The sequence below is a fragment of the Aeromonas sp. R6-2 genome (assembly GCF_040908155.1).
Taxonomy (GTDB): domain Bacteria; phylum Pseudomonadota; class Gammaproteobacteria; order Enterobacterales; family Aeromonadaceae; genus Aeromonas; species Aeromonas schubertii.
Genome location: NZ_JBFODE010000071.1, coordinates 1 through 56,949 on the forward strand (window position 1 = coordinate 1; position 56,949 = coordinate 56,949).

Consider the following 56,949-nt stretch of genomic DNA (forward strand, 5'->3'; position numbering starts at 1 on the left):
CCCGCCTTTTGGCGGGCCTGACTGTTTATGGGGATTGCCGAACGATTATCGTTGGGAGAGGTGGAGCATGGCCTCGAGCACGGCGCCGGCGATGGCGCGGGCCTTGTCCGAGACGGTGGTAAAATCGGCGCGCTCGCCGCGCGGGTCTATGTCGCCAATCTTGAAGCCGGGGGTGACGCTTATGCCGTCAGAGAGCAGCCCGCGCACCATGCCGGAGAGCGGCGCGATGACGGGGGTCTCGCCTACCCGGGCGACCGGGTCACCCTCCTTGACCAGATCCCCGAGCCGGCAGAGCCCCTCCATCACCCCCTCGACCGGGGCCCGGAGCACCCGGCGTTCCGAGTGACCGTCGATGACGCCGGGAATGCCGGTGTTGGGTTGGGCATAGCCCTGGTAGATGACCCGTCCCAGATGATGACCCCGGTTGGTCTCGATCACCGCGTCGCAATCGCGGCCCGCCTCGAAGCCCGGGCCGAGGGCCACCGTGACGGGAGCCATCTCCCTGTGGGTGCCGAGATTTTGCTTGGCGAGGATGGCATCGATGACAAAGCGCGGCTTGAGCTCGGTTAAGGCCTGGCACTCGGGGTCGGCCAGCACGGGGATGATGCCGCGCGCCAGGGTCTCCAGCGCCTGCTCCGGGCTGTCGACCCGCTCGGCGCGCACCCCTTCCACCTCGGCGTGACCATCGAACATGGCCTGGGCGAAGGCGACGCTGCGGCGGATCACGGTCGGGCAGGGCAGATCCAGCATGGCCACCTTAAAGCCTGCGTGGTGCAGGCGCAGGGCCACCCCGGTCGCCATGTCTCCCGAGCCGCGGATCACCACCAACTTCTCCCGGGTCAGGCGCACATCTTCTTGCAGCAGGCCACCGGGCTTGCGGTTTTTCACCTGCAGCAGCTCGGCCAGGATGCTGATGGCGATCTCCTCCGGGGTCTCGGCCCCTATGTTGTAGCCGATGGGGGAGTGCAGACGCTGCAGCTGCTCCTGGCTCACCCCTTGCTGGCGCAGGGCCTGGGTGAAGGTCTGTACCTTGCGCTTGCTGGCGAGCAGTCCCAGATAGGCGAGGGGACGGGTGATGAGTCGCTCGAGGGCCTCCTTGTCCTGATGGTTGGTGGCGATGATGACAAAGTCGGTTGGCTCGATGGCCAGGGCCTCGATGGCGGCGCTCATGGTCTCACCGTGGTGCAGATGGGTGCCGGCGGGGAAGATGTCGGGATTCAGGCTGCCGGTGAAGCAGTCGCCCACATGGATATCAAAGCCCAAAGGCGCCGCCGCATGGGCCAGGGCCCGGTTGACGTGGCCGGCACCGATCAGCACCAGGCGCGGGCGCAGACCATAGACATCGATATAGACCGACATGGCGCCGCCGCAGTCCGAGCCCACCGCATGCTCCCCGTTGCGGGCCATGCGGCCGTGATAGATGCGAGACTTGCGCTCGGCAATGGCCTCGATGGCCTCCTCGATCACCTTGCGCTCCACCATGCCGCCCCCTATGGTGCCGAGGATCTGGCCATCGGCCTGGATCAGCATCTGGGCCCGGTGACGGGGGGTCGAGCCGCGGCTCTCGATGATCTGAGCCAGGGCGAAGGGGACGTTCTCCTGCTCCAGGCGGGCGGCGTGTGCAAACAGATTCATAGTTACCTCTCTGACGGCGGCCACCCCTCGCGCAGCGAGTCGGCCACATGGGAGGCCGAGTAGCGGATGGCGACAGGCTCGCGCACCGCTCCCAGCCAGATGGCGTGGAGTTCGGGATGACGCTCCAGCAGGTGCGTCAGCTCGCTCTCCCACCCCCTCTCATTTTGATAATGTCCATTGATAAACCAGATTCGTCCGGCATCGGGCGGGGCTCCCTTGAAGATCCCCTCCGGATGGTCGAGCAGGCCATCTAGCAGGGAGAGAGTGAGCGGTTGCCCCTCTGCCAGGCCACACAGGGCCTGCACTCTCTCCCTGCGGTGGATGTGATCTGGCCCCGCCGGGGCGTCGATACAGGCCGCGCCCGTGAGGGCGATGACCCAGTCGCTGGCAAGGGGAATGCAAGGTTCGTGCAACGCTGGCAGCTTGAAGAGGCGACCGCGCGCCCCGTCGGCCTCGACCAGGATGAGATCGAAGCGCCCCAGCCCCTTGAGCCGGTCGAGGGCGGCGGGGGCGGGGCCGCACACCTTCTCTCCCTCGCGGGCGGTGAAATAGGCGGTGATGCCGGGGCGGGCGGCCGGTGTGTTATCAGCCAGCTCCCCGGTGGTCTCGCCCTGGTGACCTGCGTGCACATCACCAAGGTGATGGCCGATCACCAGGGTGTCGTATTGATCCCGGCTGGGCAGGTACATGCGGGTGGTGGTGGTGACAAGCACCCGCATGCCCCATCTTGCAAAGTGGCGGGCCAGCCAATAAAGGGTGCTGGTCTTGCCACCGGCACCGCACAGGGCAATAAGGGTGGATGATCCCGATTTTTTATTTACCAATTGGCCGAGCAGGCGTTCAATATCGGGAAAATGGCTGACCGATAAACAGGAATTTCCCATTATGCTCACCCCAAAAGAGAGTTACGAGATGGATAAACCACTCCCGCTACCCTGCGACTGTGTCATGACGGCGGCGGGATTATCCTCCCGCATGGGGGAGTGGAAAATGATGCTACCGTATCGCGGGGGAACCTTGCTTGATGCGAGTCTCAAAAATGCCCTCTCTGCCTGCCAGCGGGTGATATTGGTGGTGGGCCATCGGGGGGGCGAGCTGATGAGCCGTTATGCGCATCATCCGAATATCGAGGTGATCGAAAACCCCGACTACCGGGCCGGGTTGGCCGGCTCGGTACAACTGGGGGTGGCTGCCTGCCAAAGCGAGTATCTCTTTATCACCCACGGGGATCTCCCCTGTCTCTCCCGCCCCGTGTTCGAGGCCCTGTGGCACCAGAGGGGTGAGCAAACACTTCTTCCTTGTCACAATAAAAAAGCGGGTCACCCCGTGTTGATGCCGCGTTTCTTGGCGCGCGCGCTGGCCCGCGCCGAGCTCACAGGCCCGGTGCGCCGCTGGCTGCTCTCTCATCCCCATCGCCATGTAGCGCTGGAGTGGCAGGCCATCCTGCTGGACGTGGACACCCCGCAAGCCTACCGGGAACTGCTGGCCCGCGCGCCCGACGAAGAGGAGGAGAGGGAAGGTGTAACTTGCATGGATATTCATTTTTGAACGGGGTGAAAAACGTATCAAAGTGATATAAAAGGCCCCGCTTTTGATACTCGACGTCCTCTGATAAATCAATCAGGCGGTAATTGATATTTGCTCTCATTTTCATTGGCTGGCGGGGCTTGATATTGATGGCCATTAATCTGATTTGGCTCACGAAATTGCCACCGTCTCTATTTGATGGCAGGCCGCTGGCCTGAATGTTGCTCTCCTGCTGCTAATAGACCTCCAGTGAGGGGGGTCTCTCTTAATTACGATGTCTGCAGCAAGGAGATCACCATGGGCGATATTATGCGACCCGTTCCCTTCAAGAGCCTGCTTACCCGGATCTTCGAGGAGTATAAAAAGAGCCAGTCCATTTTCGGCATTCCCGCCAGCGAGTTCTATCGCAAGCAGGATGAGCGCAAGATCCAGGTCTTCGGGGAGAGTTGCGAGACGCCCATCGGCCCGGCGGCCGGCCCCCACACCCAGCTGGCCCAGAACATAGTGACCGCCTGGCTCACCGGTGGTCGCTTCATGGAGCTCAAGACGGTGCAGATCCTCGATCGCCTCGAGCTGGAGAAGCCCTGCATCGACGCCGAGGACGAGTGCTTCAACACCGAGTGGTCCACCGAGTTTACCCTGCAAAAGGCCTTCGACGAGTACCTCAAGGCCTGGTTTGCCCTCCACCTGATGGAGGCCATCTTCGATCCCCGTCTCGGGGGTGAGGCCAAGTCCTTCATCTTCAACATGAGCGTCGGCTACAACCTCGACGGCATCAAACAGCCCCCCATGCAGCAGTTCATCCACAACCTGATGGAGGCGGGCCAGCATCCCAAGTTTGCCGAGTACCGTCAGGCGCTTCATGAGCTGCTCGCCGATCAGGCCTTCCTCGACAGCATGGGGCTCGGGGTGCGCCGCGCCGCGCTGGCGCAGATGGTCGATGCCATCCCCTCGCGCCTGGTGCACGGGGTGACCCTCTCCACCATGCACGGCTGCCCGCCGAACGAGATCGAGGCCATCTGCCGCTACATGCTGGAAGAGAAGGGGCTCAACACCTTCGTCAAACTCAACCCCACCCTGCTGGGCTTCGAGCGGGTGCGCGCCATCCTCGACGGCTGCGGCTTCTCCTATGTGGGGCTCAGTGAGGCGTCTTTCGAACACGATCTCAAGCTGGATCAGGCCAAGGCCATGCTCGCCCGCCTGCTGGCGCTGGGCGAAGAGAAGGGGCTCACCTTCGGGGTCAAGCTCACCAACACGCTCGGGACTATCAATGGCAAGGGGCGCCTGCCCGGCAACGAGATGTACATGTCCGGTCGGGCCCTGTTCCCCCTCTCCATCAACGTGGCCGCCGTGCTGTCGCGTGCCTTCGACGGTCGCCTGCCCATCTCCTACTCGGGCGGTGCCAGCAAGTTCAACATCCGCGATATCTTCGAGACCGGCATCCGTCCCATCACCATGGCGACCGATCTGCTCAAACCCGGTGGCTACCTGCGCCAGCGCGAGTGCCTGGCCGAGCTCGACGCCTCCGACTGCTGGGGCATGACCCGGGTGGACGTGGAGAAACTCGAGACCCTGGCGGCGCGCGCCCTCACCATGGAGTACACCCAGAAGGGGTGGAAGTCCGAGGATCGCATCGAGGTGGGCGCCAGCCTGCCCATGACCGACTGCTATGTGGCCCCCTGCGTCAGCGCCTGCGCCATCCATCAGGACATCCCCGAGTACATCCGCCTGATGGGAGAGGGGCGTCATGTGGAGGCGCTCGAGCTCATCTACGAGCGCAACGCCCTGCCCGCCATCACCGGCCATATCTGCGATCACCAGTGCCAGTACAACTGCACCCGTCTCGACTACGACAGCGCCCTCAACATCCGCGAGCTGAAAAAGGTGGCCCTGGAGCTCGGTTGGGAGGGGTACAAGGCGCGCTGGCACAAGCCGGCCGGCAGCGGTGACAAGCACCCGGTCGCCGTGATTGGCGCCGGTCCCGCCGGCCTCTCTGCCGGCTACTTCCTGGCCCGCGCCGGCCACCCGGTCACCCTGTTCGAGCGCGAGGCCGACGCCGGTGGCGTGGTCAAACACATCATCCCCGCGTTTCGTATTCCGGCCGAACTCATCGAGCACGACATCGAGTTCGTCGCCGCCCACGGGGTCAAGTTCGAGTTTGGCTGCGACCCCGAGCTCACCGCCGACAAGCTGCACCAGATGGGCTTTACCTACGTCTTCGTCGGCATCGGTGCCGACAAGAACGGTGGCCTGCGCCTGGAGGGCGACGGGGATCGCATCCACAAGTCGTTCAACTTCCTGCGCAGCTTCAACCAGGGCAAGCCCCTGCCGCTCGGCCGCCACGTCGGGGTGATCGGGGCCGGCAACACCGCCATGGATTGCGCCCGCGCCGCGCTCAAGGTGCCCGGGGTGAGCCAGGTGACTGTCATCTATCGCCGCAGCGAGAAGGAGATGCCCGCCTACCGCGAGGAGTACCTCGAGGCGCTGGAGGAGGGGGTCGCGTTTCGCTTCCTCACCAACCCGGAGCGTTTCGACAAGGATGGCAGCCTGACCGTGCGCACCATGGCCCTCGGCGAGCCCGATGCCAGGGGACGCCGCCGCCCGGTGCCGACCGAGCAGACCGAGGTGCTGCACATCGATGCCCTGATCACCGCCATCGGCGAGCAGCCCGACCACGAGGTGCTGCGCCGCATCGGGGTGCCCCTTGGGGAAGATGGCTGGCCCGAGGTGGATGGACGCACCGGCGAGACCCGTCGTCGCAACCTCTTCCTCATCGGTGACGTGCAGCAGGGACCCTCCTCCATCGTCGCCGCCATCGGCACCGCCCGCCGCGCCACCGATCTGGTGCTGGAGCGCGAGCACCTGGCCCGTCAGGTCCATACCCCGGATCTGGCCGTGGCCGATACCGGTGATATCTACCGCCGCAAGGGGAGCATCGCCGTCACCCTGGTGGACAAGGATGAGCGCAGCGCCTTCGTGGCCCAGGAGGCCCACCGCTGCCTCGAGTGCAACACCCTGTGCAGCAAGTGTGTGGACGTCTGCCCCAACCGCGCCAACGTGGCCATCCCGGTGCCGGGCTTCAAGGACAAGTTCCAGACCCTGCACCTGGACGCCTACTGCAACGAGTGCGGCAACTGTGCCCAGTTCTGCCCCTGGCAGGGCAAGCCCTATCAGGACAAGGTCACCATCTTCAGCCTGCCCCAGGACTTCGAGCAGAGCCATAACCCCGGCTTCTACATCGACGGGGCGGCCCTCTCGGTGCGTCAACAGGGCGAGACCTATCGCCTCGCCATCGACGAGACCGGGGCCATCGACCGCATCCCCGCGGGCCTTGAGGAGATGTGCCGCATCATCACCCGGGTGCACCAGCATCATTCCTATCTGCTGGGCAAGGTGGAGGAGTAATCATGCTGATCCTGAAGAACGTCACCGCCGCCGAGCTGTACCCCTCCCGCATCCGGGAGGGGGTCGATATCGCCATCGAGGGGGATCTCATCAAGGAGGTGGGCAACCACCTCTGCGCCCGCTACCCGGATGCCCCCTACCGTGAGATGGGCGGCAAGCTGGTGATGCCGGGCATCGTCTGCGCCCACAACCACTTCTACTCGGGGCTGGCGCGGGGGATCATGGCCTCTATCCCCCCCTGCCCGGACTTTATCTCCACCCTGAAGAACCTCTGGTGGCGTCTCGACCGGGCGCTCGATGAGGAGTCCCTCTACTACAGCGGCCTCATCTGCTCGCTCGAGGCGATCAAGAGCGGCTGTAGCTCGGTGATCGACCACCACGCCTCGCCCGCCTTGATCGGCGGCTCCCTGAACGTGCTGCGTCGCGGCTTCATGGAGGCGGGGCTGCGCGGCATGACCTGCTACGAGACCACGGATCGCAACGGGGGGCTGGCCGAGCTGCGCGCCGGGGTGGAGGAGAACATCGCCTTCGCCCGCCAGCTCGATGCGGACCGCCAGAAGGGTGAGCCCCACCTGATGGAGGCCCACATCGGTGCCCACGCCCCCTTCACCGTGCCCGACGAAGGGCTCGCCATGCTGCGCGAGGCCAAACAGGCCACCGGGCGCGGCCTGCATATCCATGTGGCCGAAGACAGCTATGACCTCTCCCATGGCCACCACCACTATGGCAAGGAGCTGATCGCCCGCCTCGACGGCTTCTCTCTCATCGACAGCAAGACGCTGGTGGCCCACGGCATCTACCTCTCGCCCGAGGATATCGCCCTGCTCAACGAGCGCGACGCCTTCCTGGTGCACAACCCCCGCTCCAACATGAACAACCATGTGGGCTACAACCGGCGCCTGGCCGACTACCGCAACCTGGCACTGGGGACCGACGGCATCGGCGCCGACATGTTCGAGGAGCTCAAGTTCGCCTTCTTCAAACACAGGGATGCCGGCGGCGCCTTGTGGCCCGACAGCTTCGCCCGCTTCCTCGCCAACGGCAACACCTTGCTCGAGCGCAACTTCGGGGCCCGCTTCGGTCGTCTCGAGGCCGGCTACAAGGCCGATCTCACCGTCTGTGACTATGGGGCGCCGACCCCGCTCGAGGGGGGCAACCTGCCCGGCCATCTGGCCTTTGGCCTGGGCGCTGGCAGCGTCACCGACGTCATGGTGGAGGGGCGCATGGTCTATCAGGACCGGGCCTTCCCCTTCGATACGGCACCGATTTACGAGCAGGCGCGCAAGGCCGCCCGCCGTCTCTGGGCCCGGATGGACCAATTGTGACCGTCGGGCCCCGGCGCGGGGCCCACGCCAACAGGACTCACGAAAAGGACAGACCATGATCGAACAACTCTTTCGGCCCGAGCAGATCGGGCAGGCCATCGAGCTCAAGGCCCGTTTCGGCAGCGAGGCGGTCTATATGGGGGGCGGCAGCAAGCTCAACGCCACCCCGACCCACACCCGTCGCACCATCGCCATCCTGCTCGACAGGCTGGGGCTCGATGGCATCGAGTGGCAGCAGGGGGCCCTGCGTCTGGGCGCCACCTGCACCCTGCAGGCTATCCAGGATCACCCGGACACCCCGCCCGCGCTGACCGAGGCGCTGGGCTTTGTCTACTCCCGCCACCTGCGAAACCAGTCCACCTTGGGCGGCGAGCTGGCCAGCCTCACCCACGACTCTGTGCTCTATCCGGTGCTGCTGGTGCTCGAGGCGCGCCTGCTGCTGGAGGGGGGTGACACCCTGGGGATCGAGGCCTATCTGGCCGGCCGGCGCGATCAGCTGGTGCTGGCGGTGCTCTTGCCCGAGCCGACCCTCACCTGCGCCACCCGTCGCATCCGCCGTAACGCCGATGGCCTCGGGGTGGTGACCGCCGCCGTGGCCCTGGACCAGGAGGGCAGGGCACGCATCGCCCTGGCCGAGGTAGAGCGCGCGCCGCGCCGCCTGCACGACGCCGAGCGCGGGGCCCTGGCGCCCGAGGTGCTCGAGAAGATAGTGGCCGAGCTTATCCAGCCCGAGTGCGATCTGGCCGGCAGCCGCGACTACAAGCGATACATCACAGGGGTGGTGGTGGCCGATCTGCTGATCGACTGCCAGCAGAGCATGGGAGGTCAGGCATGATGGAACTTAACTTCACCCTCAACGGCGCCCTGCGCACCGTGATGGCACCGGTGGGCAAGAACGCCCAGCAGATCCTCTTCGAGCAGTGCCGCATGCACTCGGTGCGCAACAGCGACGACGGCTTCGGCTTCGCCGGCTCCGACGCCATCCTCTTTAACGGCCGCATCGTCAACGCCTCCCTGCTCATCGGCGGCCAGCTCGACGGCGCCGAGATCCGCACCGCCGAGTCCCTCGGCAGCTGGAACCAGCTCAGCCTGGTGCAGCAGGCCATGGTGGACGTGGGCGTGGTGCAGTCGGGCTATAACGACCCGGCCGCGGCCCTGATCCTGACCGATCTGCTGGCACGCCACCCCAAGCCCTGCCGCGAGCAAGTCGACGACGCCCTCTCCGGCCTGTTCCACCGCGACAGCGGTTACCAGCAGTTCTATCAGGCGGTGGAGCTCGCCGCCGCCCGCATGGACGATCCGGACTACTTCAGCCCCATCGCCCCCGAGTTTCGCGATGATCTGCGCCACATCGGCAAGCAGTGTCCCAAGCTCGACTCGGCCAAGATGGTGCAGGCCAAGCCCTGCTACGTGGAGGACAGGGTCACCGAGGATGCGCTGGTCATCAAGATGCTGCGCAGCCCCCATCCCCACGCCCTCATCACCCGGCTCGATGTGAGCCGCGCCGAAGCCCTGCCCGGGGTGGTGCACGTCATCACCCACCTGAACTGTCCCGAGGTCTACTACACCCCGGGTGGCCAGACCGCCCCCGAGCCCTCGCCGCTGGATCGCCGCATGTTCAGCCGCAAGGTGCGTCACGTGGGGGACAGGGTCGCCGCCGTGGTGGCCGAGAGCGAGGCCATCGCCCTGGCCGCCCTGGCACTTGTCGAGGTGGAGTATCAGCAGCTCCCCGCGGTGATGAACATCGATGAGGCGATGGCCCCCGGCGCCCCCGTGGTGCACGACGAGCCCATCGTCTACATGGCCGGCGCCCCGGCGGATCTGGAGGCACAAAATGCCAACGCCGTGCGTCGCGGCGACGAGCACATGATCATCAACTTCCCCATCGGCGCCCGTCCCCACGAGAACCTGGCCGCCAGCGTGCACGGGGAGCTCGGCGATGTGGACCGCGCCTTTGCCGAGGCGGACCTGGTGCTCGAGCGCACCTATGAGTCGACCCAGGCCCAGCAGTGCCCGACCGAGCCTCATATCTGCTTTACCTACATGGACGGGGATCGTCTGGTGATCCACGCCTCCACCCAGGTGCCCTGGCACGTGCGTCGCCAGGTGGCCCGTATTGTCGGCATGAAGCAGCACCAGGTGCACGTCATCAAGGAGCGGGTCGGCGGCGGCTTTGGTTCCAAGCAGGACATCCTGCTGGAAGAGGTGTGCGCCTGGGCCACCCGGGTCACCGGTCGTCCCGTCACCTTCCGCTACACCCGTGAAGAGGAGTTCATCAGCAACACCTCGCGCCACGTGGCCAAGGTGACCGTCAAGCTGGGGGCCAAAAAAGATGGCACCCTGACCGCGGTCGAGATGGATTTTCGTGCCAACACCGGCCCCTACGGCAACCACTGCCTGACGGTGCCGAGCAACGGCCCGGCCCTGTCGCTGCCCCTCTATCCGTGCGACAACGTGCGCTTTCGGGTGCACACCTACTACAGCAACATCTGCCCGACCGGCGCCTATCAGGGCTACGGGGCGCCCAAGGGGAACTTCGCCCTCACCATGGCCCTGGCCGAACTGGCGGCCGAGCTCGGCATCGATCAGCTCGACATGATCGAGCACAACCGGGTCCACGAGGGGGATACCCTCAAGGTGCTCGGCGCCATCGGCGAGGGCAAGGCCCCCACCTCGGTGCCTACCGCCGCCAGCTGCGCCCTCGAGCCCATCCTGAAGCAGGGGCGCGAGCTCATCGGCTGGGACAGTCCCAAGGTCGCCGAGGGTGACTGGCGCATCGGTCGCGGGGTCGCCATCATCATGCAAAAATCGGGGATCCCCGATATCGATCAGGCCAACTGCATGGTGAAACTGGAATCGGACGGCACCTTTATCGTCCACTCCGGCGGCGCCGACATCGGCACCGGCCTCGATACCGTGGTGGCCAAGCTCACCGCCGAGGTGCTCAACTGCCCGGTGAGCGACGTGCACGTCATCTCGGGTGACACCGACCACGCCCTGTTCGACAAGGGGGCCTATGCCTCCTCGGGCACCTGCTTCTCGGGCAACGCCGCCAAGATGGCCGCCGAGAACCTCAAGGAGAAGATCCTCACCCACGGGGCCGCCATGCTGGGCGAGCCACTGGATCAGGTGGAGCTGGTCTATCCGGGGTTGGTGCGCGGCCAGAGCGGGGAGGTGACCCTGGGGGATCTCGCCCACAAGGGGGAGAGCGGCACCGGCTTTGGCATTCTGGTGGGCACCGCCAGCTATATCACCAGCCAGCTCGCCTTCCCCTACGGGGCCAACTTCGCCGAGGTGGCGGTCAACGTGCGCACCGGCGAGATCCGCGTCGACAAGTTCTATGCCCTGCTCGACTGCGGCACGCCCATCAACCCGGAGCTGGCCCTCGGCCAGATCTACGGGGCAACCTTGCGCGCCATCGGCCACACCCTGACCGAAGAGCTCTGTTACGATCGCCACGGCATCCCGGTGACCCGGGATCTCAAGCGCTACGGGGCGCCCAAGATAGGGGACATACCGCGCGATTTTCGCGCCTTCCTGGTGCCGAGCGATGACAAGGTCGGCCCCTATGGCGCCAAGTCCATCTCCGAGATCGGGGTCAACGGCGCCGCCCCCGCCATCGCCACCGCCATCCACGACGCCTGCGGGGTCTGGCTGCGCAAGTGGCACTTCACGCCGGAGCAGATCCTGCGTGAGCTGGGCCGGCTCTAGCCGGTAGCGGGTGCACGGGGGGCATTCGCTCCCCGTCCCTGACCACGGCGGGCAGCCGTCCGCCGTACCTGACAACGGGGCCAAGGCCCCCAAGATCGAATCCGGGGCCGGACGGACGGGCCCCGGCGGGAGAGGACAGATATCATGTCTGCATCGACACCCAGGCATTCGGATCTTATCTACGAGCTGGAGGAGAAGCCCCCCTTCTCGCAGACCCTGATGGGGGCCGTGACCCATCTGCTCGCTATCTTCGTTCCCATGGTGACCCCGGCGCTCATCGTCGGCGGCGCCCTGGGTCTTGCCACCGAGACCACCGCCTATCTGGTCTCCATGGCCATGATCGCCTCGGGCGTGGGCACCTGGTTGCAGGTGCACCGCTATGGCCCCATCGGCTCGGGGCTGCTCTCCATCCAGTCGGTGAACTTCTCCTTTGTCACCGTCATGATTGCGCTGGGCAGTGCCATGGGCAAAGAGGGACTGAGGGAGGATCAGATCCTCTCCACCCTGCTCGGGGTCTCCTTCGTCGGCGGTTTTCTGGTGATGGGCTCGTCGTTTGTGCTGCCCTATCTGCGGCGGGTCATCACCCCGACCGTGAGCGGCGTGGTGGTGCTGATGATAGGCCTTAGCCTTATCAAGGTGGGGATCGTCGATTTTGGCGGCGGCTTTGCCGCCATCGAGAGCGGCACCTTCGGCCACTACGAGAACCTCGGGCTTGGGCTTTTGGTGCTGTGCGTCATCATCGCCTTCAACTGCAGCCGCAACCCCTTGCTGCGCATGAGCGGCATCGCCATCGGCCTGCTGGTGGGCTATGCGGTGGCCCTGATGCTGGGCAAGGTGGACTTCAGCCCGTTGCAAAACCTGCCCCTGGTCACAGTCCCGGTGCCGTTCAAGTACGGCTTTACCTTCGATCTCTACGCCTTCCTGCTGGCCGGTACCATCTATCTGCTGAGCGTGCTCGAGGCGGTGGGGGACATCACGGCCACCGCCATGGTCTCGCACCAGCCCATCCAGGGGCCCGACTACCAGAAGCGCCTGTGCGGCGGTGTGCTGGCCGACGGCCTGGTCTCGGTCATCGCCTCGGCGCTGGGATCTCTGCCGCTCACCACCTTCGCCCAGAACAACGGGGTGATCCAGATGACCGGGGTGGCGTCGCGCCACGTGGGCAAGGTGATCGCCCTCATCCTGGTGCTGCTCGGCCTCTTCCCGGTGGTGGGGCGCTTCTTCACCACCATACCGGCGCCCGTCATGGGGGGGGCCATGACCATCATGTTCTCCATGATTGCCATCGCCGGCGGGCGCATCATCATCAGCCACGGATTCAGCCGGCGCGAGAGCCTGATCGTCGCCACCTCCCTCGGCCTCGGGCTCGGGGTCTCCTACGATCCCAACCTGTTTCGGGTGCTGCCGGACGGCATCTACATGCTGGTGGAGAACCCCATTTGCGTCGGCGGCATCACCGCCATCATCATGAACCTGGTGTTGCCCGCCAGCCGACGGGCCAGGGCGCGCCAGCAGCAGGGCGAGGCTCCCCTGGATGACGCCGACTCACTCCTCTCTTCAGTCTCAAACGACAGGACGACCCCATGAGATACGACAATTCGGTCAAAGCGGTACGTGGCAGCTTCTTTCACATCACCCGGGTGGTGACGGATCCGGCCGAGATAGAGTCCTGCACCCAGTTTGTCGAAGATGGCCTGCTCATCATCCGCAACGGCTGCATCGACTGGTTTGGCGAGTGGCGGGACGGGCGCGAGCTGGTGCCCTCCACGGTGCGGGTGCGCGACTATCGGGGCAAGCTTATCGTCCCCGGCTTCGTGGACACCCACCTGCACTACCCCCAGAGCGAGATGGTGGGCGCCTATGGGGAGCAGCTGCTGGAGTGGCTCAATCACCACACCTTCCCGACCGAGCGGCGCTACAACGATCTCGAGTATGCCCGCGAGATGTCCACCTTCTTTATCAAGCAGCTGCTGCGTAACGGCACCACCACGGCCCTGGTGTTTGGCAGCGTCCATCCCCAGTCGGTGGATGCCCTGTTCGAGGCGGCCAGCCGCATCAACATGCGCCTCATCGCCGGCAAGGTGATGATGGATCGCAACGCCCCGGACTATCTGCTCGACACCGCCGAGAGCAGCTACCGTCACAGCAAGGCGCTGATCGACCGCTGGCACGGCAACGGGCGCCTGCTCTATGCGGTGACCCCGCGCTTCGCCCCCACCTCGACCCCGGCGCAGCTGGAGGTGGCCTGCGCCCTGCGAAAGGAGTACCCCACCACCTATCTGCAGACCCATCTCTCCGAGAACAGGGACGAGATCGCCTGGGTCAAGTCCCTCTATCCCGCCCACAAGGGCTATCTCGATGTCTATGACAGCTTCGGCCTGACCGGCCCCAACTGCGTGTTTGCCCACTGCATCCACCTGGAAGAGCCAGAGTGGGCCTGCCTGCAGGAGACCGGCTCGACCATCGCCTTCTGTCCCACCTCCAACCTCTATCTGGGCAGCGGCCTGTTCCAGATGGACAAGGCGTGGAATCGCCAGATCCAGGTCGGCATGGGCACCGACATCGGGGCCGGCACCACCTTCAACATGCTGCAGACCCTCAACGAGGCCTACAAGGTGGCCCAGTTGCAGGGGCTTTGCCTCTCGGCGTTCCACTCCTTCTACCTCGCCACCCTGGGCGGGGCCCGCTCCCTCGGGCTTGACGATCGCATCGGCAGCTTCGCGGTGGGCAAGGAGGCCGACTTCGTGGTGCTCGACCCGGTCGCCACCCCGATGCAGCAGCTGCGCTACGACAACTCGACCGCCCTGCGTGACAAGCTCTTCGTGCTGCTCACCCTGGGGGACGATCGCACCATCTACCGCACCTATGTGGATGGTCAGTTGGTGCACGAGCGCGGCTAGACCCGTTTCGGGCAGGGGAGACCCTGCCCTTTTTCCATGGCCAGGTATCCGTCAGGCGAGTGATGGCGGTGGCGCCCTGCGCGCAAAAAACCGGCCGTCCCATTGAGGAACCAACCCACACAGGGTGAAGGAGTACCGTTATGTCAAACGCAAGTAGCAGGATGAAGGAGGCGCTGCCGGCCCAGGTGCCGGTGGCCGACTCGGGGCTCGATCGTTTCTTCAAGATCAGCGAGCGCGGGAGCAGTGTACGCCAGGAGGTGCTGGCGGGGATCACCACCTTCCTCGCCATGGTCTACTCGGTCATCGTGGTGCCGGGGCTGCTCGGCAAGGCGGGCTTTCCCCCCGGCGCCGTCTTCGTGGCCACCTGCCTGGTGGCCGGGGCGGGGTCGCTCTTGATGGGGCTGTGGGCCAACCTGCCCATGGCCATCGGCTGCGCCATCTCGCTCACCGCCTTTACCGCCTTCAGCCTGGTGCTGGGGCAGCAGATCCCCATTCCGGTGGCGCTTGGCGCCGTCTTCCTGATGGGGGTCATCTTCACCGCCATCTCGGTGACCGGGGTGCGCAGCTGGATCCTCAATAACCTTCCCATGGGGATAGCCCACGGCACCGGTATCGGCATCGGCCTGTTCCTGCTGCTGATTGCCGCCAACGGGGTCGGGCTGGTCATCAAGAACCCCCTCGAGGGGCTGCCGGTGGCCCTCGGCGGCTTTACCACCATGCCGGTCATGATGACCCTGCTGGGACTGGCCATGATCTTCGGCCTGGAGCGGCTGCGGGTGCCGGGCGGGATCTTGCTGGTGATCATCGGCATCTCGGTGATCGGCCTTCTCTTCGATCCGTCGGTCAAATACCAGGGGCTGTTTGCCATGCCGACCCTGGCCGACGAGCAGGGGCACTCCCTCATCTTCAGCCTCGACATCATGGGGGCCCTCTCGCCTTTGGTGCTGCCGAGCGTGCTGGCCCTGGTGATGACCGCCGTGTTTGACGCCACCGGCACCATACGCGCCGTGGCCGGGCAGGCCAACCTGCTCGACCAGGATGGCCACATCATCAACAACGACAAGGCGCTCACCTCCGACTCGGTGAGCAGCATCTTCTCGGGTCTGGTGGGGGCCGCCCCGGCTGCCGTCTATATCGAATCGGCCGCCGGCACCGCCGCCGGGGGCAAGACCGGGCTCACCGCCACCGTGGTCGGTGCCCTGTTTCTGATGATGCTGTTCCTCGCGCCGCTCTCCTACCTGGTGCCGGCCTATGCCACGGCGCCGGCCCTCATGTATGTGGGGCTCCTGATGCTGAGCAACGTCACCAAGCTCGATTTTAGCGATCTGGTGGGGGCCATGTCGGGGCTGCTGTGCGCCGTCTTTATCGTGCTCACCTGCAACATAGTGACCGGCATCATGCTCGGCTTCAGCGCCCTGGTGATAGGCCGTATCTGCGCCCGGGAGTGGCGTCTGCTCAACCCGGGCACCGTCATCATCGCCATCGTGCTGGTGGCCTTCTACGCCGGCGGCTGGGCCATCTAGCCCCGGTCACCGAGACGAGCCCGGCACCCGCCGGGCTCTCATTTTGATAGTTCCGGCTACCAGTTTGATAGCCAGCGAGGGGCCGCCGCCCCCGGCAGGCGAGGGGAGTGTCCCTTGCCTGCGGGCCAGATGGGATCCCCTTCACATTTGCGACGCCGGATCGGCCAACCCCGAGAGATGGGCGCACATCTTGCTGTTTTCACTCTTGGTTCTGGATTTTTCCCCCGGGAATAGAGGATGTAACCATGTCCATAGGATTACCCTTTCGGCGCGTCGACGCCCAGGCCAAGGTGACGGGGAGGGCGCGCTATACCGACGACTTCACCATGCTTGGCATGCGCCACGCCAAGTATGTGCGAAGCACCCTGGCCCACGGCCGGGTGACCGCCATCGACTGCAGCGAGGCCCTGGCCCTGCAGGGGGTGGAGGCGGTCTTCACCTGGCAGGATGTGCCCGACATCTGTTATCGCACCGCCGGCCACGCCTGGAATCTCGACGAGAGCAAGCGCGACGTGAAAGACCGCCGCCTGCTCACCGACCATGTGCGCCACTACGGGGACGGGGTCGCCATCGTGGTGGCCCGCGATCCCCTCACCGCCGAGAAGGGGGCGGCCCTGGTCAGGGTGACCTATGAGCCGCTGCCGGTGATGACCGATGCCCAGAGCGCCCTGGCCGAGGGGGCCGAGCCCATCCATCCGGGGGGCAACCTGCTGCGCCAGAGTCAGATCCGCGGCGGCGAGCCTGAGCAGGCCATCGAGGGGGCCCCGTTTCGCTGCCAGGGCCACTACGAGACCCCGGTGGTGCAGCACTGCCACCTGGAGTCGGTCACCTGTTATGCCTACATGGAGCAGCCGGGCCACCTGGTGGTGGTCTCGAGCACCCAGATCCCCCAGATAGTGCGCAGTCGGGTTGCCAAGTCCCTGGGCCTGCCCTGGGCCAACGTGCGGGTGGTCAAACCCTATGTGGGGGGCGGCTTTGGCAACAAGCAGGACGTGCTGGAAGAGCCGATGGCGGCGTTTTTGAGCTACAAGCTCGGGGGCGTGCCGGTCAAGGTCACCCTGAGCCGTGAGGAGTGCTTCCTCGCCTCGCGCACCCGCCACGGCTTTCATATGGACGGCGAGCTCGGCATGGACCAGGACGGCCGCCTGCTTGGCTACCGACTGGATGTGCTCTCCAACACCGGGGCCTATGCCTCCCACGGCCACTCCATCGCCTGCGCCGGGGCCAACAAGATAAGTTACCTCTATCCGCGCAGCGCCTTTGGCTATGACGCCCGCACCTTCTACAGCAACCTGCCCACCGCCGGGGCCATGCGTGGCTATGGGGCGCCCCAGGTGGTGTTCGCCCTCGAGTGCATGATGGACGACGCCTGCACCGCCCTCGGGCTCGATCCCCTGGCGGTGCGCCTGGCCAACGTGGCGCGCGAGGGGGACGTCAACCCGGTCAACCGGAAGACCATCTACAGCGCCGGGCTGCCCGAGTGCCTGCGCCGGGGGCGCGATCTCTTCGAGTGGGACAGGCGCCGCGCCGAGTGCCAGAGCCAGACCGGGCGGGTGCGCCGCGGGGTGGGGGTCGCCTGCTTTAGCTATGGATCCAACACCTATCCGGTGGGGGTGGAGATAGCGGGCGCGCGCATGCTGCTCAACCAGGATGGCTCGGTCAACCTGCAGATCGGCGCCACCGAGATAGGGCAGGGCTCGGATACCGTCTTCGCCCAGATGGCGGCCCAGACCTTAGGGGTCCCCTTCGAGCAGATCCGGGTCATCTCGACCCAGGACACCGACATCACCGCCTATGACCCCGGCTCGTTTGCCTCGCGCCAGAGCTATGTGGCCGCCCCCGCCATCCACGAGGCGGCGCTTCAGCTCAAGGCGCGCATCCTGGCGCTCGCTTCCCAGCTCTGCCATCAGGAGGTGGGGTCGCTGACCCTCATCGACGGCTATGTGGTGCTGGCCGGGGCGCCGGACAAGGTGCTGATGAGCGTGGCCGAGGTGTCGCAAAACGCCTATTACCACCTCTCCATCGGTGGCCAGATCACCTCGGAAGTCTCCCACAAGACCACCACCAACCCGCCGAGCTTTGGCTGCACCTTCGTCGATCTCAGCGTCGATCTGGACCTTTGCAAGGTCACCATTAACCGCATCATGAACCTGCATGACGCCGGTCAAATCCTGAATCCTGTGCTGGCCGAGGGGCAGGTGCACGGGGGCATGGGGATGGGCATAGGCTGGGCCCTGTTTGAGGAGATGATCATCGACCCCAAGAGCGGCGTGGTGCGAAACCCCAACCTGCTTGACTACAAGTTCCCCACCATCACGGACTTGCCGCCGCTCGAGTGCGACTTCGTGCAGACCTATGAGCCCCAGTCCGTCTATGGCCACAAGTCCCTCGGTGAGCCCCCCATCATCTCACCGGCCCCGGCCATTCGTAACGCCATCCTGATGGCGACCGGGGTGGCCATCAACACCTTGCCCATTACCCCCAAGAGCCTCTACCGGGCGTTTGTCCGCGCCGCTCTGATTGAGGAGGCCCCCCATGTTTGATATTCGCGCCTATCACAGGGCGACCAGCGTGGCCGAGGCGGTTGCGCTGCTCGGCGCTCACCCGGGCACCCGGCTGGTGGCCGGGGGCACCGACGTGATGATCCGCCTGCACCACCTGAGCGCCGACTATGGCGCCCTGGTGGACATTCACGAACTGCCCGAGCTGCGCGGCATCCGCGAGCTGAGCGATGGCACAGTGCGCATCGGCTCGGGCACCACCTTCACCGAGATCATCGAAAGCGAACTGGTGCGCCGGCGCATCCCCATGCTGGCCGAGGCGGCCGCCACCATCGCCGGCCCCCAGATCCGCAACGTCGCCACCTACGGGGGCAACCTCTGTAACGGCGCCACCAGCGCCGACTCGGCCGCCCCCTCTCTGGCACTGGAGGCGCGCCTCGAGATAGCCGGCCCCGAGGGGACCCGCCTCATTCCCCTGGCGGGCTTTCACACCGGCCCCGGCCGGGTGGCCCTGGCCCCGGACGAGGTGCTGGTGGCCATTCATATCGCCCCCGATCCCGGTGCCGGGGTGGGCAGTCACTACTTCAAGTACGCCATGCGCGATGCCATGGATATCGCCACCATCGGCTGCGCCGCCTGGTGCCGTATCGGCGAGGGGCGCATCCTGCAGCTGCGTCTGGCCTATGGGGTGGCGGCGCCGACCCCCATTCGCACCCCCCACGCCGAGGCGCTGGCCGAAGGGGCCCCGCTGACCGACGCGACCCTGGCTGCCATCGCCCGCGCGGTGGAGGCCGACGTGGCCCCGCGCTCCTCCTGGCGGGCGGAGAAAGATTTTCGCCTTCACCTTATCAAGACCCTGGCCGAGCGGGTGGTGCGCTGCGCCATCACCCGGGCCGGGGGGGAGATCCTCTGATGCATCCACAAACCTGTGCCCAGCTCGATATCGAGTGCGAGATCAACGGCAAACCCTACCGCTACTCGGTGCCCCCCAGCCTCTCCTTGCTCCACCTGCTGCGCTCCCAGGGGCTTATCAGCGTCAAGGAGGGGTGCAGCGTCGGCGAGTGCGGCGCCTGCACGGTGCGGGTCGACGGGGTCGCCATCGACAGCTGCATCTACCTGGCGGTGTGGGCCAACGGCAAGTCCATTCGCACCGTGGAGGGGGAGGAGAAGGACGGGGAGCTCTCGCCCCTGCAACAGGCCCTCATTGACGAGGGGGCCGTGCAGTGCGGCTTCTGCACCCCGGGCCTGGTGATGGCCGGGGCCGCCCTGCTCGACAAGAGCGCCCGTCGCCCCCTGACCGAGGAGGAGATCCGCCGAGGTCTCGCCGGTAACCTCTGCCGCTGCACCGGCTACCAGAATGTGGTGCGTGCGGTGCAGCGCTGCTGTCACAAAAAATGAGCACTCGGGTCGGCCGGGCACCCCCGGCCGACGCTTTCGTGATCCCGACCGAAGTCATCCTTGCCCGGTTGGCATAGGATAGGGCCGCGATGACACCCACCAGCGACGACAGAGTAAGGATGTTCGAATGACCTCGTGTGGCCCCCGTTTTCCCCTGATGCAGATCCAGCCCACCATACTGCGCTTTGCCAAGATGCTCGGCAGCGTGTTGCAGCTGGAGGTGGAGATAGTGGACGCCAGCCTGGTGCGGGTGGCCGGCACCGGCCCCTATGGCTGCGGCTTCGGCCGCGAGCTGGCGGGGGATTCGCGGCTGCTGCGCTACGTCATCGACAACCAGTGCGAGAAGGTGGTGATCCAGACCAGCGACGATCCGGTCTGCCGTGGTTGCAGCCACAAGGAGGAGTGCCGTGAGCGCGCCTTTTTGGGGGTGCCCATCATGGTGGACGAGGCGTGCGTCGGGGTGATCAGCCTGGTGGCCTTCAACGGCGAGCAGCAGGCGCGCCTGCGGGACAACCTGCAGGAGGTGAGCGACTATGTGCGCCACATCTCCACCATGCTGGTCTCCAATCTGGTACGCGGTCGCGGCTATGGGGACGGGGTGGACAAGCTGCTGCTCTCGCTCACCGGCAGCATGGATCAGGGCTGTTTGCTCCTAAACGATCGCAACCAGGTGATCCACGCCAACCCGCCGGCCCTCAAGCAGCTCAACGTGGCCAAGGAGCAGCTGCTCGGCCGCACCCTGACGGTGCGCCCCTTGACCTTCGCCCAGAGCGGCCTCACCGGTCATCTGCAACACATCCTGAGCTGGAGCGATCGCCAGGAGCTCATCATAGGGCAGCTGCATCCGGTGCAGGATCAGCAGATCTTCCTGATGGCCTTTCACCAGTCCCACGCCGCCCTCACCGCCCCCCCCGAGCAAGATGCCCGGCTCGAGCCCCTCATCGGCGAGAGCAAGTCCATGCGCCATCTCAAGCACCTGCTTCAGCGCATTGCACTCAGCCCCTCGAGCGTGCTGATCACCGGGGAGAGCGGCACCGGCAAGGAGGTGGTGGCCCGCGCCGTGCACCGCCTGAGCCCGCGCCACGACAAACCCTTTATCGCCATCAACTGCGCCGCCATTCCCGAGCAACTGCTCGAAAGCGAGCTGTTTGGTTATGTCAAAGGCTCCTTCACCGGCGCCTCGAGCGGCGGCAAGCAGGGGCTGATTCAGGCCGCCCACCAGGGCACCCTGTTTCTCGACGAGATTGGGGACATGCCGCTTACCATGCAGGCCAAGCTGTTGCGGGTGCTGGAGCTGCGCGAGGTGACCCCCATCGGCGCCAGCCGCCCGGTGCCGGTGGATATTCGGGTCATCGCCGCCACCCATCAGCAGCTCGAGACCTTTATCGACGAGGGGAAATTTCGCGAAGATCTCTTCTATCGCATCAACGTGGTGCCCCTGCACCTGCCCCCATTGCGCGATCGCCACGGGGACGTGGAGCTGCTCACCCACCATTTTCTCAACCTGCACACCAACCGCATCGGCATCGTCTACCCCGGCCTCACCGAGGAGGTGATGGACCTGCTCAAGGGGTATCGCTGGCCCGGCAACGTGCGGGAGCTTAGCAACCTCATCGAATACCTGGTCAACGTCATCCAGTCCGGCGAGGTGATTGAGAGCTCCTTGCTTCCCCCCAACATCATTCGCAACCAGCAGGGCCAGGAGCGCTCCGGCGCTGCCCCCTCCCGGACCCCGAGCCCCCTTCATCAAGACGCCCCCCATCCGGCATCCCCTGCGCCGGGGGAGCGCCCCCAGTGGCCCGCATCGGCCGAGACCGATGCCCCCCAAGCCGAGAGTGGCCTCGAGAGCATGGAGCGGCAGATGATAGAGGAGACCCTCTCGCGCCTTGGCAACAAGAAGCTGGCCGCCCAGGCCCTCGGCATCGGCATCGCCACCCTCTATCGCAAGATAAAGAAGTATGAGATTGCGTGATGGCCAGCTTGTGACTGTGCCGAGACAACGACAGCGCCCCCTGATGGGGCGCTTTGCATCGTATCTTAACGCTCTGTCTGCAAAATGAGTTCGCGATAGCTGTCGGGGATATTGGCGATGTCGCCGCCCGATGCGCACACCTGCTCCAGATTGGTCAACCTGGTCAGGCGGATGGTTGAGCCAAATCCCTGCGCCGTAAACCCGCGTAACACAGTGGGCAGGTTAATTGCAGGCCCCAGCTCGAGCAGCCAATAGAGACGGTTATCACCTGGGCTTGCCACCACGCCGGTCTGATCGTCGCTTAGGCTCGAGCGAGGGCGCTTTTGGCAGGAGAGAATGGGCCAGACTCGGCTTACCTCCCGGGTTTTGCCATCGGCGGCGAAGGTGGCAACCGCCAGATAGCGGATCTCCTCCATCAACTGGTCATCGTAGCGGGTCGCTATGGTGGTGACCGGGGTGTGATACCAGCGAGCCGCGCCTGTGAGGAAACCATCGAAATAGGTGGTCGCACGCGAGCCACCCAGATCGGCGGTAGGAATAATCAAGGTGAGATCCGTATGGCGTAACTGCTGCATCCCCAGCATGGCGATCCGGCTTGGCTCTTCCAGGTAGAAATGACCGGTGTGAATGGCGGGAGGGTAGCGGGTTGTGCCATCGCCGAGCTTGGCTTCGAGAAACGAGTGAAGCCAGCGGGAGCCGCTCTCGTCAGAGGAGGGCAGCAGGGCAAAAGCGCCGATCCCGATCTTCTCGATTTCGTTCTGATAAGGGTTGCGCTGCCCACTTGCCTGACTCATAAACCCCGGGTAGAGGGCGAAGGCTCCGAAGGTGGGTCGGCTCGGTATGCTGATCCCTTCTTGCCGATAGAGCAGGGCATCGCGATAGCGGTGCATCTGGTTAATTGCATCATCGGGGACTCGGTCCCTCGGGTCAGCGTCTGGTCCGCTTTGCACCCGGTATTTGGCATCGAACAGCCAGATAAAGGTTTCACCACGACCCGTGCTGGCTTCGATCAAAATATCCGGTTTCTGGGGGACCAGCAGGGCGTGCACCGGCTGGTTTTCTTTGTAGAACTTGGGCTCGTGGGCCAGCTTGACCCGAATATCATCCTCTTTGCGCCAGAACTCCCAGCAATACTTCATCCCCTCGGCGAGTCGGGTATCCCACCCGTCGCGAGTGAAGTTGAAGGTGGGCGTCTTCACCTCGATAAAACCCAGCGCCTGAATGATTCGGCGTACTTCGAGCACGCACCAGAGCTCGTAGAGTTGATCCATGCTGCGAACGCCGGCCACCGCATCGTTCCCCATGGCTTCGAGATAGAGGCGCAGTTGCTGCCAGATCCGGTACACGGTGCTATAGCCACTCTTTTGTTGCAGCACCAGCGACTCGCGGTGCAAGACACTGGCCGGGCCTATGTCTCGCATCAAAGGGTGCGCCAGTGCCTGCTCGAGCGGTTTGCCCCATGCCTTGAGTCGAGCGAAGAAGGCCTCGGAGAGCAGCGAGTGATCCCCCTGCCGGTTCAAGTGCTGCAACATGCGCAGGGTTCGCTCCAGCACAAACTTGATAAAGCGGTTTTCTGGTGTGTCGGTGGTGAGCTGTTTGCGCTCGATGCGGTATCTGCGCTCTATGCCGGCATCGAGATCCTGGCGGATCTGCTCGGCCAGCCTGGGCTTGGGTGGCCGCTTCATCCGGGTGGCAAGCAGATGCTCGGTTTTGCTCTGTAACCGGCTGTGTGGTGAGTTGATGATGTGGCGAACACCCCGCTCCAGCTCTTGATGCAACGCCTCGAAATGGGCCAGCCATAGCAGCGGGAAAGGCTCGGCCATGCGCTGGCTGCGCCCACCCTGCTGGCTGGTGGCGCTGTTGATCGTAAAGCGCCAGTAGGGGTAGTGCTTGTCCAGCGCCTGGTGGATCAGGGGCAGATCCCGCTGGATATCCAGTTTGACCGGGTAGACGTCAAACCAGAGGGTCAAATGAACTCGCTCCGCATTACCCGAAGCCGATGCCGGCTGATAAGAGAAGGGGAGGGCAAGCGATCCCACCTCGTTACCGGTATTGAATCCACCGAGGAGCTCTTGCACCCCCCGCCGGCTTTTAAAGCGAAACGACTCACAGATCCGTTGCAGATGGTGTTCGAGCCGAGGGGCATCTTCTTCCTCGGCAACCTTGTTGTGAAACTCCCACTCGAAGTCGTAAAAGCAGTTTTCAAAGAGCAGGGGTGCCGGCAGCGCCAGTGAACAGAGCGGCTGGCCTTCGGATTGCTCGGGTAGTGCCAGCGTCTTCCCCCGGATGTCGATCCGAGCGAGCGTCAGGGGGGACGAGAAGCGCACGGTGGACGGCGTATCGACCTGCTGGTCGACGGTCAGGCCAAATTCGTCCCCCTTTTGCTGGTGGTTCTCCAACGTGGTTTGTAACTGCGCAGCGCGAGTCTCGTCCGTCTTGGGGTTGGCGTAGACTCGCAAGGTCCAGTCATGGCTTGTCAGGGTAAACAGACACTCCATCTGTGCCTCCTTACGGCCAGTAGCTGGTAAAGCACTGTTTCTCGAGCCGCTCTTTCATCCATGCCAGCTTCTTCTTGCTGCGGCAGGGGACAAGGTGGGGCGCCGGGGCCGGTGTTGCCTCGGCCACGCTATCGCCAAGCCGGCTGTTAAAGAGATCGGGGCGTAGCCCGTCCCAACAGGCGCCAAAGTGTTTCTGTAGCACCTCTTCGAGTTCGCAGAGGAGATTATCCGGTGCACTGGCGCCGGTGTCGGCCCGGTGGCTGCGCAGCTTGTCGCTATCCCCTTCAATTCGGGGCAACACCTTGCACATCATAAAGTCATCCCAGATGGCAATGAGGTGGGCTTTATCGGCAGGGCGGTGGGCCAGCAGGGCCAGCATCAGCTCGTTCAGGGCACGATAGGCCAGTTCGAACGGACTCTTTTCCAGCACGGTATTGACCGCCTTGAGAAAGTCGACGCTGCTTTGCTTGTCCTCATTGAGGGCCGGATCGTCGACAATGGCTCGCCCGTCAGACCAGAGGGGATAGCCCAGTATGTTGGGTTGCAGTTGGGGGGCGAAGTAGTGATCGAAGTTGTTGGGAAAGAACTCGTTAAAATCGAAAGTGAGGGCCCGGTCAATGACCTTGCGGGAAAAACCGTGGGTGGTCTCGTCCATATTGACGGTGCCGGCCACCATCAGGTTAAAGGGCAGCGCAATGCCGTATCGACAAAAATGCTCCCATATCTTGGCGTGCAGAGAATTATTCAGGTCCAGCTGCCACTGTGTTGCCAGTAACTGACGGGCTGCATCATCTAATTGCTGGTTAAGGACATTGGCCTTGAGCAAGGGGGCGCACTCGTAGATATGGTCGTATTCTGAATCCGTGGCCTCGTTATATGCGGCCACATCGGTAGCGGTCAGCCAGTGGCGGGTCTCGATAATCGAGAGATAGTTGGCGAAATATTGTTCAACCGGTGCCAGGTTCATCTCGTCGAGGCAGAGCCAGAAGGGGGGGATTTGTTCCAGATGTGCCTGAGTCAGACCGATTTTTCCATCACCCCTGACCTCGCCGGTTTGTTCGAATATATGGACCCAGGACTTGACAATAAAATCGATAACAGGTGTGGTGACATACTCTTTTTTTCCGCTTAGTCTGGAGACATAACCCAGCAGATCGGAAGGCTCGTGCCAATCAGGGCGAACGGGGACCAGACAATAGTTGTCCTGGCCTTTCTGATTCGCCGCTTGCTCACGAACAAAGCGTGTTTTACCTGTGCCGGAAATACCGGCTAGTAATAGGAATGGTTTGTGTAAAACGTTTCCCTTTGTGCTCTCTTGGTCAGTTTGAAATTCCTCAGTTTGCACTATTTTTTTCAAAACCGCGATGTTCCAAGGTTTCCAACGTTGTTCCTTCCCCTTACCTATTTTAAGTAGCGCGCCAGTCCGTTCTAATAAATGTAACATTAGAGCTAGCCTTCTGCTAGCAACAGATGGAATTTCCAGGCCATTGAAGCCATTAAACTCTAATGCGTCACCTTCCCTTTCTCTATAATTTCTTACTATGCCATAATATATTTCATTTATTTGCAGTGCTTTTTCTATTTTTAAGAAAGCATTACTTATTTCAACAAAGGGTTTTTCTTTATTCTCTTCATAATGAGATACAAAGTCGATCCAGAAGTTCACCTCACTAACTTTTTTTGATAACAGAGAGTTTCCTTTCTCTGTTACATGGAACGTTTGGTCGAAACTGGCTACGCCAGTTATTGACCAAGGTTTTGAAAAGTCTCTGAAATATGGTCTGAAGGACGCACCATCATGACTCCTCCAGGTTAAAGAAGGGATGTTTTTCTCGAGTTCATCATAAATGGATGAACTCTCATTATATACATACTCTCCTTCGTGTTCTTTTATTATTTGTAGTGTCTTAAACCATATATCCGCAGCCCATGCACCTTCTGCACCATCATCAATTTTCGTCCAGTGTTCATATTTCATCTATTTTTTCCAAAAACAAATGTTGTAGTGATAGCTCATCGATAAGATCAGAAAATGACTTTCTATCACGATCAAAAAATACACTTGCAATTTCTCTAGCTATCATTGCTGACAAGAGTGGGGGAACTGCGTTTCCAACTTGACGAATCGGGTGCCTAGAGGTACCAGAAAATTCCCACCAATCAGGAAATGTTTGCATTCTAGCCGACTCTCTAGGCGTTACTTCGCGAGGTTCAAATGGATGAACGTGACCTTTCCCTCCGCCCTTATCAGAGCCGACAATAATAGTAAAGCTGGGCCTTTGTGGGTGTAGTTTATTGATTCTTGTTTTAGGATCGCGCTCGCCATATTCTAAAGATGAATATCTTTGAATTATTCTTTCGCTATGCTTTCTTCCTGTATGATTTGCTATTTCATGCCCCATTTTTGGTAACAAGCGTAGGCCATCAGCGACAGTTCTATAAGCAAGTTTATTGCTGTTATTATCACTACACACGGGCTCGATTGAGCCTATCCTCTTGCCGTATTTATTTCCAATGATAAAAACTCTGTCTCTAAATTGTGGCACGCCAAAATCCGCCGCATTTAATCTGAATACGGATAGCTCATAAGTGAGACCATCTTTCGGGTTGCGTAATTTTTGACATAGCTCTTCAAAAACACTACCTCCATCAATGGTTAGTATCCCGTAAACATTTTCAAAAAAGAATGCCTTAGGCTCTAAATCTGATAGCAGCCTTAAATACTCATACGCTAATAGTCCACGGGGGTCTTCTTTCCCTTTTCTTTTACCAAAAACACTAAATGCTTGACAGGGTGGGCCCCCAGCCAATAGGTCTAACTCACCGACAGAAAGGTTGGTTTGGCTTAGAATGAAACTAGCATCTAGCTCTCGAATGTCCTTCTGAATTATAATGGCTTCAGAGAGCATCTTTTTATTTAATTTATAGCATCTTTTTTTATTTTCATTTAAAGTTATACAACTATGCTCATCGATATCAGTTGCGAATACAGTGTTAAATCCAGCAGCCTCAAGCCCCAAATCTAATCCACCACCACCAGTAAAAAGCGATACGACTTTTGGTGGGTTTTTTGTTGTCTTATGCATTTTAAATTCTACCTACGAATACGAACCACTCACTAATCAATATTTCAACTTTAGTTGAATTACCAATGGATGTCATTTTTATTAGCCCATGCTTTTCCATCTTTTTTAATGTTCGACAAACATTGCTAATTGCACGCCCTGAAAAGCATGCTAATTCAGTAAGTGATTTTGGTTCTTGTTCTCTTACACATTTCAATAATTTTTGATTTTCAGGCGATAAAACATTCGCCAAAGATTTTAATGAGTCAAACCATATATCTACAGATGTATCTGATACGTCAGTTTGCCCACGTATACCGATAACACAACGCTTACTTTCTGATGAACTCATAATCAATTTAACTGTATGCATATACATGGCTTTTTGAATGTTATCACCTGATGATAAAAGAGCAAGCATTTAATAGCGAACTAGTCTGCCGGGGAGTGATGTGTATAAAATGCTCACAACGCTTAACATTATGTTTTTAATAGCTTTTATATTGAAATTTCTAACTCGATGATGGGGATCTCCCAGCGCTCGCTGCGCATTCCGGGTTGGAAAACCTCTTTCTCCTGCTCTTTGCGCCGCTCAACCAGGGCGATCACTCGTGCTTCGCGGATGGTATTCATATCGAACCGCCAGGTCTCTTCTCCTTGCTGGGATAGGTGGGCTATCTCGTGGCTCTGGTGATAGACGTGAAGCTTGTTGTTTTTATCGGGCAATCTTACGAACAGTCTTCGTTCTTTTGGACCTGCCATGTCTCTGTCAGAGCCAGTGCTCCAGCTAAACCAGCTTCTTGGACTCATCGCCGCCCGGGCTCCTTGGTGCCCAAGCAAAGAGCCACCTTCCGGTGGCTCTTGTGGTGATGGCTTAGCAGGCGCTCTGTGGCTCTGCGCGCCTCTCCTGCCGGGGTTGATGGTCACTCATCCTGTCGATGCGCACCGCCGCGACCTTGAACTCGGGGATCTTGGCGTGGGGGTCGGTGGCATTGATGGTGAGCCGGTTGGCCGGCGCCTCGGCGAAGTGGAACGGGATAAAGACTACCCCCGGCTGCATCCGCTTGGTGACGAAGGCGGGCAGCTCGATATGGCCGCGCCGGCTGGTGACCCTCACCCGCTCGCTGTTGCCAATGCCCAGACGCTGTGCATCCACCACGCTCATCATCACCCGCGGGCCGGCGAGCTTGTCGAGCCCTTTGGTCTTGCGGGTCATGGTGCCGGTGTGGAACTGCTCGAGCAGGCGCCCGGTGGTGAGCACCATGGGATAGGTCTCGTCGGGCAGCTCGGCGGCGTAGCGAAACGGCGTTGCGACCATCTGCCCCTTGCCACGGGTGAACTGCCGGGTGTGCAGCAGCCGGGTGCCCTCGGGGGCGGCGTCGTTGCAGGGCCACTGCAAGCCGGCCGGGCCCACCTTGTCCCAGGCGATGCCGGCATACTGCGGGGTGACCCGGCAGATCTCCTTGGTGATCTCGGCCACGCTCTGGTAGTGCCAGTCGCCCCCCATGGCGTTGGCGATCTGCTGGATGATCCACCCGTCTTCGCGCGCCTGCCCCGGCCCCTTGATGGCGGGGGAGAGGCGCTGCACCCGCCGCTCCGTGTTGGTGAAGTGGCCGCTCTTCTCGGCAAAGGAGCAGGAGGGGAGCACCACGTCGGCGAGCTGGGCGGTCTCCGAGAGGAAGATATCCTGCACCACCAGGAAGTCGAGGCGCCTTAGCCCCTCGATGACATGGTGCTGATCCGGATCGCTCAGCACCGGGTTCTCGCCCATCACATAGAGCCCCTTGATGGTGCCGGCGCAGGCCGCATCGATGGTTTCGGTAAGGGTGAGGCCGGGCCTGGTGGATAGCCAGGGGGCCTGCCAGGCGGCCACGAAGCGGGCGTGCGCCTGTGGGTCATCCACCTTCTGATAGCCGGGGAAGTTGTTGGGCAGGGCACCCATGTCGCAGGCCCCCTGCACGTTGGACTGACCGCGCAGGGGGTTGATGCCGCCCCCCTCGATGCCGATGTTGCCGCACAGCAGTTGCAAGTTGGCGATGGCCCGCACGTTGTCGTGGCCCGTGGTGTGCTGGGTGATCCCCATGGAGTAGTAGACGGCGGTGCGCTTGGCGGTGCCGATAAGCCGCGCCAGCTCCATCACCTGCCCGGCGGGCACGCCGGTGATAAGGGCCACCTTGTCCGGGGCATAGTCGGGGGAGAGCACCTCGGCCTTGAGCGCCTCAAACCCCTCCACCCGCTCGGCGATATAGCCCTTGTCGTGCCAGTCGTGCCGGATGATCTGCTGCATGATGCCGTTGAGCAGCATCACGTCGGTGCCGGGGCGCTGGGCCACATAGAGGCTGGCGTGATCGGCCATCCCGATCCGCTTGGGGTCGGCCACCACCAGGCGCGCCTTGCCCGAGCGCACCACCTGCTTGATGCGCGAGCCGATGACGGGGTGGGCCGCCGAGGTGTCGGATCCGATGATAAAGATGAGATCCGAGTGATCGATGCTGGGGATGTCGTTGGTCATGGCGCCGCTGCCAAGGGATGCCTCCAGCCCGGTGACGGTAGAGGCGTGGCACAGGCGGGCGCAGTGATCCACGTTGTTGGTGCCGAGCTCCCGGCGCATCAATTTCTGGAACAGGTAGTTCTCTTCGTTGGTGGTCTTGGCCGACGAGAACCCCGCCAGGGCGTCGCTGCCCTGCTCGGCCCTGATGGCGCCAAAGCGCTCGGCCACCAGGGCGATGGCCTCTTCCCAGCTGGCGGGCACCAGCTCGCCATGTTTGCGGACAAGCGGCGTGGTGAGGCGCTCCTCGCTCTGGATAAAGTCAAAGCCAAAGCGCCCTTTCACGCACAGCAGCCCCTGATTGACCGGTGAGTGGCGATTCCCCTCCACATAGCGGATGCGGTTGTTCGCCTCATCGACGTAGAGGGTGACGCCGCAGCCCACCCCGCAGTAGGTGCAAATAGTATTGACCGGCGTGAGCAGCTTGGTGCGCCCCTGGGACTTGTGGCGGGCATCGACCAGAGCGCCGGTGGGGCAGGCCTGCACGCAGGCGCCGCACTGCACGCAGCGGGAGTCCCCCATCGCCACGCCCACCTCGCACTGCGGCCGGGTCGAGAGGGTGCCATCGCTGTTGTTGGCAAAGCGCAGCACCCCTTGCACCGCCTGCTCGTTGCACGCCTGCACGCACTGGCCGCAGCCGATGCAGCGGTTGGCATCGAACACGATAAATTCGCTGCTGTTATCCACCGCAAACTTCTGGCACTCACGGGTATCGAGGGCGCTCTGATCGACCTGGTATTCGGTGGCATAGTCACGCAGGGCGCAGTCGGTGTTGGCCTGGCAGCCGCACTCGAGGCAGCGGCTTGCCTCGGCCCGGGCGGCGGCGTCGTCAAAGCCCTGCTCCACCTCGGCAAAGCTCCCGGCCCGCTCGCCCAGATGGGGCATGATGGCGCGGGCGATCTTTTTCAAGTGGGCGAACTGGGCGGGGTCGACCTGCTTGAGGGAGGGGGCCTTGCTGGCGTTGAAGGGGCGCACCGGGTCGACCATAGTGCCATGCAGGAAGTGGTCGATGGCCAGCGCCGCCTTGCGCCCGTCGGCGACCGCCTCGATGGCGGTGGCCGGGCCCCGGCGCAGATCGCCGATGGCAAACAGGTTGTGGTGGCCGCTGTGCATGGTCTCGGGGTGGGATGCCAGGGTCTGCCAACGGGTGAAGGGGAGCGGCATAAACTCCCGCTCCATAAAGCTCAAGTCCGGCTTTTGCGACACCGCCGCGATGACGGTGTCGAACGCCTCGACCATAAACTCGCCGGTGGGCTCGGGGCGGCGGCGGCCGGAGGGATCGGGCTCGCCGAGGGCCATCTTCTCGAGACGCACCTGACAGACGCGGCCCGTTTCATCGGCCAGGTTCTCCACCGGATTGGTGAGCATCAAAAAGCGCACCCCTTCGTGCTCCGCCTCGTCGATCTCATAGGCCTCGGCGGGCATCTCGGCGCGGGTGCGGCGATAGATAAGGGTGGTCTCGGCCCCGAGGCGCACCGCGGTGCGGGCGCAGTCGATGGCGGTATTGCCGCCGCCTATCACCGCCACCCGTTTGCCGGTGGTGAGGCGCTGCTCCAGCATCCGATCCTTGAGGTAGTCGACCCCGAGATAACAGCCTTCGAGAGTACTGCCCGGGTACTCCATGGGTACCGCCTTGGAGGCGCCGACCGCCAGACAGACGGCATCGTACTCCTGGCACAGGGCCGAGAGGCCGAGATCGTGCCCCAGCCGCACCCCGGTGTGGATCCGCATGCCACTTTGGCACATCAAGGCGATCTCCTGATCGAGGATCCCCTTGGGCAGGCGGTACTCGGGGATGCCGTAGCGCAGCCAGCCGCCGGCTTCGGGCATCGCCTCGAAGAGATCCACCTCGAACCCCTCATAGCCCAGGTAGTAACCGCAGGTGAGTCCCCCCGGGCCGCTGCCGATGATGGCCACCCGCTTGCCCTTGGCGGGCTTTTTCTCGGGCTGCCAGGGGTCGGCCAGATCCAGATCGGCGGCGTGGCGCTTGAGCTGGCGGATGGCCAGCGGCTCATCCACCAGGGCGCGGCGACACTCTGCCTCACAAAACGCCGGGCAGACCCGGCCGATGGAGAGCGGCATGGGCAGGGTCTGCTTGATGACGGCGGTGGCCGCCCGGTGATCCCCCATGGCGATATGGTGCAGGTAAGACTGGATATCCACCCCGGCCGGGCAGGCCCGCTGGCAGGGGGCCTCGCAGTCGGCGTAGTGATCCGAGAGGATGCGCCCCAGGGCCGATGTGCGGTGGGCGCTGAGCGCCGCCGAGTCGGTGGTGATCACCATCCCCTCGACCGGATGGGTCTGGCAGGCGCGGCGGATGCCGGCGCCGGCTATCTCGACGGCGCAGAGATCGCAGGGGGCCTTGGGGTCGTGCGGGTGGTCACCGCACAGGGAGGGGATGTCTACATGGTGCTGTTTGGCAATCTGGAGCAGGGTGTGGCTCGGATCAACGGCCAGCCGGGCTCCATCGAGAGTGACAGTGAGCATGGCGTGGGGTACTCGGGTTAGGTCGCAGAAAATGCTGCATCTGGCAGGGCCAGCAGGGAAGGCGAAGGAGGATCGCCGAGTGTGGCCCCCACCATAGCAAAGGTGGGCGGTAGCAAGATTTGATTCCGGACAGGTTATGGGCGCAAAAGGAAAACGGTTTCATCGCCCCGGGATCCGGATCGCGCGCTTTTCCCTCGGGGGAAGTCTTTCACGGGAATAGAAGGGCAGGGGTTGTCGCGCGCGTTTAATATTATTGATCCCGGTCAATCTTGAATTATGAAATTAAAAACAGAGAGGTCAGCAATAGGTGAATACGATGGAGGTAATAGAAAATTACCGGGTTATTTAATTTCCCTCATCCCCTATGGTGTGTAAAAAGGGGGTGATGATGATTATTTATGGGAAATATGGCGGCGTGGCGCTGCGGGCCGTTCATCTGATGGTGCAAAACCACTATGGCCATGGGGCCGCCTGGGATATGGCCATCGCCGAGGCCTTCGGCGAGCAGGGGAGTGTCAGGTATAAAAACAACCCCAGGGTGACCTTTCTGACCCTCTGCAGCCTGGGGGTGGTGGGGTGCATACTCCCTTGCGGCTATGACGCCGCCCCCAAGACCCGGGCCCATGTGCTGCGTGCCCTCGAGCTTCTCGCCCGGCGTGAGCCGACCACCCCCATCAACCCCGACCTCCTGTGGCAAGAGGTGATCGCAAAGGATAAGGGAAAGGCCAAGCATAACAATCAGATGGATGTGGTGCTGACGCTCTGGTCGGCCCGCATCATCGAGCTGGGCGGGCACGGCTTTGCGCTCAGTCCCGAGGGGATATAGGAAGCCAGGGTGACCCCTGGCTTTCGGTGATCACTTCACCCGGATCAGGGTATCGCCATCCGTGTGGGCGAAGGGCTTGCCATAGACCTGCAGGCTGGTGGTCTGGCTGTAGGTGATGCGATCCGGGGTGGAGAGATCCAGGGTCATGGCGAAGTCGGTGGTGCTGTCGTTGGCGGTCATATAGCTGCTCTCGGCGATGCCCCGCTTGCCCACGCCAAACGCTATCTTGCTGCCCACCTTCCCCTCTGTGGTGATGCAGACCGCGCGTGGAATGCAGAAGCTGTTGTAAATCATCTGGTTTTTCTTGTCATAGATCAGGTAGCCGCGCTGGTCATGAAACTTGCCGTTGTCGCGCTTTCGAAAGACCTCCTGCTTGTAGTACATGGCGACCAGGTACTGATCGCTGGCGTTTTTGGCATCGGCCGCCGGCTCGAAGGTGATGGTCTCGTAGTAGGGCTCGACCGCCGGCCCCCCCTTGCCCACCTTGCTGCCCTCCTGGCCCGGGGCCACGTCGACCCCCCCCGCATCCACGCTCTTCCAGGTGCCGGCCAGGTGGGCCAGGGGGCCGAAGTCGAGGCCATTGATCATCGTCTCTGACTGCGCGTGTGCCAGGGTGGCGCCCGCCAACAAGATGGCCGGGATAATATAGTTGTTCATCATAACTCCGTTGGATTTCATTATTTATAATGGTGCTCTGGTGAGCCGAAGACACCATATCCACCGGAGAAAAACAGCGTCAATCGACAATTTCAGTGCGCGTCGATTTATGTGAAATCGGGTTTGCTTTTAAGGGGGGTAAATAAACCAATGTTGATGCAGGGCAAATTTGAATTTTTAAATAAAGAATCCACGTTTGCGATGGATCAATATTAACGTTCAGGCCGGGGTGCGCAGCGGTGGGCCGCCGTGACGGCCCCTCGGTGCCTCAGAGACGGGAGGCGAAATGGTGGTTCACCAACTTGATGAAGTTGCGCTTGCGCTTGTGCTCGGCCGCCAACGCCTCGAGCTGTTGGTTAAAGAGCTCCTGCTGCCCCTTGTCATCCCCCAGGGATTGCTCGCACTGGCGCAGGGCCGCCACCGCCTGCTCATACCCCTCATTGTGACCGCTCGCCACATAGCTGGCGGCCACCCGGAAGCAATAACCGATGGCCAGCAAGGGATCGGTTGGCGTTATCTTGTCGGCCAGGGTGAGCAGCAGCCGTGGGCTTATCTTGTGCGTGGCCACCCAGTTGCAGGCATCGTGTAGCCGCTCCTGATCCAGATAGAAGTGCACCAATGCATCATGGGGCTGGGGGGAGTAGACGACCTGCTTCACGGCGGCCCGCTCCTTGAGGTGCTGCTCGACCCAGGGCAGCAGGGTCTCATCGTGCCACTCCAGTTGCTGCTGTAGCTGGCGCAGTTGCTCGAACCCTTCAACATGGGGACGCCGCTCAAACCTGCCCCTGGCCAGCCGCCATGCCCGCGCCTTGTCCCCCAGGGCGATAGAGAGGGCAATGTCCGCCTCGTCACAGGCGTCGGTTTCATAGGGCGGCTGCGCCTGCTTGCGCGCCTTGGCGAGCCAAAACTCCCCCTCCAGCGGCTCGCCATGGTCGCAGCACAAGGCGCACAGCTCGAGCCAATCCCGGGTGGTGCTGGCGATGCTGGCCAGCACGGTCAGTTCGCGGCGCCAGTCGCCCACGGCACGGGCAGCCTCCAGCAAGGGGTGAGCATAGCGCTGCAGCGTCCACTCATACCCATAACCCGGCTCTCGCGCCGCCAGCAGGCTGGCGAGTTTTTCCTCGCAGCGCGCCAGAAAGAGCGCACTGTGCACCAGATCGCCGAAGGCCTCCTCGTCGGGGAAGATATCGCTGGGCTGCTCGAGCAGGTGAGTAAAGAGCCAGTCGACCTTGTCACTCTCTGACCAGGAGAGGCGGGCGAAGAGGGCGGGCAGGCGTGTGCACATGGCCTCCTCCAGCTCGACGCGCTCGCCATTGGAGTCATCAACCTGCTGCAGCACCAGATTGAGTCGCTCAAGCGCATACCAGGTCAGTGCCCATCTGGGCTCGAGCGGCAGGGCGTCGGTGCTCTCCCAGATCGCTTCAAACAGCGCTTCGGCCTCGCGAAAGTAGTCGCGCACCTTCTGCCACTCCCACACATTCCGTTTGGGCAGTGCCTTGTTGATGAGACTCTTGAGCTTGGCGGGGGTGGGGGCCTGGGTATCGAGGTCGACTCTTCCTAGCCAGTGGCGCCAGCGTTTGGGATCGCGCCCGAGTTCATCGAGCAGCAGCTCGAGCAGGGCCGGTTTATCGTGCCGCTCGAAATAGCCGCGCAGCCGCGATCGCTCATCGGGAATGTTGGATATGGTACCTTGTTTATCGCCCAGACCACTTAGCCGCCTATTGAAGGCCAGTGCGGTGGCCACCCCGTGCTTGCAGAGGGTTTGATAGTCGGCGGCGGGGCAGTTGCAGTGGCTGACCAGCGTGCGCCCCATCTCGAGCCTGACCCGATAGAGGTGGCTGCCCTGCACCCGGGCACTGAGGGTATTGCCATCCTGAGCGAGCTGCTGCACCGCCCCCTGGACGGCCAGTGTTAATCCCTTGGCAAAACTGGCCTCGCCGCTTTGCGCCTTGAGCTCGTCAATATCGATCGGTGCAGGGTCTTGGGGGGAGTGGCTGGCCAAGGGGCGCTCCTTCAACAGTATGAAACGGGTCAGGGGGTGGGATGCCGCGCATCCCACCGGGGTTAGCGAAAGAAGAACTCGTCAAAGCCAGAGTGTGCATCCCAAATGGCGTGTTGACGCTCTTCCCAGAGCCGGGAGAGATAGGGTTTGAGGGTTGCCAGGGTGGTGATGGTGGCGAGCTGCTCTTGCAACTGCGCGATGTCGCGCTGCAGATACTGCTGGTGATCGTCAAAGGCGAGCGCAGTCTTCTTCTTCGAGCTCTGTTTGAACTTGTGCAAGACAGCCCCCTGCAGCCCTTCGACCTGGCTGTAGTAACGCACCTCGAGCTCATGAACCTTCAGCTTGAGTGCGGGATTGATGGCCGCCAGGTTCTCATCACTGAGCAGGTTGTCGGCTTCTGGCAGATGGGTGTGTGCCAGGTGCAGCAGGGTGAACATATCCCGCGTCTCCCACGCCTGGCTCAGCGCTCCCATGATGCGGGTCTTCTCATCGCGTGCGGCCGGGTCTTGCTCCCGGTCCGGATGCAGCGCCATCGTCAGCTTGCGATAGAGCTGCTTGAGGGTCGAGTTATCCAGCAGTTGCTCAACCCTGGCCTTGGCCTCGGTGTGGGCCTTGCCATGGCGGCGCTGCCTGCGGGCGAAGGGCTCGTCATCGGCAAATGGCGCCTCGTCAACATCCGGCGCCTCCTCTTCACCGGCGGCGGCCTTTTCAAACTGCGCCTGCATATAGGCGCGCAGCTTCTCGGGATCTTTCACCATCTCGCGCAGCTGCTCGATATTATCCGGGCTCTCACCAAACTCCTCTTGCAGCAGTTGGGTGATAAAGTCGCATTGTTCCTCGATCATCTCCTCATCGAACTGGGTCACACTACCCGCCTGCACCGCCATATAGAGGGCGTGCAGATCCAGCTCGCCCCGAAACGGGTTGGATTCGAGATAGTCCATCATCTCGTTGATCCAGTGGTGGAGCATCTCTCGCTGCCACCGGGTAAAACTCTTGCGGGCGGTAAAGCCGGCCAGTCGCTGGCAAAGCTGAAAGATCAGTGCGCACTGCTCGCGCTCGAGAGGTTCAATGTCGCTGACAAAGCGCTGATAGATATCCGCCCCCTCTTTCTCCTGCTTGGCCAGCTTGGCCTGCAGCTTCTCGATGGCCTGCCACTGGCGATGAAAATAGGCGAGGGCCGCACTTTCGTGATGCGGGGTGGCCGCTTTGGCCTTGGTGTTGCGCTTGGTCAGTGACATGGGGGCTCCGGGGTCGAGAATCACGGCGGGCGGTTGCCGCGGGCAGCTTATCAGAGCGGGTGGGGGCGCGCCTACCCTCCTGGTTTGCTGCCGCAGGAGAGGGCGGCCAGGGGTCACCCCTTGGCCGTATATATGATGATGTGCCGCGGCGCGGCATCATCCCATCACCTGGGGTGGGTGAACCAATAGTGGCGGCCCCGGTCGCGATGGACGATGACCCACCGGGGTTTCTGGCATCGCTCCGCCGCCATCAGCAAGGCATCGCAGACCTGCTGGGCCGTCATGCGCTCGGACATGACCCAGCCGACGATGCGGCGAAGGTCCTGCACCATCGCCAGAGAGAGCCTGCCTTCGTCGGTCCACAGGCGGGTGATATCACCCGCCCGCTTGTAACCGTTCACCGACAGGGACTTGACGCACACAACTCGGCAGGGATGGGGTAATTCGTTTTCTCGATGCAGGCCCGGACGACGGCGCGCAGCCACTCCTGGGGGCAATGTGCCAAGGGGGTTGGTTGTCTCGACCAGCGACAGGATAGGTTGGCGAAACCATTCCCCATTATGAGGAAAACAAAAAGGGCCACCTCTTGCGAAGTGGCCCTTTCCAAACGTTTGGCTGGCGGAATCTGAATTAAGCGCTCAACGTGATGATTTTAATGGTTTTTGTTGTCTGGCTGCGGCAGGCGATGTTGCTATCAGTGTTACTGTAAAAGCGCCACCCCCAGACATTGGCCATTACGCAGCAGTTTGACCCCCGGATGAAAGGCTGAGGCATACCCCAGGTATGTTCTCTTTATGCGCCATGCCTGCGTGTCGCTGGGGTGATGATGGCGAGATGGCGACAGGTCACTTCGGTGTTTGGGTCGGTGTTACGTCACCTATGCGGCAGAGATGTCGCTACGTGGCATTGGGGGGGCGGGCGGCGTACCGGTCAACCAGCCGAATGGCCAAACCTTCGGCCGCCCCCTGCCAGCCGGGGCGCTGCTCCATTGTGTTTCGTTTTGCGCACTTTACCGATAACTGCGCAGTTTGAAGTGCGCAACTGCGCAAAAAGGTGCGCAGTTTCCTGGCCGGATAGCATAAACAAACTGCCCGCCAGCCCTTGCTGTCTCTGGCCTCGGAGGTGAATTGCGCACACCGAGTTGTTTTCCGTGTGGTGTGTCACCGTTGCTGTTCGTTTTGCGCACTCTCTATCGCTCAGATCAGGCATGAATAGCGGTTTACCAGAGGATATGAACTCGCTGCATCATCTCGAAGACATAGCGCATGTTCTCATCGCTCGGCTCGTCTTGCCCCAGAAAACGCACCTTGATGCCAAGATACTGCGCCCAAGCAATCCCCTTCTTGAATTCGCGCCACTTGTCATTTTTGGCACATGCCTCGAGATAGTGATTGAGCAGAGGGCGCTGATTTTCGCCAGCTGCGTACTTCGCCGCATCGAAGGCGATCGACAGCTCCTGATAAACGCCAGGCCAGTCGTTGGCATGATAGAGAGTCTTTGCTCGAAGCCAGGGAGCCATCCAGGCGCAAACAGATGACAGCTGGTAGCGCTCTAGTTTGGCGGTAAATCCGGCCACCTCGGATGGCTCACAGACGGTTTTTTTCAGCGCCAGAAACTCAGCAAGGCATTCGATGAATCCTTCCGGAATATGTTCTCTTCGCTGTTGCTGCCTATCAAAAAACTCGAAGATAGGACCGACCACATCTTCACCATAGTTGCTCACAAACCACGCCTTTTGCTGATTGGACAAGGTATGAGGCGCTTGCATCATGGTGGACTGAATATGACTGGCGGCATGACCTACTATGTCGGCCCTTTCGCGCCAGAAACGCTCTGTATAGTCTGCGTGGATGCTGTCCAGCATGTCCGACGGGATTTGGGGATGATGCGCCATCTCGTCAAAAAAACGAGAAAGCGTCTCCATTGGGCCTTTGAGCCAGTGGGTATGACGTTTGAATTGTGCTATCAGCTCGTTCAGATCATCGCGGCCATAGAGCTCATCAATGTCCTGACTAATGACGGTAGCCATTCTTGCCACAAACAGGGTCAGCAGTATGCTCTCTTTTTGCTCAGCCAGATGGGGATAAGCCTCCAGCGCTTGCGTGAAATTGCGTTGCAGCCCCTCCCAGCTGGGAATATGTTTGCCGGTGACCCAATTCTGGGCATTCTCCAGCTGATTGGCTTTCAGGTTTTCATTGCTATCAGCCTTCTTGCCGGGATAGTGAAACTGGGTCTGACTCACGCCACTTAGCTGGTATACCCATGCCATGGCCTTGCCAAGCGGCCAGGTGACCGAGTTGTTCTCTACGGTCGGCAGAAACCAGTACGGATCTGCAGGGGCACTCAAACCTTCACTGGCAAGGTTGGTGCGTGCCGGATGCTTATGAAGAGAGATCACCAGTCTGGGAATGAAATGGGTCGATAATACCCAGCGCAGGCTGTTTTTTTTATCCAGATAGGTGCCATCATAGGTGATCACATTGCCATATACCTCGACGAGGTCGGCGATGATATGAGCGAGCACCTGTAACGCCTTGCGGTTTTGTATGCTGGCAGAGAGAATTTGAATAAAAGCATCGCCCAGCGCTTGAAAGCTCTTGTTGATATCCCCCTCTTCTGCAGCAAGCCTTTCCAGCGCTTTCTGATAATTCTTTTTTTCTTTGTCACTTAATGAGTGAGCGTGCTCATACTTGCTGGGAATGATGCCCGTAGCCTTGAAGGAATACTTGACTACTTCGCCCAGGGTTGGAAAACCGGCCGTCATATTGAATCTCCTGATAAGCGCCTGGCAAGCCAGGCGCCCCATTTATCGCTGGTTGGGGTTCAGTTGTTTACCGCGATTGCCGTGTACCTTGGCATTGGCCGGATTGGTGCCATTGCTCCCCTTGTTGGAGTTCAGCTGATTGGCATGATGGTTGGCATTGTGTTGATGTTGAACGCCTTTTCCCGACTTTGACATAAGATGCTCCTGCATGTTTCAGTGGAGCCTTGAGTCTATCTCGGGCTCGATCCGCCGTCTGCCGGAGAGTTGGCGACGAAGATTTTTGACCCATCTATCTGGCGATAAGGTTGATTTCATTGTGTTGAAAAAGAGCCGACACGAGAGTCACAAGGCAACCGGGGTAGTGGCTTCTCGTGTATCCGATTACGCTTCCCAATCGAGCCTACGCGCTGCAAATGGACGGTAACCAAATCTGGTACCTGGATGACTCGGGCACAGAGGGTGGTGATGAGATTGAACAACAGGCCGATGCGCTGGCCAAAGAGAGCTTGATCCCGGCGAGCAACTGGCCTGCGGGGGCATTGACGACTCCGGCTGCCGTTATCGCACTGGCGCAAACGCTGTCGATTTCCCCCTGCATCGTAGCCGGACGGATACGGCATGAAACCGGCGACCACACCCTGTTTAGTCGCCAATTCCGGGATAAGGTAAAAACGGTATTTGGGATGGCTTAATGGGGAGGTCTATGACCTCCCTCAATTTTATAGCTGGCCGGTGAAGGCTTTTTGGGAAAGTGAGCTAAATAGCTTCATATAATTACACTCACTATATATTGGCAGTCCCTTTATTTTCTTCATAATCCCGAGATACTTGTCTTGCATTTCCAATGGAGGAATAAATGGTAAAAATTCACTTAATACAGTTTTGTTGATCGTAGCAATGCCTGTGGTTTGTTTACCTACTTTTAAAAAATACTTCTTTCCCCGCGGAGATGATATTACAGAGCTGAGGAAGCTTGGCCTTACATAATTACTGTCAGTTACTCTGACAGAAAATATATGGTTTTGATGGATGCAGTTTTCTATCTCACCATTCCAGACATGGCCTCTTCCCAGTTTATCTGGATCGCCTCCTTCGGTGAGCAAAATATCGCCTATTTGCAGCATGCTTTTTTTAGCATCTTTTTGTGAAACGGTAATTTCTTGTATTGATGACAAATCAAGATAGCCATCTTGAACATTTGCTACTCGCATGTAAGGCAGTGTTATCGCATCATCTTCTTTGACTATTTTCCCTTTAGTTACTCCTGAACGAATGTCTGCAATATCTTTCAATATCACTTCATCCCAACCTTTTGGGTTGGTGACGGGATCGCCAAACATATCGAGGAAGACGCTGCGCAGGAAGTCATCGGCGAGGGCGATGGCTTGCTGGCGCTTCTGGCGGATGGCGTCGGCCTTATCCAGAATCGCGGCGATACGCTTTTGCTCTTCGAGGGGGGGGAGCGGGACTTCAATTTTATTTAATCCCTGTCCAGTTATTTGGGGTTGGGCTGAACCAGAAATTACATCCTGAAAACCACGTTGTTTCAGAAAATAGTATAAAAACATGATGTCGACCCTCTCTGTATCTAGAGAGTCGAGGGCCATCGCGTTCCCATTTATGTATGACTTAGGCACAGAGATGTTTAGGCTTCCACATGTTGCACCACGACATGTAATCATCAGGGTTGGGTTTTCATGCGTATATTCAGAATAAAAACCAATTTGACCATTCGCACCATAAACAGGAAAGCCATGATCTAACAGGTTAGAGGATGAAATGGTTTTCCATTGTTTTGGTCGGCAGATTGCATTTAATTTAACCATCGGCCACTTCATAACATTTTCTCCAGCGCTTCCAAATCAGCCAGAATTTCTGCTTCCAATGCCTTCAGTTTGCCCAAAATCACTTTGGGATCTTCATAGCTCTCCTCCTGATAGACCACCTCTTTATAGCGGTTGATCGAGAGATCGTATTTCTGGGCGGCTATCTCGGCCTTGGGCACAATAAAGGCTTGCTGGGTGCGATCCTGATAATCCCGCTCAACGCCCGCCTCATCTTTCAAATGCTCGTTATTGGGGAATTGCGCAGCGAGCTGGCGACTGAGCTGATGGCCGATAAAGTTGCCGACTGGCAGCCGCTGCTGGCGGCGGTAGTGCTGCCAGGATGAGACCAGATGGGGCAGATCGTTGGCAGCAATCTGGTTGCGCTTATCATCCAGGCTGTAACCGTCGTTTTGCAGATCGTAGAACCAGACATTGCTGGTGGCTCCGCCCTTGGTGAAGATGAGGATAGCGGTAGCGACCCCTGCATAGGGCTTGAAGACGCCTGAGGGGAGGTTGATCACCGCCTCGAGCTGGTTGTGTTCCACCAGCAGCTCGCGCAGTTGGACATGGGCCTTGGACGAGCCGAACAGCACCCCCTGCGGCACGACGGTGGCGCTGCGGCCGCCGATTTTGAGCATCTGCAGGATGCGGGCGATAAAGAGCAGCTCGGTCTTCTTGGTTTTGACCTTGGCGGTGAGCTTGGGGTCGATGTCCTCTTCATCCAGGGTGCCGGTGAAGGGGGGGTTGGCCAGGATCAGGTGAAAGCCTTCATGACTAGCGTTGGGATAGCGGTCGCTAAAGCCCTGGCTCAGGGTGTCCTGATAGTGGATATCGGGCTGCTCGACCCCGTGCATGATGAGGTTCATGGCGGCGATGCGCAGCATGGTGGCATCGAAGTCGTAGCCGTGGAACATGTCGGTATCGACGTGATGGCGATAGTCGCCGAGCAGATCGCCAGCAAAGACCAACTGCTCTTCGAGCTCGCCGCGCTCGTGTAACCGACCACAGAGAATGAAAAAACGGGAGCAGCCGAAAGTAAGTGGGAATTCGTGGGACAAACTCAAGGCTGACAAGGCTTAGACGGCGATCAGAGGGTACCAGGCGCGCGCTGCGCCAAAATGAAAAACGGCGCATGATGATGGTGTTTAATGCGCCGGAAATGATAAACGAGATTTACCCTTGAACTGGTAGTTTAACCGGGTGTTTAAATGCAGCGGCCAGATAGCTTGGCGAGGCCCTATCACAATTTCAGATAGTCGCAGTTAAAAAAAATCGTGCCCCAGCCAGACGACCTTGCCAATGATGCTCAACGAGTCCAGCTCGTTCGGCATAACCGCCAGTGTTTCGTATCCAGTTTTATTGTCGCTGATGATGTTCACTCCACCATCAACCCGCTTCTGCAGCCGCTTGGCGTAGAGTTCATCCCCCAGACGAAGCACGAACAGGCCACCATCCTGGATCTGGTTGCGGCTGATATCCACCAGGATAGAGTCGCCAGAATGGATGGTTGGCTCCATGCTGTCCCCCTTGGCAAATACCACTACCAGATTATCTGGATTCAACTGCCGGTATTTGAGCCACTTACGGCGGAACGCCAGCCTGCGTTTAACGCTATGGTCATCATTAAATGCTCCATGCCCAGCACTAACTGAGATGTGGTAGCCATCGATCAGGGCATACTCCTCATCAAATTCCTCCCATTTGTAGCAAATAGAAGTATCTGATATCGCATTGATATTATTGTGTTTTTTTGATTCTTCGTTGAGCGAGTGAGTCGATAGGTTAGCTGATGCTGGCTCATCGGCTGAGCTACCTGACAGTAACCAAACCAAATCAACGCCTTTTGCCCGTGCGATGGCGAGAGCGTCATCAGCTCTGGGCAGACGACCTTTTAAAAAGGCGCGTACGGCCCCCTCTGAGAGTCCGATCTCTTCTGCGAATGAGCGCACGCTTTGGGTACCAATGACCTCAGTTAAACGCTCAGGGAAGGATCCGATCCCACTCCTAAGAAACGGATCTGTATTTCCGATCTGGTTCTCGTTTTCCGATTCCATCATATCCCTTTTAAATCAAACAGTTAGAATCGAATTCCACTGTGCGTGTATTTGTACGCATCGGAAACGTGTACTTATCATTCCCAGTGATTGACGTGCGTACGAAACGGATCAATAATCACAAATGTTCGCAATGCGTATAAATGTGATGCCTACGCAATGCGAATAACCAACGGATATTAACACGGAATGAACCGATGGAAATACGAAGCGCGAAACACATACACGCACACCTAGTGGCCAAAGGCTCTAGCTGTCGTGCATGGGCCCTGTCTCGTGATTACAACCCACGAACAGTCCAGCTGTATGTTCAAATGTACGCGCCTGACACTAACCGGTTACCACGGGATGGAGCCCTTGCCGACAGGATCATGAAAGAGCTGTATCAGTTCATTGGTTACCAGCAAGGGGCCGAGTCAGGTGAGGAGCACGACCATGAGTGAGTGGTTTACTTCGATTAAACTGGCCGGTTTACCTGGTCTGCCTGCAACAGATCGTGCAATTCGGATCCGAGCGAGCAAAGAAAATTGGAAATCCAGACCAAGGGAAATAGGTAAAGGCAGCGAGTTCCACATCAGTTCATTGCCAGCAGAAACCCGCCGCCATTTGGCAGAGCAGGCTGTGGCTCAGCAAGGTCAGGCCGTGACCGATCACAGTGCTGGCGGCAAGGCGATGGCCAAGTTACTGGAGCGAGAGAGACCGGCCAAGCCTGATGCTGGCCGCAAACTGCTGACCTTGAGCGAAGCCCCACGCAAAAAAGTAGATGCCAGACTGCTGATTTTGCAGGCCGCCGATATCTTTCTGACGCCCTATCACGCCTGCCAGCAAGGAGAGGTGGGACGCCGGATTTTTATCGAGGCATACCGTACCCGCAGCCTGCAGTTGCCAGCCAGTGTCTATGAGCGGCAAAAACCGTTTAGCCTGATCACGCTGCGCCGTTGGCAAAGCTCGTTGGCCAATGAAGGCCCAGCCGCACTGGCTGGCAATTATCAGCGTGAACGGCCCTCAACCGTTGAGCAAAGCCCTGAGCTGGCCCAGTTCCTTACCGCATTGGTGACTGCCAAGCCACACCTGGCCAATAAGTGGGGCGCTCTGCATGAGCTCGCCACTGAGTACAGCGCGATAAACAAGCTGGGATGGCATATCCCCAGTCAGTCATCCCTGCGCCGCTGGATGGTTAAGTGGTTGGCTGAAAACAAAGTGGCCTTTACCTATGCCACTAACCCGGATGCCTACAACAACAAATACCGCACTGCCATCGAGGAAATGTACCCCTGGATGGGTCAACCGAACGATGTGTGGGAGTTCGACAGCACCCCGGTCGATGCCATGTTGGTGGATGGCCGTCACAGCATTATCGCGGTGATCGACGTGTTTACTCGCCGCGTTCGTTTGCTGGTGGCCAAGAGCTCATCCAGCGAGGGGATCTGCCTGTTGCTGCGCAAGACCCTGTTGGCCTGGGGCACCCTCAATGACAACGGTGTGATGCGTACCGATAACGGCTCTGACTACGTGAGTCAGCGGGTCATGTCGATCTGCACACTGCTGGATATCAATGTCAGCCGATCCAATGCCTATTCGGGTTGGGAAAAGCCCTTTATCGAGCGATTTTTCCGCACCCTGAGCCACGGCCTTATCGAGTTGTTGCCCTCCTATATAGGCCACAGCGTGGCTGACAGACAGGTGATTGAAACCCGCAAGAGCTTTGCCCAGCGGTTGGAAGAGAAGCGCAAACCGGATGCAGAAAAAGAGATTTTTGAGTTGGCGATGACAGCACAAGAGCTGCAGACCCTGCTCGATAACTGGCTGGATGCCCGCTACCACAACAAAAAGCACAGCTCACTGGGGATGACCCCAAACGAGAAGTACCAGAGTGCCCGTTATCAGCGCCGCGCCATCACCGATGAGTCTGCGTTGGATCTGCTGCTCAACCATATCGGTGAGGCGACCGTCTCCAAAGGCTTTATTAAGGCCGGTGGCCTGAAATATAGCGCCCCGGAGCTATTGGAGCACACCTGGAAGAGCCAGCGGGTCAGCGTCTTTCTCGATCCCAACGATGTGGGTCGCGCCACCTTATACCGCACCGGAGACTGGGGAGACCGAGTGGAGGCCATCAATACCGATCTGCTCGGAAATGGCATCAGCCCAGACGCATTCCGTGCAGCCAAGCGTGAGGATGCCAAGGTACTGGCCCGATTCCGCCGCGAGATGCGCAATGTGGCCAAGACATTTGGCATCGACCAGCTGCACCAGGATGTGGTCAATCACTTTGTCGATCAGGCCAAGGAGGTTGCCCAGTTCAAGCGCTCGGATCTGAACCTCGACAACCCGGCGCTGGCTGCCCTGACTGGGGTTGCGGCATCCAGTGTGCCGGTCGGGTTCAGTGCTACGGAGCTGGCCGCCATTGAGGCCAGGCGAGAAGAGAAAGCTGCCCGCCAGCAAGCAACGGCAGGGCAAGAGTCCAGAGCTCTCAAGACCGAGTATGAGCAGGCAATTTACTTGGCAGAGAAGGAGTTGGATACCCCGCTGACCGAGCGGGAGAAGGAGTGGCTGACCAAGTACCTGTATAGCCACAAGTTGCCAGCAAAACGGATTAGCAGGCATCTGGAAAGCATCAGGGCCACACGCAATGCCCAGGCAAAAGGTTAAGCGTACAGCCCTGTTTAAACCATAGATAAAGGACATAAACACTATGAAACACAAGATCGTTGAAGTCAAAAACATGATCAAGACCGAACAACTGCTCGACAACTTGCTCAACCGCTCCAGCATAGTGCCGGGCATTGGCCTGATCCACGGCCCCTCCGGCTTTGGCAAGACCACCGCCGTGGAATGGCTGTTCAACCAGGACGAAGTGAACGGGATCTATGTGCGTTGCTACAAGGCCGATACCGTCACCAGCCTGCTGGAGCAGATAGCCAAAGAGATCGGCATCCCCCAGCGCCACAACCTGCGGGCCCAAGTCGATAGCATTGTCGAAGCCGTACGGGCCGAAGAGCTGGCCATCTTCGTGGACGAAGCCGATTACGTGGTCGGTAATGCCCGCATCATGGAGACCCTGCGCGATATCTACGATGCCACCGAACAACCCCTGATCCTGGTCGGGATGGAAGAGATTGCCCGCCGGATTAGCCAGCGCAAGCAGCTGTTTAACCGTATCTCCCAATGGATTGAGTTCAAACCGGCCGATCTCGATGACGTGTCCCTGATTGCCAGCGAAATGCTGGAGGTGGACGTGGAAATTGACGATGCCTTGCTGGATCTCATTCGCAAACGTTCCAACGGGGTGGTTCGTACCATCGTCTCAGCCCTCGACAAGATCGAGAAGATGGCTATGGCTTCTGACGCTCACATCATCCGTCTGGAAGATGTAGACGCCAGCGACTTGCTGCATGACGTGCGCCGTAGCCGTTAGCGGTGTTAATGCACTGCGATAAAAGCAAAGAGCACGGGAGGGATACCAGTGGTTCAGACAAAAAACGAAACCAAAACAGAGTTCGCCTGGAATTGGATCTGTCAGCAAGAGAGCTTCTCTGTGCAAGAGGTTATCAAAGGTGTCGAGATCAATAAGCAACAGATGTATCGGGTTATCAACGCTTGGCTATCTGGTGGATATATCCGACTCATATCACCCAAAGCTCAGAGGCGGCAGCGAATTTATCAAGTCGTGGATCCTACGATATCGCCCCCACTGGGTAGTGGTGTGCGTCCTTTGGATGCCGAAGGTCTGACGGTTAAACGCCGGTATAACAAGTGTCGTAGCAAGCGAAAAACCGTGCAACAGAAGCTCTGGAACACCATGAAGATAAGTCGCCGATTTACTCTGACTGACCTGATGATTACTGCGAATACCAACCGCAATACTGCTTGGCATTACACCAATCAATTGGTTCTGGCGGGCTATGTGAGATTGGCTGTCAGGGTTAATCCAAGGCTGTCTGTTCAGGACAAATACGGACTTACAAACATCTATCAATTGATCCGTGATACGGGGCGCTTTTCTCCGATGAAAAGAGAAAACGGTTGTTGGGATCAGAACCAGCAGCGGCTTTATCCATTCCAGTTTGAGGAGGGTGAGCATGGGCACGTGGCTTGAAGTATTGCAGGCCGAAGTGGCGGCCAGCTCGCTGGCCCAGGTGGCAGAGAAGCTTGGGCTTTCTCGCACCACCATCAGCCAGGTCTGCAACGAAAAGTATCCCGGCGATATGGCAAGGGTACAGACCTTAGTGGAGGGGGCCCTGATGGGCAACAAGGTGAGGTGTCCCATTCTGGGGGATATCCCGGCTCACCAGTGCCTTGCCCATCAACGCCGTGGCCCCAGTGACGTGGGTAGCAGCCCGATGGATATCAAGCTCTGGAAGGCTTGCCGCTCAGGTTGTCCCCATAGCCAATTGACAGAGGAGCAACAACTGCGCCGCCCGATGCGGTTATCGGTAGAGCAGGGCAAAGGGTCACAGAAAACGGCTCGCTATGACGCCGAGGCCACCCTCTCCAGGTTACGTCGTCAGGCCAAGAGCGATGGCGAGAATGCCAGTTCGTCGTTGCGCATCCTGAGTGAGTTGCTGGCGGAAGAACTGAAAATCATGGGTATCAAATACAACCGACTGCTCGATAAGCAAGAAGGCAAATAACGGTTGGCAGGGGTTGGGCTCGGAATAAGCAGTGGGCCCGGTGATGAATCACAAGGAGAACGGGATGAAAAAGAATCTGCGCAGCAATTTGCACAAGACTGCCGAACAGCTCAGCCACTGGTTGACGGCCAGAGGATATGAAGTCCGCACCAGCCAGGTGCGCCACACCCCGCTGCTGGCCGTCACTGGCCCTCTGCCACAAGCAATGAAGGCCCGCGCCGTATTAAGCCGCGAATGCCTGGCTGGCGTGGTTCGGGAGGTCGCCCTGGTGCGCTTTGGCGGCTGCCTGCTGCACTGGCGCCAATAAGGAGAATGGAGATGGCCAAGATAGAGCTCGATATCGAAGACGAAGCACTGGCCAAGGTCGTGCTGCGCCAATTACCCAAGTTCCTCGAATTTTGCCGTGCGACTCACCTGGAAGAGCAGGTACTCGGCCCAGTGAAACAGCAGGCTGCCGCCGTGTGTTATCAGATGCCCGGCAGCAACAAGATCCATTAAGGAGAAGCCCATGCAAGAAGCACAAACCAGCAGTACAACCCCGATGCGCCAGAACGCCCAAGGGCACTGGGTACCGGAAAACCTGATCGCCCCGGCTGACAAGCTACGCGATGAAGTGGTGATGGGCGTCATTGCTGCTGCCCGCGAGCAGCGTTCGCAGCTGGCCGCCTTCAAGATTAGCGCCATGCAGCAGATCAACGACTTTGTTGACCTGTCATCCGAGCAGTATGGCGTGGCGTGGGGCGGTACCAAGGGCAACGTGACCCTGCTCAGTTTTGATGGTCGTTACAAGCTCATTCGGGCGGTGGGGGAGCACCGCAAATTTGATGAACGGATCCAGGCTGCCAAGGTGCTGATTGACCAGTGCATCGCCCGTTGGAGCGATGGCGCCAGTCCTAAACTGCGGGCCCTGGTTGACCACGCTTTTCGGGTTTCCAAAGCCGGTCATATCGACGTGAATCAGGTGCTCTCCCTGCGCCAGCTCAACATCGAAGACGCAGACTGGGAGCAGGCCATGCAGGCGATCGCCGATGCCATTCAAGTGACCGGTACCAGCCAATATCTGCGGCTCTATGAGCGTGACGCCCAGGGGCGTTACATCCAGATGAGCCTGGATCTGGCCAAGTTGTAAGAGGGGGAGACGCGATGGAAATCAACGTGGATATGGCCGAGGAACAACTGCAGCTCTGTGAGCAGATCACTGAAACCGAGGGTACCTGCTACCCCGACGACACCTATGAGGATGGCATCAAGGCCGCCCTGCTCTGGGCGCTGGGGCTGGGGCCTGCCCCCCTCAATGTCGAGGAGTATCAAGGGGCGAAGCCACTGCAGTTCGAGTAATGGCCCGATGCGAAACGGGGCGGCCATGCCGCCCTGTCTGCCCGGCGTGGTGGCCGGGCACTGATGAGCAGCCGACCTGGGCCCAGGTCTTCACCGCCTCGATAAAGGAGCACGGCGATGACTAAAACAGAGATGGATATTCGGCTTACCAAGATATTCAGCACCGCAGCCATTGCACTGGCGGCAGCTGAAAAACGGGCTGTGTGCAAACAGCTCAAACAGTTTATTCGAGAGGCCCGCGCCCAAGGGCTATTTGCCCTGGCGGGGGAAGCAAGCCAGATGCGTTGGCAACTTGTGGCTGAACTGCAGCAAGCCAGAACGGTAGTGCTGGAGGCAAGCCATGGCCATGTCTAACTGGCAACGACTGCTGGCCTACGTGATGAAGTTTGGCAACCTGAGCCAGCAGCAAGCAGAGCAGTGGCTCGATAGCCATTGCCCTCAGTGGCGCAGTGGGCCTGATGTGATGGCGGCCGGGCAATTCTGGATGAAAAAGACGGGGAGGGGGAATTGAACACCTTATCTAACAATCAGCCAAATGCTGCGCAGAGTGGTGATCGTACCCGCTTGATCCGTCTGGTTCAGGTTGGCAGGCGCACCCTGGGGCTCGATGAGGAGACCTATCGGGCGTTGCTGGAGCAGCAGAGCGGCAAGCGTTCGGCGGCCGAGTTGACGATCCCGGAGCTGGACAAGGTGCTGCTGGCCATGAAGGGGGCAGGGTTTAAACCGAAGGTTAAACGCCCTGTTAAAGGGGCTGTTAAAGCGGGGGAGAGCAAGCGTTTAAGCCCGGCCCGTGGGGCTCATGCCAAAACTGCCGAGATAAACGTGATCCGGGCTGTATGGATCACCATGCACCGCCATGGCCTGCTGCACGATGGCAGTGAGACGGCCTTGAATCACTATGTTGAGCGGCAAACGATGCGGCTTAACAACGGCATCGGCGTGGCAGAGGTGGCCTGGCTCACCGATGGGTTGGCTTACCAGGTGCTTGAGTCACTGAAAAACTGGCACAAGCGGGAGCTGGTTGCCCGCCTTGTCGCGGCCGAGAAAACCGTCCCCACCAATGAGAAGTCCGGGCGAGTGGCCGGTTATCAGGCCGTTGTTGCGGCGTTTGAGGAGATGAATGATGGACGCTAACGCTGAGAATCTGGACTTGTTCGCCGATGATCATGAGTCGCTGGGGCAGCTTGTCGATCGCCTGGATCAGATCCCGACTACCGAACTGACGGCCAAATGGCCCAAAGCCCTGGCCGAGTTGGTCGATGTGCTGGCCTGCGAGTTGGTCAGAGGGGGAATGGAGCCGGAGCTGGCCAAGGCTCAGGCCCGCAAGTTGGCGCTGGTACAGGCCCATTACATGGGGGGCCGTGCCTACTACATCCCCACCGGGGAGCATCTCAAGGCTGCGTTGCGGGATAGAGCTATCTGGGATGAGTTCAACGGTCGAAATATCGACCAGCTTGCTCGCAAACATAGCCTCTCGGTACCCCAGACCTATGCGGTGGTGGCAGAGCAGCGACAACTGACCTTGCGGCGGGTACAACGAGAACTGTTTGAATTTGGCTGCGGGGTTGACAAAAGTGAGATTTCCCGAAGATAATCGGTTTACAAAACTCAAAAAAACCGAAAAGGTGAAAGATGAACAATCAGTACCCTCTACCCGAACATGTGCTCTTTCTTCTCGACCAAGATGTAGTTAATAAATTGCTGAGAGAAATTGCATATGTTCTTACTGAACATTATGACTGTCGTCATCCTGAGCTTGATTCTCCTTGGGTGGACGGTACTGGGATCTATGGGCGTGTTCAGCAGCACATGAAGAACATGCATGCTGAGCAGCGGTATCCTTGGTTCAAGATGCATACCATGACGATGGACTATGTTTTTTCTGTTTTTGGTGTGCCGATGCAGTTTACTAAAGACTGCATCTTGAAACCGTCGAAGAAGCATCGGTTGATGATGAATGCACCAGAGTATCACCAGTATCGGCTTTTTGCTGATACAGAGCCTGAGACCGAGATAAAATGGCGCGTAATGGTTGAACCTCTGCATGATGATGAAGAGTTGGCACCTTCATGGCGGATCGCCTTGGTCGGTTTTAACCAGTATCAAGCGATCGTAGCAATGCAAAGTATTGATAGCCTTGTAGTGTTGGCGCCAGTTTCTGCTGTCAGTGAGGAACTTTCGGAGGCTAAAGATATAGATGTTGCGCCTGTATTCAGACGCCGCAGCGACGAGCAAGAAGGCAATGGAACAGATTAGTATCGAAGAACATGGCGGGACATATCGTGGCGATAAGCTGAGAATAGCCCGTATGGCCGGAGGCTTCTCGTTAGAAGAGGTAGCCTCTGCTATTGGAAAAACTAAACAATTAATCAGTAAGTATGAGAAGGGGGCGCAACCTACAGAAGATGCGTTAGAGGTTATTTGCCAGTATCTGGGCATTGACCGTAAGTTTCTTTTCTCACAAAGAGCGTATCCTATTGAGGCTGAAACGTGCCATTTTCGTAGTCTGCGTTCTCGTACGCAGACTATGACTAAGAATGTCATGGCTCGTGCAGAGATATTCGAAGAGATAATTAGACGAGTTGAGCAGGAAGTCGTTTTTCCTGAAGTCGCGATTCCTGATGTCCCTTCATTGAGAATGGACAATGCCAATGTTGAAAAAATAGCTGAGCATTGTCGTAGAGAGTGGGGGCTGGGACTCGGGCCTATATCATCTATGGTCAATCTTGTTGAGCAGCTTGGAATAGTTGTTACCACGATTCAGGGGGTTGATGAAAAAGTCGATGCTTTTTCAGTGCCACACCAGCGGCCATTTATTATCCGAAATGTTGCAAAAAAAAGTGTGTGTCGTTTCAGGTTTGATATTGCTCACGAGTTAGGGCATCTAGTCTTGCACGATGGTGTGACTACTGGTGATGCTGTTACAGAAGATCAGGCCAATCGTTTTGCAAGTGCCTTCTTGATGCCTCGAACCTCCTTTTCGAAGGAGTTTCCTGCGCTTAGGGGAAGCCAGCTGGATTGGGTTAAATTAGTTGAGTTCAAAAAACGCTGGAAGGTTAGTCTCAAGGCCATTATATATCGTGCTTCCTCTTTGGGGTTGATCACGCCAGAGAAAGCAAGAAGTGGTTTTATGTATTTGAACACTAGAGGGTATACAAGAGACGAACCGGGTGATGAATTAATACCAACAGAAGCTCCTACGCTACTCAATAGGGCGATTGAGATCCTGCCATATAGAGAATGGCTCGCAATGCTCTCATCCATAGGTGTGACGGAGGACTCAGTTAGGAAACTATTTGATCTTAAACATCCCAAATTCATGGTCAAAGCTTCATTGAAATTGGTTGGTTAATACTCTAACCCACCATAAACCCATGCCATAGAGGCCCCTCGGTACGCTGCTGATAACGCAGTTCACCGAGGGGCCTTTATGTTATCACTCGCACTTAAATGGCTGCTTCGTCCCGATGTGGAAGGGGGCGAAGTCAACCATCCCGCCGACCGTGGTGGTCATACCAAGTACGGCATTGCCGATGCCGCCGATGGCAAGAAGGACGGCATGGCCGACCTCGATCGGGATGGGGTACCCGATATCGCTATCGGTGATCTGACTCCGGCCCATACCGAGCCCTTTTACCGCCAGAACTACTGGGTACCCGCCCGCTGTGACCTGATTGCCAGCTTAAGCCCGGCACTCTCTATCGCCGTGTTTGATGCTGCGGTGCATCACGGGCCGAAACGCGCCATCCAACAGCTGCAGCAGGTCTTGGGGGGGATGGCAGATGGTCGCCTTGGCCCAGTGTCGATTGGCAGGCTCAAGCAGCAACTGGGCGCCAAGGGCGAGGGCCAGTTGTTGCTGGCTCTGATGATGCAGCGGGCCTGCTTCATGCACGGCATTGTGCGCAAAGACCCGAGTCAGTGGGCCAATGCCGATGGCTGGATCAACCGGCTGCTGCGTCTGCAGAGCTACCTCCTTTCCGACGTGGTTGGTGAGGTGGTGGCATGAGCGTGCTGACCATCAAGCAACAGAAGGCGGCGGCCGCGATCCAGGCTGCGGGCTGCTTTGGCATCCCTGAACTCAAGAACCCCCGCTATCTCGCTTGCTTCAAGGATGGGCGCAAAGCCCATCTCAAGGCAGCTTTGGCCAATCAGATCGCTGACCCGAAGGCGATCCCGCTCTATAGCCACCACCAGACCCGTCAATCCCTCTTTGAGAAAGGGTGGCGTTCGGTGACCGAACTGGATCGCCTGCGGGCCCGTGCCCGTCATTCCCAACCTCAACAAAAGGAAGTACATCATGCCTGATTCCCTGTTACCTCAAGCGAAGTCTGCCTTCAAAAGCCGCACCGTGATCGGTGGTGTGATTGCCGTGGGGGCCGGTATTGCGGGTCTGTTCGGTGTGCCGGTCGATGCGGGTACCCAAGCCAGCTTGGCATCCACCCTGGTGGATCTGGCCAGTGCGGTAGGTGGCCTGCTCGCCATCTGGGGCCGCATCAAGGCGACTCATACCGTCAAGTAAGAGAGGTCATGTGACAAACCTCATAGACCGCGCCCAGCAGGCCGATGCCGATCGGACTGGGCGCATTATCGAAGCCCACCAGAACAGGACAAGGCCACACGGCGATGGTATCTGCTGCGATTGTGACGAAGCCATCCCGACCTCCCGCCTTGCAGCCGAGCCTGGTGCCGAGCGCTGTATCGAGTGCCAGACCCTGTATGAGCGCAAGGAGGCGACCCGTGTGGGATTTCATCGTTAAGAACTGGGGGCCTCTTTATGCATTGGCCAGTTTGGTTGGGCTGGTGGTCATCATCTTGCTCTCCAAGACCTACGCCAAGCGCGAAGACCTCACTGCCTTGGTGCAGAGAGTGCAGCGGGTGGAGCAGGTACTGGCTGATCTGCCGAGCGAGCGTGAGCTGCACAAGCTGCAGTTGGAGATCAGCGAGTTGCGGGGGGAGTTGCGGGAGGTGAAGCCGGAGTTGCGCCAAGCCCGTCGCCTTGCCGATCTGCTGTTGGAAAATGAGCTTGCCGCCGTGCAGAAGGAGAAGCCATGAGCATTCAACAAATATTGGACGCCCAGCAGCGGCTGGTGATCCTGCGCTCCCTGCTGGATATCGGTGGTGCCGCCAACGAGTCAATCCTCAATGACTGTCTCGACCAGCTGGGTACCGGCCGGGTGACGCGGGATCGGGTGAAGACCCTGCTGGCCTGGCTGGAAGAGCAGGGGCTGGTACGCATCGAGCGACTGGCCACTGTGCAGGTGGCTCACCTGACCGGTCGGGGGCAGGACGCGGCAGAGGGCCGTGCAACGGTGCCCGGCGTTAAGAAGCCCAGGGCGGAGGATTGACCATGGCCGATAAACCGACCCGAGGCCGCGCCAGCAAGGTGTGGCTGCTACCTGAGTCTATCCGCAACGCGCTCAACGAGATGCTGCGGGACAAGGGCAACAGTCAGGCCGCCATCCTGGATGAGATCAACGGCCTGATCGAGGAGGCGGGGTTGCCCGATGATCTCAAGCTCTCCCGCTCCGGGTTAAGCCGTCATGCCAGCCAGGTTGAACAGGTCGGCCAGCACCTGCGGGATTTGCGAGAAACCACGGCCGCCTTGACCTCCCAGCTTGGCGACAAGCCGATGGGGGAGACCACCAAACTCATTCTGGAGCTGGGCCGTTCCCAGTTGTTCAAGGCGATGCTGGCTCAGGTGCAGAACCCGGAGGAGGCGGTGGATATCGACATGCTGAAAAACGCCATGCTGGCAGCCCAGCGGCTCGAATCGACCGCGATGCAGAGTCATAAGCGGGAGAAGGAGATCCGCCAGGCATTTGCCGAAGAGATCGCCGCCAAGACCGAAGCCATCGTGACCCAGGCGGGCTTGAGCGGTGAAGCCGCCGCCGAGATACGCCGCGAAATCCTAGGGATTGCCTGATGACCGCCATTGCTCAGACCCCTATCGCCCAACAGTTGGCCCAGACCTTGGGTACCGAATACAACCCCGACGAGGTGTTGCTGCCGTACCAACGGATCTGGATTGCCGACGATAGCCCGCTCAAGATTGCCGAGAAGAGCCGCCGTACCGGTATCACCTGGGCAGAGGCCGCTGACGCGGCCCTGACGGCCGCCAAGACCAAGACGGCTGGGGGGGGCCACCACTTCTATGTAGGCAGCAACAAGGAGATGGCCCGCGAGTTTATCGATGCGGTGGCGATGTGGGCCAAGGCGTACAACAAGGCGGCCGGTGAGATCCTGGAGGAGGTGTTCACCGACGACGAGGATAAGGCGATCCTCACCTTCGTGGTCTATTTCGCCTCGGGCTTCAAGGTGCAGGCGCTTTCCAGCAACCCCTCCAACCTGCGGGGGATGCAGGGCAATGTGACCATCGACGAGGCTGCTTTCCACGACCGACTGGCCGAGGTGTTGAAGGCCGCCATGGCGCTGACCATGTGGGGCGCCAAGGTGCGGTTGATCAGTACCCATAACGGCGTCGATAACCTGTTTAACCAGCTCATCAACGACAGCCGAGCGGGCCGCAAAGCGTATTCCATCCATACCATCAGCTTGGACGATGCTTGCCGCCAGGGTCTCTATCGCCGGATCTGCCAAGTCAAGGGCGGCCTTTGGACACAGGAAGCAGAGGACGCCTGGAAGGCGGGGCTGCTCAAGGCCACCGCCACCGAAGAGGATGCACTTGAGGAGTATTTCTGCGTACCTAAGCAGAGCAGCGGCGTCTATATCAAGCGCACCCTGATCGAGCGAGCGATGCAACCGGATATCCCCATCCTGCGCTTTACCGCCCCCAAAGACTTCGAGCTGCAGAGCGAGGAGGCCCGCAAGGTGCTGGGGGATATCTGGTGCGAGGAGAACCTCAAGCCCTGTCTGGATACGCTCGATCGCAGTTGCCGCCATGTGCTGGGAGAGGACTTCGCCCGCAAGGGAGACTTGTCGGTATTCGTGCCGCTCTCTATATCCACCAACTTGCACAAACGGGTGCCCTTTGTGGTGGAGCTGGTCAATGCCCCCTATGAGAGCCAGCGCCAGATCCTGTTCTACCTGCTGATTGGGCTGCACCGTTTCACGGCGGCGGCCTTTGATGCCACCGGTAACGGCGGCTATCTGGCAGA

Annotated in this window: 52 protein-coding genes, 1 other RNA gene and 2 pseudogenes (1 of these 55 only partly in view); 37 read left to right on the forward strand and 18 right to left on the reverse strand. The window is 59.8% G+C overall.

The features are described 5' to 3' along the window. Positions 1-45: 45 nt before the first annotated feature. Both yqeB and yqeC read right to left on the reverse strand, forming a co-directional pair. The gene (gene yqeB, locus AB5Y48_RS18690) at positions 46-1,635 is read right to left on the reverse strand and encodes a selenium-dependent molybdenum cofactor biosynthesis protein YqeB (RefSeq protein ID WP_368165444.1); all 1,590 of its coding nucleotides are present in this window, start codon (positions 1,633-1,635) and stop codon (positions 46-48) included. A gap of 2 nt (positions 1,636-1,637) precedes the next feature. Next, the gene (gene yqeC / locus AB5Y48_RS18695; RefSeq protein WP_368165445.1) at positions 1,638-2,519 is read right to left on the reverse strand and encodes a selenium cofactor biosynthesis protein YqeC; all 882 of its coding nucleotides are present in this window, start codon (positions 2,517-2,519) and stop codon (positions 1,638-1,640) included. A 28-nt stretch (positions 2,520-2,547) separates the two neighbouring features. Between yqeC and AB5Y48_RS18700 the strand changes: the two genes are divergently transcribed. From AB5Y48_RS18700 to AB5Y48_RS18755, 12 genes are all read left to right on the forward strand, one after another. Further along, positions 2,548-3,183, forward strand: a complete 636-nt coding sequence (locus tag AB5Y48_RS18700; protein ID WP_368165446.1) for an NTP transferase domain-containing protein — start codon at positions 2,548-2,550, stop codon at positions 3,181-3,183. A gap of 276 nt (positions 3,184-3,459) precedes the next feature. Then, positions 3,460-6,567 carry a putative selenate reductase subunit YgfK gene (ygfK, locus tag AB5Y48_RS18705; protein WP_368165447.1) on the forward strand — a complete coding sequence of 1,036 codons (3,108 nt, stop codon included), beginning with the start codon at positions 3,460-3,462 and terminating at the stop codon, positions 6,565-6,567. Positions 6,568-6,569: 2 nt separating this feature from the next. Continuing rightward, positions 6,570-7,892 carry a putative aminohydrolase SsnA gene (ssnA, locus tag AB5Y48_RS18710; protein WP_368165448.1) on the forward strand — a complete coding sequence of 441 codons (1,323 nt, stop codon included), beginning with the start codon at positions 6,570-6,572 and terminating at the stop codon, positions 7,890-7,892. Between the two features lie 55 nt (positions 7,893-7,947). After that, positions 7,948-8,727 carry a molybdopterin-dependent oxidoreductase FAD-binding subunit gene (gene ygfM / locus AB5Y48_RS18715; protein ID WP_136613928.1) on the forward strand — a complete coding sequence of 260 codons (780 nt, stop codon included), beginning with the start codon at positions 7,948-7,950 and terminating at the stop codon, positions 8,725-8,727. After that, positions 8,724-11,603 (forward strand): molybdopterin-dependent oxidoreductase Mo/Fe-S-binding subunit, encoded by a 2,880-nt coding sequence (locus AB5Y48_RS18720; RefSeq protein WP_368165449.1) that lies wholly within the window; start codon positions 8,724-8,726, stop codon positions 11,601-11,603. Before ygfM ends, AB5Y48_RS18720 begins: the two co-directional genes overlap by 4 nt. A 144-nt stretch (positions 11,604-11,747) precedes the next feature. Beyond that, on the forward strand, positions 11,748-13,190 hold the full coding sequence (locus tag AB5Y48_RS18725) for a nucleobase:cation symporter-2 family protein (protein WP_224159776.1): 1,443 nt from the start codon (positions 11,748-11,750) through the stop codon (positions 13,188-13,190). Continuing rightward, positions 13,187-14,503: a guanine deaminase gene (gene guaD, locus AB5Y48_RS18730; RefSeq protein ID WP_224159777.1), complete on the forward strand. Its 1,317-nt coding sequence runs from the start codon at positions 13,187-13,189 to the stop codon at positions 14,501-14,503. Before AB5Y48_RS18725 ends, guaD begins: the two co-directional genes overlap by 4 nt. 161 nt (positions 14,504-14,664) lie before the next feature. Further along, a complete protein-coding gene (locus AB5Y48_RS18735) occupies positions 14,665-16,026 on the forward strand; it encodes an NCS2 family permease (RefSeq protein ID WP_136614664.1) in 1,362 nt (453 codons plus the stop codon). A 245-nt stretch (positions 16,027-16,271) separates the two neighbouring features. Continuing rightward, positions 16,272-18,569 (forward strand): xanthine dehydrogenase molybdenum-binding subunit XdhA, encoded by a 2,298-nt coding sequence (xdhA, locus tag AB5Y48_RS18740; RefSeq protein ID WP_368165450.1) that lies wholly within the window; start codon positions 16,272-16,274, stop codon positions 18,567-18,569. After that, complete coding sequence (gene xdhB / locus AB5Y48_RS18745) at positions 18,562-19,440, forward strand: xanthine dehydrogenase FAD-binding subunit XdhB (protein WP_136613926.1); 879 nt, start codon at positions 18,562-18,564, stop codon at positions 19,438-19,440. The genes xdhA and xdhB overlap by 8 nt, the downstream gene beginning before the upstream one ends. Beyond that, positions 19,437-19,925 carry a xanthine dehydrogenase iron sulfur-binding subunit XdhC gene (xdhC, locus tag AB5Y48_RS18750; RefSeq protein ID WP_050664711.1) on the forward strand — a complete coding sequence of 163 codons (489 nt, stop codon included), beginning with the start codon at positions 19,437-19,439 and terminating at the stop codon, positions 19,923-19,925. The genes xdhB and xdhC overlap by 4 nt, the downstream gene beginning before the upstream one ends. A gap of 127 nt (positions 19,926-20,052) precedes the next feature. Then, on the forward strand, positions 20,053-21,897 hold the full coding sequence (locus AB5Y48_RS18755) for a sigma 54-interacting transcriptional regulator (protein ID WP_368165451.1): 1,845 nt from the start codon (positions 20,053-20,055) through the stop codon (positions 21,895-21,897). A gap of 65 nt (positions 21,898-21,962) precedes the next feature. On the opposite strand, the gene AB5Y48_RS18760 is transcribed toward AB5Y48_RS18755, so the two are convergent. From AB5Y48_RS18760 to fdhF, 6 genes are all read right to left on the reverse strand, one after another. Further along, entirely contained in the window at positions 21,963-24,395 is a 2,433-nt protein-coding gene (locus AB5Y48_RS18760; RefSeq protein ID WP_368165452.1) for a DUF2357 domain-containing protein, read from the reverse strand. Between the two features lie 10 nt (positions 24,396-24,405). After that, positions 24,406-26,373, reverse strand: a complete 1,968-nt coding sequence (locus AB5Y48_RS18765) for an McrB family protein (RefSeq protein ID WP_368165453.1) — start codon at positions 26,371-26,373, stop codon at positions 24,406-24,408. Continuing rightward, the gene (locus AB5Y48_RS18770) at positions 26,363-27,481 is read right to left on the reverse strand and encodes a DNA cytosine methyltransferase (RefSeq protein ID WP_368165454.1); all 1,119 of its coding nucleotides are present in this window, start codon (positions 27,479-27,481) and stop codon (positions 26,363-26,365) included. Before AB5Y48_RS18770 ends, AB5Y48_RS18765 begins: the two co-directional genes overlap by 11 nt. A 1-nt stretch (position 27,482) precedes the next feature. Beyond that, positions 27,483-27,881 carry a MarR family transcriptional regulator gene (locus AB5Y48_RS18775; protein ID WP_368165455.1) on the reverse strand — a complete coding sequence of 133 codons (399 nt, stop codon included), beginning with the start codon at positions 27,879-27,881 and terminating at the stop codon, positions 27,483-27,485. Positions 27,882-27,958: 77 nt separating this feature from the next. Further along, a complete protein-coding gene (locus tag AB5Y48_RS18780) occupies positions 27,959-28,270 on the reverse strand; it encodes a hypothetical protein (protein ID WP_368165456.1) in 312 nt (103 codons plus the stop codon). A gap of 64 nt (positions 28,271-28,334) precedes the next feature. Then, positions 28,335-32,495: a formate dehydrogenase subunit alpha gene (gene fdhF, locus AB5Y48_RS18785; protein WP_368165457.1), complete on the reverse strand. Its 4,161-nt coding sequence runs from the start codon at positions 32,493-32,495 to the stop codon at positions 28,335-28,337. Positions 32,496-32,880: 385 nt separating this feature from the next. Between fdhF and AB5Y48_RS18790 the strand changes: the two genes are divergently transcribed. Then, the gene (locus AB5Y48_RS18790; protein ID WP_224159790.1) at positions 32,881-33,321 is read left to right on the forward strand and encodes a hypothetical protein; all 441 of its coding nucleotides are present in this window, start codon (positions 32,881-32,883) and stop codon (positions 33,319-33,321) included. Between the two features lie 30 nt (positions 33,322-33,351). Here the strand turns inward: AB5Y48_RS18790 and AB5Y48_RS18795 are convergent, their stop codons facing one another. From AB5Y48_RS18795 to AB5Y48_RS18825, 7 genes and pseudogenes are all read right to left on the reverse strand, one after another. After that, positions 33,352-33,978, reverse strand: coding sequence for a heme-binding beta-barrel domain-containing protein (locus AB5Y48_RS18795; protein ID WP_224163455.1), 627 nt, complete (start codon positions 33,976-33,978; stop codon positions 33,352-33,354). 268 nt (positions 33,979-34,246) lie between these two features. Continuing rightward, positions 34,247-35,980: an SWIM zinc finger domain-containing protein gene (locus tag AB5Y48_RS18800; RefSeq protein WP_368165458.1), complete on the reverse strand. Its 1,734-nt coding sequence runs from the start codon at positions 35,978-35,980 to the stop codon at positions 34,247-34,249. A gap of 62 nt (positions 35,981-36,042) precedes the next feature. Next, complete coding sequence (locus AB5Y48_RS18805) at positions 36,043-37,221, reverse strand: J domain-containing protein (protein ID WP_368165459.1); 1,179 nt, start codon at positions 37,219-37,221, stop codon at positions 36,043-36,045. 194 nt (positions 37,222-37,415) lie between these two features. Then, positions 37,416-37,601, reverse strand: a pseudogene (locus tag AB5Y48_RS18810) (IS3 family transposase); the annotation flags it as partial. 17 nt (positions 37,602-37,618) lie between these two features. After that, positions 37,619-37,790, reverse strand: a pseudogene (locus AB5Y48_RS18815) (IS66 family transposase); the annotation flags it as partial. Between the two features lie 650 nt (positions 37,791-38,440). Further along, positions 38,441-39,985: a hypothetical protein gene (locus tag AB5Y48_RS18820; protein WP_368165460.1), complete on the reverse strand. Its 1,545-nt coding sequence runs from the start codon at positions 39,983-39,985 to the stop codon at positions 38,441-38,443. 42 nt (positions 39,986-40,027) lie between these two features. Next, a complete protein-coding gene (locus AB5Y48_RS18825; RefSeq protein ID WP_368165461.1) occupies positions 40,028-40,180 on the reverse strand; it encodes a hypothetical protein in 153 nt (50 codons plus the stop codon). A 176-nt stretch (positions 40,181-40,356) separates the two neighbouring features. On the opposite strand from AB5Y48_RS18825, the gene AB5Y48_RS18830 reads away from it, so the two are divergent. Continuing rightward, positions 40,357-40,677 carry a hypothetical protein gene (locus AB5Y48_RS18830; protein ID WP_368165462.1) on the forward strand — a complete coding sequence of 107 codons (321 nt, stop codon included), beginning with the start codon at positions 40,357-40,359 and terminating at the stop codon, positions 40,675-40,677. Between the two features lie 27 nt (positions 40,678-40,704). On the opposite strand, the gene AB5Y48_RS18835 is transcribed toward AB5Y48_RS18830, so the two are convergent. The 3 genes from AB5Y48_RS18835 to AB5Y48_RS18845 form a co-directional block, all read right to left on the reverse strand. Beyond that, on the reverse strand, positions 40,705-41,823 hold the full coding sequence (locus AB5Y48_RS18835; protein ID WP_368165463.1) for a restriction endonuclease subunit S: 1,119 nt from the start codon (positions 41,821-41,823) through the stop codon (positions 40,705-40,707). Then, entirely contained in the window at positions 41,820-42,869 is a 1,050-nt protein-coding gene (locus AB5Y48_RS18840) for a class I SAM-dependent DNA methyltransferase (protein WP_368165464.1), read from the reverse strand. Before AB5Y48_RS18840 ends, AB5Y48_RS18835 begins: the two co-directional genes overlap by 4 nt. Before the next feature lie 204 nt (positions 42,870-43,073). Next, positions 43,074-43,865: a S24 family peptidase gene (locus AB5Y48_RS18845; RefSeq protein ID WP_368165465.1), complete on the reverse strand. Its 792-nt coding sequence runs from the start codon at positions 43,863-43,865 to the stop codon at positions 43,074-43,076. Positions 43,866-44,300: 435 nt separating this feature from the next. Between AB5Y48_RS18845 and AB5Y48_RS18850 the strand changes: the two genes are divergently transcribed. From AB5Y48_RS18850 to AB5Y48_RS18960, 23 genes are all read left to right on the forward strand, one after another. Beyond that, positions 44,301-46,514 carry a DNA-binding protein gene (locus tag AB5Y48_RS18850; protein WP_368165466.1) on the forward strand — a complete coding sequence of 738 codons (2,214 nt, stop codon included), beginning with the start codon at positions 44,301-44,303 and terminating at the stop codon, positions 46,512-46,514. A gap of 43 nt (positions 46,515-46,557) precedes the next feature. Then, positions 46,558-47,280: an AAA family ATPase gene (locus AB5Y48_RS18855; RefSeq protein WP_016350107.1), complete on the forward strand. Its 723-nt coding sequence runs from the start codon at positions 46,558-46,560 to the stop codon at positions 47,278-47,280. A gap of 48 nt (positions 47,281-47,328) precedes the next feature. Then, the gene (locus tag AB5Y48_RS18860) at positions 47,329-47,961 is read left to right on the forward strand and encodes a hypothetical protein (RefSeq protein ID WP_016350108.1); all 633 of its coding nucleotides are present in this window, start codon (positions 47,329-47,331) and stop codon (positions 47,959-47,961) included. Continuing rightward, positions 47,945-48,496, forward strand: a complete 552-nt coding sequence (locus AB5Y48_RS18865; protein ID WP_016350109.1) for a transcriptional regulator — start codon at positions 47,945-47,947, stop codon at positions 48,494-48,496. The genes AB5Y48_RS18860 and AB5Y48_RS18865 overlap by 17 nt, the downstream gene beginning before the upstream one ends. Before the next feature lie 64 nt (positions 48,497-48,560). Continuing rightward, positions 48,561-48,803 (forward strand): hypothetical protein, encoded by a 243-nt coding sequence (locus AB5Y48_RS18870; protein WP_016350110.1) that lies wholly within the window; start codon positions 48,561-48,563, stop codon positions 48,801-48,803. 11 nt (positions 48,804-48,814) lie between these two features. After that, a complete protein-coding gene (locus AB5Y48_RS18875; protein ID WP_111900137.1) occupies positions 48,815-48,994 on the forward strand; it encodes a hypothetical protein in 180 nt (59 codons plus the stop codon). Positions 48,995-49,004: 10 nt separating this feature from the next. Continuing rightward, positions 49,005-49,625 carry a DUF3164 family protein gene (locus AB5Y48_RS18880; RefSeq protein ID WP_201978106.1) on the forward strand — a complete coding sequence of 207 codons (621 nt, stop codon included), beginning with the start codon at positions 49,005-49,007 and terminating at the stop codon, positions 49,623-49,625. A 14-nt stretch (positions 49,626-49,639) separates the two neighbouring features. Continuing rightward, on the forward strand, positions 49,640-49,834 hold the full coding sequence (locus AB5Y48_RS18885) for a hypothetical protein (protein ID WP_182932662.1): 195 nt from the start codon (positions 49,640-49,642) through the stop codon (positions 49,832-49,834). A gap of 7 nt (positions 49,835-49,841) precedes the next feature. Then, positions 49,842-49,911, forward strand: an RNA gene (locus tag AB5Y48_RS18890) — hammerhead ribozyme type II. A gap of 40 nt (positions 49,912-49,951) precedes the next feature. Further along, positions 49,952-50,188 carry a hypothetical protein gene (locus AB5Y48_RS18895; protein ID WP_201978105.1) on the forward strand — a complete coding sequence of 79 codons (237 nt, stop codon included), beginning with the start codon at positions 49,952-49,954 and terminating at the stop codon, positions 50,186-50,188. After that, positions 50,175-50,345, forward strand: coding sequence for a hypothetical protein (locus AB5Y48_RS18900; RefSeq protein WP_368165467.1), 171 nt, complete (start codon positions 50,175-50,177; stop codon positions 50,343-50,345). The genes AB5Y48_RS18895 and AB5Y48_RS18900 overlap by 14 nt, the downstream gene beginning before the upstream one ends. Next, positions 50,342-50,968, forward strand: coding sequence for a gp16 family protein (locus AB5Y48_RS18905; RefSeq protein WP_368165468.1), 627 nt, complete (start codon positions 50,342-50,344; stop codon positions 50,966-50,968). Before AB5Y48_RS18900 ends, AB5Y48_RS18905 begins: the two co-directional genes overlap by 4 nt. Beyond that, positions 50,958-51,428 carry a Mor transcription activator family protein gene (locus AB5Y48_RS18910; protein WP_368165469.1) on the forward strand — a complete coding sequence of 157 codons (471 nt, stop codon included), beginning with the start codon at positions 50,958-50,960 and terminating at the stop codon, positions 51,426-51,428. Before AB5Y48_RS18905 ends, AB5Y48_RS18910 begins: the two co-directional genes overlap by 11 nt. Positions 51,429-51,466: 38 nt before the next feature. After that, positions 51,467-52,090 (forward strand): hypothetical protein, encoded by a 624-nt coding sequence (locus AB5Y48_RS18915; protein WP_368165470.1) that lies wholly within the window; start codon positions 51,467-51,469, stop codon positions 52,088-52,090. Next, the gene (locus AB5Y48_RS18920; RefSeq protein WP_201978097.1) at positions 52,077-53,186 is read left to right on the forward strand and encodes an ImmA/IrrE family metallo-endopeptidase; all 1,110 of its coding nucleotides are present in this window, start codon (positions 52,077-52,079) and stop codon (positions 53,184-53,186) included. Before AB5Y48_RS18915 ends, AB5Y48_RS18920 begins: the two co-directional genes overlap by 14 nt. 78 nt (positions 53,187-53,264) lie before the next feature. Continuing rightward, positions 53,265-53,840, forward strand: coding sequence for a glycoside hydrolase family 108 protein (locus AB5Y48_RS18925; RefSeq protein WP_368165471.1), 576 nt, complete (start codon positions 53,265-53,267; stop codon positions 53,838-53,840). Then, positions 53,837-54,139 carry a hypothetical protein gene (locus tag AB5Y48_RS18930; protein ID WP_227096309.1) on the forward strand — a complete coding sequence of 101 codons (303 nt, stop codon included), beginning with the start codon at positions 53,837-53,839 and terminating at the stop codon, positions 54,137-54,139. The genes AB5Y48_RS18925 and AB5Y48_RS18930 overlap by 4 nt, the downstream gene beginning before the upstream one ends. Beyond that, positions 54,132-54,353, forward strand: coding sequence for a hypothetical protein (locus AB5Y48_RS18935; RefSeq protein WP_058059549.1), 222 nt, complete (start codon positions 54,132-54,134; stop codon positions 54,351-54,353). Before AB5Y48_RS18930 ends, AB5Y48_RS18935 begins: the two co-directional genes overlap by 8 nt. A gap of 10 nt (positions 54,354-54,363) precedes the next feature. Next, a complete protein-coding gene (locus AB5Y48_RS18940) occupies positions 54,364-54,591 on the forward strand; it encodes a TraR/DksA C4-type zinc finger protein (protein WP_265760151.1) in 228 nt (75 codons plus the stop codon). After that, entirely contained in the window at positions 54,572-54,886 is a 315-nt protein-coding gene (locus tag AB5Y48_RS18945) for a DUF2730 family protein (protein WP_005345918.1), read from the forward strand. The genes AB5Y48_RS18940 and AB5Y48_RS18945 overlap by 20 nt, the downstream gene beginning before the upstream one ends. Next, the gene (locus tag AB5Y48_RS18950) at positions 54,883-55,179 is read left to right on the forward strand and encodes a hypothetical protein (protein WP_005345917.1); all 297 of its coding nucleotides are present in this window, start codon (positions 54,883-54,885) and stop codon (positions 55,177-55,179) included. The genes AB5Y48_RS18945 and AB5Y48_RS18950 overlap by 4 nt, the downstream gene beginning before the upstream one ends. 2 nt (positions 55,180-55,181) lie before the next feature. Beyond that, a complete protein-coding gene (locus AB5Y48_RS18955) occupies positions 55,182-55,757 on the forward strand; it encodes a DUF3486 family protein (protein WP_005353368.1) in 576 nt (191 codons plus the stop codon). Continuing rightward, positions 55,757-56,949 carry the 5' portion of a terminase family protein gene (locus tag AB5Y48_RS18960; RefSeq protein ID WP_368165472.1) on the forward strand. Its footprint extends 376 nt past the window's final position, so only the first 1,193 of its 1,569 coding nucleotides appear in the window; it begins with the start codon at positions 55,757-55,759; the stop codon falls past the right edge of the window. The genes AB5Y48_RS18955 and AB5Y48_RS18960 overlap by 1 nt, the downstream gene beginning before the upstream one ends.

What these genes read in the sequence shown, in the direction of transcription:
- yqeB (WP_368165444.1), bottom strand. Translation starts at nt 1,635, where the DNA reads ATGAATCTGTTTGCACACGCCGCCCGCCTGGAGCAGGAGAACGTCCCC.
- yqeC (WP_368165445.1), bottom strand. Translation starts at nt 2,519, where the DNA reads ATGGGAAATTCCTGTTTATCGGTCAGCCATTTTCCCGATATTGAACGC.
- AB5Y48_RS18700 (WP_368165446.1), top strand. Translation starts at nt 2,548, where the DNA reads ATGGATAAACCACTCCCGCTACCCTGCGACTGTGTCATGACGGCGGCG.
- ygfK (WP_368165447.1), top strand. Translation starts at nt 3,460, where the DNA reads ATGGGCGATATTATGCGACCCGTTCCCTTCAAGAGCCTGCTTACCCGG.
- ssnA (WP_368165448.1), top strand. Translation starts at nt 6,570, where the DNA reads ATGCTGATCCTGAAGAACGTCACCGCCGCCGAGCTGTACCCCTCCCGC.
- ygfM (WP_136613928.1), top strand. Translation starts at nt 7,948, where the DNA reads ATGATCGAACAACTCTTTCGGCCCGAGCAGATCGGGCAGGCCATCGAG.
- AB5Y48_RS18720 (WP_368165449.1), top strand. Translation starts at nt 8,724, where the DNA reads ATGATGGAACTTAACTTCACCCTCAACGGCGCCCTGCGCACCGTGATG.
- AB5Y48_RS18725 (WP_224159776.1), top strand. Translation starts at nt 11,748, where the DNA reads ATGTCTGCATCGACACCCAGGCATTCGGATCTTATCTACGAGCTGGAG.
- guaD (WP_224159777.1), top strand. Translation starts at nt 13,187, where the DNA reads ATGAGATACGACAATTCGGTCAAAGCGGTACGTGGCAGCTTCTTTCAC.
- AB5Y48_RS18735 (WP_136614664.1), top strand. Translation starts at nt 14,665, where the DNA reads ATGAAGGAGGCGCTGCCGGCCCAGGTGCCGGTGGCCGACTCGGGGCTC.
- xdhA (WP_368165450.1), top strand. Translation starts at nt 16,272, where the DNA reads ATGTCCATAGGATTACCCTTTCGGCGCGTCGACGCCCAGGCCAAGGTG.
- xdhB (WP_136613926.1), top strand. Translation starts at nt 18,562, where the DNA reads ATGTTTGATATTCGCGCCTATCACAGGGCGACCAGCGTGGCCGAGGCG.
- AB5Y48_RS18755 (WP_368165451.1), top strand. Translation starts at nt 20,053, where the DNA reads ATGACCTCGTGTGGCCCCCGTTTTCCCCTGATGCAGATCCAGCCCACC.
- AB5Y48_RS18760 (WP_368165452.1), bottom strand. Translation starts at nt 24,395, where the DNA reads ATGGAGTGTCTGTTTACCCTGACAAGCCATGACTGGACCTTGCGAGTC.
- AB5Y48_RS18765 (WP_368165453.1), bottom strand. Translation starts at nt 26,373, where the DNA reads ATGAAATATGAACACTGGACGAAAATTGATGATGGTGCAGAAGGTGCA.
- AB5Y48_RS18770 (WP_368165454.1), bottom strand. Translation starts at nt 27,481, where the DNA reads ATGCATAAGACAACAAAAAACCCACCAAAAGTCGTATCGCTTTTTACT.
- AB5Y48_RS18775 (WP_368165455.1), bottom strand. Translation starts at nt 27,881, where the DNA reads ATGCTTGCTCTTTTATCATCAGGTGATAACATTCAAAAAGCCATGTAT.
- AB5Y48_RS18780 (WP_368165456.1), bottom strand. Translation starts at nt 28,270, where the DNA reads ATGAGTCCAAGAAGCTGGTTTAGCTGGAGCACTGGCTCTGACAGAGAC.
- fdhF (WP_368165457.1), bottom strand. Translation starts at nt 32,495, where the DNA reads ATGCTCACTGTCACTCTCGATGGAGCCCGGCTGGCCGTTGATCCGAGC.
- AB5Y48_RS18790 (WP_224159790.1), top strand. Translation starts at nt 32,881, where the DNA reads ATGATGATTATTTATGGGAAATATGGCGGCGTGGCGCTGCGGGCCGTT.
- AB5Y48_RS18795 (WP_224163455.1), bottom strand. Translation starts at nt 33,978, where the DNA reads ATGAACAACTATATTATCCCGGCCATCTTGTTGGCGGGCGCCACCCTG.
- AB5Y48_RS18805 (WP_368165459.1), bottom strand. Translation starts at nt 37,221, where the DNA reads ATGTCACTGACCAAGCGCAACACCAAGGCCAAAGCGGCCACCCCGCAT.
- AB5Y48_RS18820 (WP_368165460.1), bottom strand. Translation starts at nt 39,985, where the DNA reads ATGACGGCCGGTTTTCCAACCCTGGGCGAAGTAGTCAAGTATTCCTTC.
- AB5Y48_RS18825 (WP_368165461.1), bottom strand. Translation starts at nt 40,180, where the DNA reads ATGTCAAAGTCGGGAAAAGGCGTTCAACATCAACACAATGCCAACCAT.
- AB5Y48_RS18835 (WP_368165463.1), bottom strand. Translation starts at nt 41,823, where the DNA reads ATGAAGTGGCCGATGGTTAAATTAAATGCAATCTGCCGACCAAAACAA.
- AB5Y48_RS18845 (WP_368165465.1), bottom strand. Translation starts at nt 43,865, where the DNA reads ATGGAATCGGAAAACGAGAACCAGATCGGAAATACAGATCCGTTTCTT.
- AB5Y48_RS18850 (WP_368165466.1), top strand. Translation starts at nt 44,301, where the DNA reads ATGAGTGAGTGGTTTACTTCGATTAAACTGGCCGGTTTACCTGGTCTG.
- AB5Y48_RS18855 (WP_016350107.1), top strand. Translation starts at nt 46,558, where the DNA reads ATGAAACACAAGATCGTTGAAGTCAAAAACATGATCAAGACCGAACAA.
- AB5Y48_RS18865 (WP_016350109.1), top strand. Translation starts at nt 47,945, where the DNA reads ATGGGCACGTGGCTTGAAGTATTGCAGGCCGAAGTGGCGGCCAGCTCG.
- AB5Y48_RS18870 (WP_016350110.1), top strand. Translation starts at nt 48,561, where the DNA reads ATGAAAAAGAATCTGCGCAGCAATTTGCACAAGACTGCCGAACAGCTC.
- AB5Y48_RS18875 (WP_111900137.1), top strand. Translation starts at nt 48,815, where the DNA reads ATGGCCAAGATAGAGCTCGATATCGAAGACGAAGCACTGGCCAAGGTC.
- AB5Y48_RS18880 (WP_201978106.1), top strand. Translation starts at nt 49,005, where the DNA reads ATGCAAGAAGCACAAACCAGCAGTACAACCCCGATGCGCCAGAACGCC.
- AB5Y48_RS18885 (WP_182932662.1), top strand. Translation starts at nt 49,640, where the DNA reads ATGGAAATCAACGTGGATATGGCCGAGGAACAACTGCAGCTCTGTGAG.
- AB5Y48_RS18895 (WP_201978105.1), top strand. Translation starts at nt 49,952, where the DNA reads ATGACTAAAACAGAGATGGATATTCGGCTTACCAAGATATTCAGCACC.
- AB5Y48_RS18900 (WP_368165467.1), top strand. Translation starts at nt 50,175, where the DNA reads ATGGCCATGTCTAACTGGCAACGACTGCTGGCCTACGTGATGAAGTTT.
- AB5Y48_RS18910 (WP_368165469.1), top strand. Translation starts at nt 50,958, where the DNA reads ATGGACGCTAACGCTGAGAATCTGGACTTGTTCGCCGATGATCATGAG.
- AB5Y48_RS18915 (WP_368165470.1), top strand. Translation starts at nt 51,467, where the DNA reads ATGAACAATCAGTACCCTCTACCCGAACATGTGCTCTTTCTTCTCGAC.
- AB5Y48_RS18920 (WP_201978097.1), top strand. Translation starts at nt 52,077, where the DNA reads ATGGAACAGATTAGTATCGAAGAACATGGCGGGACATATCGTGGCGAT.
- AB5Y48_RS18925 (WP_368165471.1), top strand. Translation starts at nt 53,265, where the DNA reads ATGTTATCACTCGCACTTAAATGGCTGCTTCGTCCCGATGTGGAAGGG.
- AB5Y48_RS18930 (WP_227096309.1), top strand. Translation starts at nt 53,837, where the DNA reads ATGAGCGTGCTGACCATCAAGCAACAGAAGGCGGCGGCCGCGATCCAG.
- AB5Y48_RS18935 (WP_058059549.1), top strand. Translation starts at nt 54,132, where the DNA reads ATGCCTGATTCCCTGTTACCTCAAGCGAAGTCTGCCTTCAAAAGCCGC.
- AB5Y48_RS18950 (WP_005345917.1), top strand. Translation starts at nt 54,883, where the DNA reads ATGAGCATTCAACAAATATTGGACGCCCAGCAGCGGCTGGTGATCCTG.
- AB5Y48_RS18955 (WP_005353368.1), top strand. Translation starts at nt 55,182, where the DNA reads ATGGCCGATAAACCGACCCGAGGCCGCGCCAGCAAGGTGTGGCTGCTA.